A 57671-nucleotide genomic window follows, 5' to 3' on the forward strand; every position below is an offset into this window, starting at 1 on the left:
CTGGCGGTCATTTCAACATCTCTCCGTTTGAGTGAAACCCGTTGGTTTCAGGTTATTACAAGGACGTGTCGAAGTTCGCCGTTCCGACGGCACGCCGAAAATTAATTTGCAATCGGCTGCGCCGCCTCTTCCTGCATCTTGTCGATCTGCCGGCGGATATGGGCGGCTTCCGCCGCCGAATGGGCAAGCGCGATGGCATGGTCGAAGGCTTCGCGCGCCTGGCTGGTCAGACCAAGCTGCTTCAGCAGACCGCCCCGCAGACCGTGATAATAGAAATAGCCCCGGAGCTTCTCTCCGAGCGGATCGATGAGATCCAGCGCCTCCTGCGGCCCGCGCAGCTTGGAAACAACGACCGCCCGATTGAGCGTTACGACGGGCGACGGCTGAACACGTTCCAGCGCGCGGTAGAGCAGATCGATTTCCACCCAGTCCGTATCTTCGGCGCGTTTGGCGCGGGAATGGATGGCGGCAATGGCCGCCTGCAGCTGATAAGGTCCGGGTTGGCGGTGGCGCAGCGCCTTGTCGAGCAGCGCCAGGGCCTCGTTGATGAAAAGCTGGTTCCAGAGAGAGCGGTCCTGATCCTCGAGCAGCACGATCTCGCCTTCGGCGCTGAACCGCGCTGGCCGGCGCGAGATTTGCAGAAGCATCAGCGCGAGCAGTCCCATCAGTTCGGGTTCGGCGGGAAAGATCCGCAGCATCAGCCGCGCGAGCCGGATCGCCTCGTCGCTGAAGGCTGCCGCCTCATGTCTGGGGTCGGCCTGACTGTAGCCCTCGTTGAAGATCAGATAGATCATGGTACTGACGATCGAAAGCCGCTCCGCCCGCTCCTCGGGGCTCGGCGTTTCGAAAGGCACGCCCGCCTTCGCGACACGCGCCTTGGCCCGGGTGATGCGCTGCTCCATGGCGCTTTCGGAGACCAGGAATGCGCGCGCGATCTGCGGTACCGAAAGGCCGGACACGATGCGCAGCGCCAGCGCGATCTGCTGGGTCGCCGGCAAATCGGGATGGCAGCAGATGAAGAGAAGCCGCAGGATATCGTCGCGATAGTGGGAATCGTCCAGCCGCTCGGCAATGTCGCTTTCGGCATCCTCGGTATCGGATATGACGTCCTCGTCCGGGAGCGCCTGGAGCTTTGAGCGTTTGCGCACCGCATCGATACCGCTGTTGCGACCGACGAAAATGAGCCAGGCCGTCGGATCGCGCGGCGGTCCCTTTTCCGGCCATGTCCGGATCGCCCTGAGGCATGCCTCCTGGAACGCCTCTTCCGCGGTATCGAGATCGCGGAAATAGCGCAACAGCGCGCCGAGCGCCTTCGGGCGGGCAGAGGCAAGCGCGAGGTCGATCCAGGCAATGTCGGTCATGATGCAGCATCTCCCGGCCTGAACACGTAGAAAGGCCGAATTTCGTAAGAGGTGGAGCCGGGATTGACGGCGGATAGCTGTTTCGAGAAGGCGACTGCCTCCTCCAGCGTATCGAAATCAACCACGTAGAAGCCGAGAAGCGCCTCTTTCGTTTCCGCGAAAGGCCCATCGATGACGAGAGCTTCGTCCTTGCCCTTGCGCACGGTCGTCGCCGCCGTCGTCGGCATCAGCCGGCCGACAGGCCCCAGCTTGCCGGCTTTGGCAAGCGGCTCCTGCACGGCGTAAAGCTTTTCCATGACGGCAGCCTCCTCCTCCTTGCTCCAGGCGAAGACGGTTTCCTCATGGGCGTAACAAAGGATTGCATAAAGCATCGGTCACTCCTCTTTCCGAATGACGAAGGAGTAACCGCTTACCCGACAGACCGCATCAAAAAATTATTGACGAAGTGGAAGCGCCATCTGCTTGCCGCCGAGCACCCGCACATGGGCTCGCCACGCCCTGAGTTGAGTCTGACAGCGCGGATTCTCATTGAAGGGCGCTATGTCGCAATCTACGAACTCATGCCTTACGGCATCTTCGTCGCTGCAGTGGTATACGGCCCGCGATGTCGAGAACTGGTTGAGCTGACAGGAACACCTGTCCTTTCGTCACCCCTCGCTCAATGTCCGCCTGACCGCATTCTTCCAGCCCTTGAGCTTTGCCGCCCGCGCCTTCTCGTCCATGTCGGGCTCGAACCGCCGATCGCGTTTCCACGTCGCCGAAAAGCCGTCCCTGTTAGGCCAGACCCCCGCCTGGCTGCCGGCGAGCCAGGCTGCGCCCAGCGCCGTCGTCTCCAGGATCACCGGGCGGTCGACCGGGGCGTCGAGCAGGTCGGCGAGGCGCTGCATCGTCCAGTCGGAGGCGACCATGCCGCCGTCGACGCGCAGCACCGTATCCTCGGCGCCGTTCTTCCAGTCCTTCTGCATGGCGTCGAGCAGGTCGCGGGTCTGGTAGCAGACGGCTTCGAGCGCCGCGCGAGAAAGCTCCGCTGGACCACTGTTGCGCGTCAGCCCGAAAATCGCGCCGCGCGCCTGGGCATCCCAATATGGCGCGCCAAGCCCGGTGAAGGCCGGGACGAGATAGACCTCCTGCGTCGGATCGGCCTTTTCGGCAAGCACATTGGTCTCGGCGGCATTACCGATGATGCGAAGCCCGTCCCGCAGCCATTGCACGGCAGCACCCGCGATGAAGATCGAACCTTCGAGCGCATAGGTCGTCTCGCCGTTCAGGCGGTAGGCAATGGTGGTCAGCAGCCGGTTTTTCGAACGCACCATATCGGCGCCGGTATTGAGCAGCGCAAAACAGCCGGTACCGTAAGTCGATTTCAGCATGCCAGGCGCAAAGCAGGCCTGACCGATGGTCGCCGCCTGCTGGTCGCCGGCGACACCAAGGATCGGGATCGCGGCGCCGAAAATCTCCGGATCGACCGTGCCGAAATCGGCGGCGCAGTCCTTGACCTCAGGCAGCATGGCGGCCGGCACTCTCAGAATGTCGAGCAGATCCTCGTCCCATGCATTTTCGGCAATGTTGTACATCAGCGTGCGTGAGGCATTGGTCGCGTCGGTCACGAAGCTCTTGCCGCCGGTGAGGCGCCAGATCAGGAACGTGTCGATCGTCCCGAAGCAGAGATCGCCTCTGGCCGCACGCGTCCGCGCCCCCTTCACGTTGGCGAGCATCCAGGAGAGCTTCGTACCGGAGAAATAGGGATCGAGGATGAGGCCGGTTTTCCTGGTAAAAACCCGCTCCAGATCCTGCCGTTTCAGGTTGTCGCAATAGCTTGCCGTGCGCCGGTCCTGCCAGACGATGGCATTTTGGATCGGCCGGCCGGTCTCGCGCTCCCAGACGACCACGGTCTCGCGCTGGTTGGTGATGCCAAGCGCGGCGATGTCCTTCGCCGTCAGCTTCGCTTCGCGTAGCGCCATCTTGACGGTGGCGACGACCGAATCCCAGATCTCCTCAGGGTCATGCTCGACCCAGCCGGAGCGCGGATAAATCTGGGTGAATTCCTTCTGGCCCTTGCCGACGACCTGCATGTCGCCATCAAAAACAATCGCCCGTGTCGACGTCGTTCCCTGATCGATCGCCAGAACATATCCGCTCATGAAATCCCTCTCCCTAGAGCAATTCCAGCAAAAGTGCGCAGCAGTTTTGGGTCCGGAATTACGTGGAACAAAGAGATAGAGCATTTCCGTGATTCGGAGAAAAACGGAAATGCTCCACGCCGATTATCATGACAAATCAATAGGCCACGGATGCGAGCGAGAAAAGCCAATAAAGCGGAATTGCCAGCCAGCCGGCTTTGGGAATAACCTCGCGGCTAACGCTGCGACGCAGCATCGGCATTCAGGGAGAAACAGCATGAGCAGATCAGTCGTCGTCACCGGTTCCACCAGCGGCATCGGCCTTGCGATCGCCACCGCCTTCGCCGAAGCCGGCGACAATATTGTCATCAACGGTTTCGGAAACGCCGATGAAACCAAGGCGATCGTCGCGCGGCTTGAATCATTGTCGAAAGGCGGGGCGATCTACCATCCGGCCGACATGACCAAGCCCGCCGAGATCGCCGACCTGATCGAAACGGCGGCAAAGACCTTCGGCACCGTCGACGTCCTCGTCAACAATGCCGGCATTCAGCATGTCGAGAAGATCGAGGATTTCCCGACCGAGAAATGGGATCAGATCATCGCCATCAATCTGTCGAGCTCCTTTCACACCATGCGCGCCGCCATTCCGCTGATGAAGGCTAGGAAGCATGGCCGCATCATCAACATCGCCTCGGCCCACGGGCTCGTCGCCTCCCCCTTCAAATCCGCCTATGTCGCGGCAAAGCATGGTATATTAGGCCTTACGAAGACAGCGGCGCTGGAACTTGCCGAATTCGGGGTGACGGTCAACGCCATCTGCCCCGGCTACGTGCTGACGCCGCTCGTCGAAAAGCAGATACCCGATACCGCCAAGGCGCGCGGCATGACCGAGGAGCAGGTGAAGAGCGAGGTTATCCTCAAGGCGCAGCCGACGCGTGAATTCGTCAAGGCCGAGGAGATCGGCGCGCTGTCGCTCTACCTTGCGAGCGATGCCGCCCGCCAGGTGACCGGAACCCACATCTCGATTGACGGTGGCTGGACGGCGGCTTAACCATTGGAAAAACAACCGGGAATATCATGAACGACAGCATTCGCTTCATTCTGAATGGCGAGGACATCGACCTTACCGATGTCGGGCCAACCGAGACGCTTCTCGATTTTCTGCGGTTGAAGCGGCGCCTCACCGGCACCAAGGAGGGATGCGCGGAGGGCGATTGCGGCGCCTGCACCGTGCTCGTCGGGCGGCTAGCAGACGGCAAGCTCGCCTATGAATCCGTCAATGCCTGCATCCGCTTCATGGGGTCGCTGCACGCCACGCACGTGGTGACGGTCGAGCATCTGGCCGGCCGGGACGGTGCGCTGCATCCGGTGCAGCAGGCGCTGGTCGATTGCCACGGCTCGCAATGCGGCTTCTGCACGCCGGGCTTCGTGATGTCGCTCTATGGTCTGTGGCTGACGAAGGAAAAACCCAGCCGCCGCGAGATCGAAAAGGCATTGCAAGGCAATCTCTGTCGCTGCACCGGCTACGAGCCGATCGTCAAGGCCGCCGAGCAGGTGAGCCTGATGCGGCCGAGCGCGCTGTTCGACCCGCTGGAGCGCACGCGCTCGGAAATCATTGCACGGCTCTGGGCCATGCAGGCGAGCGGCACCATCCGGATTGCCAAAGGCGAAGACCGTTTGATCGTGCCGGCTTCGGTCCAGGCACTGGCCGAAGTTCTCTCGCAGGAGCCCGAGGCGATCGTCGTTGCCGGCTCGACCGATGTCGGCCTCTGGGTGACGAAACAGATGCGGCGGTTGAGCCCTGTCGTCTTCATCAATCACTTGAGCGAGTTGCAGTCGGTCACGGAGAACGAGGACGGCATCACCATCGGCGCCGGCGTCAGCTATACCGGCGCCTTCGCGGCGATCTCCAAAAAGATTCCGGCGCTCGGGCGGCTGATCGACCGCATCGGCGGCGAGCAGGTACGCAACATGGGCACGATCGGCGGCAACGTCGCCAACGGCTCGCCGATCGGCGACAGTCCGCCGCCCTTGATCGCCCTCGGCGCGACGCTGACGCTGCGCTCCCTGGAAGGCCAGCGCAAAATCCCCCTCGAAGACTTCTTCATCGCCTACGGCAAACAGGACCGCAAACCCGGCGAATTCGTCGAAAGCGTCTTCGTGCCCTATCCCGCCAACAGCCACTTTGCGGCTTACAAGATCACCAAGCGCCGGGACGAGGACATCACCGCCGTGCTCGGCGCCTTCCTGCTGACCCTCGACGACGCGGAGATCGTCACCGACATCCGCATCGCCTACGGCGGCATGGCGGCAACGCCGAAACGAGCTCGTATGGTGGAGGCCGAACTGATCGGCAAACCGTGGATTGAAGCAACGGTCGAGGCCGCCCGCCCTGCCTTCGACACCGATTTCCAGCCGCTCACCGACTGGCGCGCCACGGCGGAATACCGCCAGCTGACGGCGAAGAATTTGTTGACGCGGTTCTATCTAGAAACGGTGGGCGCGCCGGCTGAGCTGAAGCGGTTCGAGGAGGTGGCTTGATGAAGACGGTTCATATTTGCGCAAACCACCGCCCTCATCCGGCTGCCGCCACCTTCTCTCCGCTGGGGAGAAGGGAGTGCCGCGCCGTCGCCTTTCCCCCTTCTCCCCTCGGGGAAAAGGTGCCCGAAGGGCGGATGAGGGGGCCGCACGCCGGAACATCTCCTCTTGAAGGAGGCATCTAATGGACAAATCCACCTTCGAAGATCCCAAAGTCGTCATCTCAGGCCCCATGCACAGCTCGCTGCGGCATGATTCAGCGCATAAGCATGTCACCGGAACCGCCGATTACATCGACGATATTCCCGAGCCCTTGGGCCTGCTGCACGGCGCGCTCGGCCTTTCCGATCGGGCGCATGCCGAAATCCTCAGCGTCGATCTTTCCGCGGTCGCCGCCTATCCCGGCGTCGTCTGGGCCTTCACCGGCAAGGACGTGCCCGGCGTCAACGACACCAGTTCCAACGGCAGCCATGACGAGCCGCTGCTTGCCGAAACTTTGGTTCAGTTTCATGGTCAGCCGATCTTTGCCGTCATCGCCGAAACACGCGATGTTGCGCGGCGCGCGGCACGATTGGCAAAGATCGAATATCGCGAGCTTACGCACTGGCACGATATCGACGGCGCGCTCGCCAACGGCAGCCCGCTGGTCATCACCCCGATGACCTTGCAGCGCGGTGAGCCGGAAACGGAAATGCCCAATGCGCCTATGCGGCTGAAGGGCCAGATGCGCATCGGCGGGCAGGAGCATTTCTACCTCGAAGGCCATATCGCCGTCGCCATCCCCGGCGAGGACGACGAGGTCACCGTCTGGTCTTCGACGCAGCATCCGAGCGAGATCCAGCACATTGTCGGCCACGTGCTCGATATCCCCTCCAACGCCGTCACCGTCAACGTGCGCCGCATGGGCGGCGGCTTCGGCGGCAAGGAAACCCAGGGTAACCAGTTCGCAGCCCTTGCGGCGATCGCCGCCAAGAAGCTAGATCGCGCCGTCAAATTCCGCCCGGACCGCGACGAGGACATGAGCGCCACCGGCAAGCGCCATGACTTCCTCGTCGATTACGAGGTGGGCTTCGACGCCGAAGGCCGCATCCACGCCGTCGATGCAACATATGCGGCCCGCTGCGGCTTTTCCTCCGACCTCTCGGGACCGGTGACCGACCGCGCGCTTTTCCATGCCGATTCCAGCTATTTCTATCCCCATGTGCATCTGCAGTCGAAACCCTTGAAGACGCACACCGTCTCCAACACCGCCTTCCGCGGCTTCGGCGGGCCGCAGGGCATGCTCGGCGCCGAACGTTTCATTGAGGAGATCGCCTACGCCCTCGGCAAGGATCCGCTCGATGTCCGCAAGTTGAATTTCTATGGCCAGCCAGGCTCCGGGCGCACGCTCACCCCTTACCATCAGGAGGTCGAGGACAACATCATCGCCCGTGTCGTCGACGAACTGGAGGAAACCGCCGAATACCGGGCGCGGCGCAACGCCATCATCGGCTTCAACCGCGACAGCCGCTACATCAGAAAAGGCATCGCACTGACGCCGGTCAAATTCGGCATCTCCTTCACCATGACCGCCTTCAACCAGGCCGGCGCCCTCGTCCATATCTATCAGGACGGCTCGATCCACCTGAACCACGGCGGCACCGAAATGGGCCAGGGCCTCTACACGAAGGTGGCGCAGGTGCTGGCCGATAGTTTCCAGGTCGATATCTCCAGAGTGAAAATCACCGCGACGACGACGGCCAAGGTGCCGAATACCTCGGCCACCGCCGCCTCTTCCGGCTCGGACCTGAACGGCATGGCGGCCTTTGATGCCGCCCGGCAGATCAAGGAACGTCTGGTGGCCTTTGCCGCCGAAAAATGGGAGGTGGCGCCTTCCGACGTCGTTTTCCTGCCGAACCGCGTGCGCGTCGGCGAGATCGAGATCTCCTTCCCCGATTTCATCAAGCAGGCCTATTTCGCCCGTGTCCAGCTTTCCGCCGCCGGCTTCTACAAGACGCCGAAGATCCACTGGGACCGCAAAGCCGGGCGTGGGACACCCTTCTATTATTTCGCCTATGGCGCCGCCTGCACCGAGGTCTCAATCGATACGCTGACCGGCGAATATCTGATCGACCGCACCGACATCCTCCACGATGTCGGCCGCTCGCTGAACCCGGCAATCGACCTCGGCCAGGTCGAAGGAGCCTTTGTGCAGGGCCTGGGTTGGCTGACGACGGAAGAGCTCTGGTGGGACGACAAGGGCCGGCTGCGTACCCATGCCCCATCGACCTACAAGATCCCGCTCGCCTCCGACCGTCCGAAAATCTTCAACGTGCGGCTTGCCGAATGGTCGGAGAATGTTGAAGCCACGATCGGCCGCTCCAAGGCGGTCGGCGAACCGCCCTTCATGCTGGCGATCTCGGTGCTGGAAGCCCTGTCGATGGCGGTGGCGAGCGTCGCGGATTACAAGGTCTGCCCGAGGCTGGACGCCCCGGCGACGCCGGAGCGGGTGCTGATGGCGGTGGAGCGGATGAAGCGGGTGTAGGATGCGTCCGGCTGATTTGTTGTTTGGGCAGGACCGGCGGAGAGGGGGTGCCGCAGCCACATACCCATCGGTTGTCTTCCCATGACCGACCTCCACACCTTCCTCGCCGCCCACCCAGAGAGCGTCCTCGTCGACATCACCGGCACGCAAGGCTCCACCCCGCGCGAGGCCGGCGCCTTCATGCTCGTCTCGCCAACCGCATTGTGGAGCACCATCGGCGGCGGCCAGTTCGAGTTCATGGCAATCGCAAATGCACGTGAGATGCTGGCTGGAACCGGCGGAGCCCTTACCATGGACATCCCGCTCGGCCCAGAAATCGGCCAGTGCTGCGGCGGGCGCACGCAACTGCGGTTTCGGCGGCTGACGAAGGCGCTGACGGATGAGCTTGAGGCAAGGCTTGCCGGCGAGCGCCTGCCGGAGGTCTTTCTCTTCGGTGCCGGCCATGTCGGCCGAGCGCTGGCGGCAGCCCTTGCGCCGCTGCCGCTGTCGGTGACGGTCGTCGAAACGAGACAGCAAGAACTCGCGAACCTGCCGGATGAAACCAAGGCCCGGCTCGTGCCAATGCCGGAAGCGTTGGTGAAAGATATTCCCGCCGGCGGTGCGGTCGTCATCCTGACCCATGACCACGCGCTTGATTTCCTCATCGCCCGCGAGGCGCTGGAGAGAACCGACCTCGCCTATACCGGCATGATCGGTTCGGCGACCAAACGCGCCACCTTTGCAAGCTGGCTTTCGCGCGAAGGCGGCGGCGAGCGCGGCTGGATGGAGCGGCTGACGCTGCCAATCGGCGGCTCCGCGGTCAGCGACAAGCGCCCGGAAGTGATCGCCGCGATGACCACCGCCGAGATCCTGACGGCACTCGCGACCTACCGCATGCGCTCGTCCTCGTAATAGGGATCACGCCCGTCGAGAAAACCGAGGTCGCGTTTGACGCGGTCCGGTGTGGCGGAAAGATCGAGCCGCGGCAGACGGCAGAAGCGGTTCGCGCTGCCTGACAACCAGCCGGCAAGGCGCAGGAAAACGCTGCTGATCTGTTGCGGCCGGCTCTCTTCAATAGCATGGCAATCCATGACATCACCTCGTCAGATTGATGGTATGAGTTGCAGTCTGTCGCTAAAAATGCTGCAATTCCAATCGAACGACCGTCTGCCTGCATCAAGAGAACTTATCCATGAAACTCTCGAAACAATTCCCGCTGAATGCGCTGCGCGTCTTCGAGGCCGCCGCCCGGCTCGGCAGTTTCACCAAGGCGGGCAACGAACTTGGCATGACGCAGACGGCCGTCAGCTATCAGGTCAAATTGCTGGAGGAGAATGTCGGCGAGCCGCTCTTCCTGCGCCGCCCGCGCCAGATCGCGCTGACGGAGACCGGCGAGCGGCTGGCGCCGAAGGTCACTGAAGCCTTCGCCATGCTGCATGACGCCATGGCGACGGCGCGCGACAGCGTCGAAGGCACGCTCGCCATCAGTTCGACCCATACCTTCGCGTCGAAATGGCTGGCGCCGCGCCTCGGCTCCTTCCATTTGAAGCATCCGGCGATCGCGGTTCGGTTTCAGGCGACCTCCGACATCATCGACTTCGCCCGCGAGCAGATCGACGTCGGCATCCGCTGGGGCGACGGCGACTGGCCGGGGCTGACGCTGCACCGGCTGATGGGACTTGAATTCACTCCGATGCTGAGCCCGAAGCTGGCGGAATCGGCAGGCGGCATCAGGGAGCCGCGCGATCTCCTGAAATTCGACCTCTTCGACGCCGGGGACATTTGGTGGAAACAATGGTTCGAGGCAGCCGGCGTCACGGAGACGGATCTCGACCGGCGCCCGCGCAACCAGCTCGGCTCGCAGGCGGTGGAAGCCGATGCGGCGATCGCCGGTCACGGCGTCGCCATCCTCCATCCGGCCTTCTACGCGGCCGAAATCGCACTCGGCCGGCTCTATCAGCCTTTTGAACTGACCCGCAGCGACGGCAAAGCCTACTGGCTCGCCTATCCTGAAAATCGCCGCAACGTGCCGAAGATCAAGGCCTTCCGCAATTGGATCCTGGAAGAGATGAAAGCCGCCGGAAGTTAATCCGGCAAACACGTCAGGGCCAATCACGCCGAACCGGACTTGCTCAAAACCCCATTTCCGGCGCGTAGAAGCAGCGCGGCGTGTTCTCGTTGGGGAACAGACAGAGGTGATAATCACCATCGCCGGACTGCATCGCCTTCGTCATCGGCAGCAGAAAAACGTGAGCATGCGTCACCAGCCTGTGGTCGCCCGGCATCAGCGTCACACGATATCCGTTTGGTGTCACCGCGACGCTTTTCGACGGAATCATCTGGCAATCGCCATCATGACTGTCGCCATTGCAACAATAGGGGTCATAACTCCACCCCGAAGGTGCGTCGTGAGCCATCGCCAACGATGCGTATGCCATCATCACACACGTCAGAATGCTGCGCATGGGCATCTCTCCGTCGATGAATGCGCCGCCGATATCCAACGGTTCTTATTATTTCATGCCGGCGGCCTGCAAATCTAACTGTATCCGCGCATCCTAGTTTCAAGATCCGCTAATTTTAGCAGATCCAATATGAGACAGTAATAATGCACGGCCTTCTCGGCAGCTTTTAGGCACGGGACGACAGATCGGCGACGCGCGTCCGTTGATCATTCCGTTGCTCTCTCGGGCTACCGCCGTTACGAAAACCGACGCGCATGTGCGGTTCATCATTCTCCTCTTCCCTCCCCGCCAAAATTTCCGCAATGTCGCGAGTCGGAGGAAGATAGGGGAACTCGATGTATGAATATGCCATAGCATGGGAATGGCTCGCCTTCGCGGCGCGCTGGTTCCATGTCATCACCGCGATCGCCTGGATCGGATCGTCCTTCTATTTCATCGCGCTCGATCTCGGACTGGTGAAACGCCCGCACCTGCCGCCCGGCGCCTATGGCGAGGAATGGCAGGTCCATGGCGGCGGCTTCTATCATATCCAGAAATATCTGGTGGCGCCCGCTCAGATGCCGGAACACCTGACCTGGTTCAAATACGAAAGCTATTTCACCTGGATCTCCGGCTTCCTCATGCTATGCATCGTCTATTACGGCGGCGCCGACCTCTTCCTCATCGACCGGCATGTGCTCGATATCAGCCCGCCGGTTGCAATCCTGATCTCGCTGGGATCGCTCGCCTTCGGCTGGCTCGTCTATGACCTGCTCTGCAAGTCGCCGCTTGGGCGAAATACATGGGGTCTGATGGCGGTGCTCTATGTGGTGCTCGTCTTCATAGCCTGGGGCTATACGCAGCTTTTCACCGGCCGCGCCGCCTTCCTGCATCTCGGCGCCTTCACCGCGACGATCATGTCGGCCAATGTTTTCATGATCATCATCCCCAATCAGAAGATCGTCGTCGCCGATCTGATCGCCGGCCGTACGCCCGATCCGAAATACGGCCAGGTCGCCAAGCAGCGTTCGCTGCACAACAACTACCTGACCCTGCCCGTCATCTTCTTCATGCTGTCGAACCATTATCCGCTCTCCTTCGGAACACAGTTCAACTGGGTGATTGCGGCGCTGGTCTTCCTGATGGGCGTCACCATCCGCCACTGGTTCAACACCACCCACGCGAGAAAAGGCCGCCCGACCTGGACATGGATCGTCACCACCATCCTCTTCATCCTGATCATGTGGCTTTCGACCGTGCCGAAGCAGCTGACCGGCGAGACGGATGCGGCCGCAATCGCGCCCGCCTTCCAGCAATTCGCCGGAAATCCGCATTTTCCGGCCGTCAAGCAACTGGTCTCGACGCGCTGTTCCATGTGCCATGCCGCCGAGCCCGCCTATGAAGGCGTCGTGCGGCCGCCGAAGGGCGTGATGCTCGAAAACGACGCAGAAATTGCCGCCCGTGCCCGAGAAATCTATATACAGGCGGGCCGCAGCCATGCCATGCCGCCCGGCAACGTGACCGATATTACGCCGGACGAACGCAGGCTGCTCGTCGCCTGGTTCGAAAGCGCAGTCGAAGGCAAGAAACAATGACGACGACACTTCTCCGCGGCCGCCTCCTCTCTTTCCATCGCGCGCCGCTGAGTCTCGCCGACAGCCAGAGTTATCTCTACGAGGAAGACGGTGGCCTGCTGATCGAGGACGGGCTGATCGCAGCAGTCGGCCCCTATGCCGACGTCAAGGCGAAAGCCGCCGAGGGCGCGGCCGAGATCGACCACCGCCCGCATCTCATTATGCCCGGCTTCATCGACATGCACCTGCATTTTCCGCAGATGCAGGTGATCGCCTCCTATGCCGCCAACCTGCTCGAATGGCTGAACACCTATACTTTCCCGGAGGAATGCCGCTTCGTCGAGAGCGCGCATGCGCAAAGGATCGCCACACATTTCTACGATGAACTGATCCGCCACGGCACGACGACGGCGGTCGCCTACTGCTCCGTGCACAAGACCTCGGCTGACGCCTTTTTCGCCGAGGCGATGAAGCGCAACATGCGCATGGTCGGCGGCAAGGTGATGATGGACCGCAACGCCCCGCAGGGCCTGCTCGACACGCCGGAGATGGGTTATGACGAGACCCGCCAGGTGATAGCGGACTGGCACGGCAAAGGCCGCAACCACGTTGCCATCACCCCGCGCTTCGCCATCACCTCGACGCCGGCGCAGATGGAGGCGACCTCGGCGCTGGCCCGCGAATTTCCCGACCTGCACATCCAGACGCATCTTTCGGAAAACCACGACGAGATCAAATTCACCTGCGAGCTCTATCCCGAGGCGATCGACTATACCGACATCTACGCCCACTACGGCCTGCTCGGGCCGAAAAGCCTGTTTGGCCACGCCATCCACCTGTCCGAACGCGAGGCCGACGTCATGAGCGAGGCCGGCGCCGTCGCCGTCCATTGCCCGACCTCGAACCTTTTCCTCGGTTCCGGCCTGTTTCCACTGAAGGCGCTGACGCGGCGCCAAAAACCGGTCCGCATCGGCGTCGCCACCGATATCGGCGGCGGCTCCAGCTATTCGATGCTGAAAACCATGGACGAGGCCTACAAGATCCAGCAGCTGCTCGGCGAACGGTTGAATCCGCTGGAAAGCTATTATCTGATGACCCGCGGCAATGCCGAGGCGCTGTCGCTCGCCGACCGGATCGGCACGCTGGAACCCGGCACCGAAGCCGACCTCGTCGTCCTCGACGCGGCCGCGACCCCGGCCATGGCGCTGAAGATGGAAACGGTGAAGACCCTGCCCGAGGAACTCTTCCTCATGCAGACGATGGGTGACGACCGGTCGATCGCGGAGACTTACGTGGCGGGCGTCGCTTTGAAAGCGGTGCTTCGATGATGCCTCTGTTGCTCCCAAGCCTGACACGGCAGATTCCCCATAAACTCATGCGAATTTCATGCTACGGACGATAGCCGCGTCCAGATGTGAAGGGTTCCATTCATGGCCACTCCGCTCACCATCGCCGATCTGAAAAAGCTCGCGCAGCGCCGCGTGCCGAAAATGTTTTTCGACTATGCGGATTCGGGCGCCTGGACGGAATCCACCTATCGGGCGAATGAGAGCGATTTCGGTGAGATCAAGCTGCGCCAGCGCGTGCTGGTGGATATGACCAATCGCACGCTCGAAACGACGATGATCGGCCAGAAAGTGTCCATGCCGGTTGCTCTTGCGCCGACCGGCATGACCGGTATGCAGCATGCCGATGGCGAGATGCTGGCGGCGCGCGCGGCGGAAGAATTCGGCGTTCCCTTCACGCTTTCGACGATGAGCATCTGCTCGATCGAGGACGTCGCCTCAGTGACGACGCGTCCCTTCTGGTTTCAGCTCTATGTGATGAGGGACAAGGATTTCGTCCTCGACCTCATCCGCCGCGCCAAGGCGGCGAAATGCTCGGCGCTGGTGCTGACGGCCGACCTGCAGATTCTCGGCCAGCGCCATAAGGACCTGCGCAACGATCTCTCAGCCCCGCCGAAATTGACCGCGAAACATATCTGGCAGATGGCAACCCGGCCTTCCTGGTGCCTTGATATGCTGCAGACGAAACGCCGATACTTCGGCAATATCGTCGGCCATGCAAAGAACGTTGCCAATGTCGCCTCCGTGCCCAAGTTTGCGCATGAGCAATTCGACCCGCGGCTGTCCTGGGCTGATATCGCCTGGATCAAGGAGCAATGGGGCGGCCCGCTGATCATCAAGGGGATCCTCGATCCGGAAGACGCGAAGGCTGCGGCCGATACCGGCGCCGATGCGATCATCGTCTCGAACCACGGCGGCCGTCAGCTCGACGGCGCCCCCTCGTCGATCAGCATGCTGCCTGCGATCGTCGAGGCTGTCGGCGATCGCATCGAAGTCCATCTCGACGGCGGCATCCGCTCCGGCCAGGACGTGCTGAAGGCCGTGGCGCTCGGCGCGAAGGGCACCTATATCGGCCGCCCCTTCCTCTATGGGCTCGGCGCCATGGGCAAGGACGGCGTCACGCTGGCGCTCGACATCATTCGCAAGGAGATGGACATCACCATGGCGCTCTGCGGCAAGCGCGACATCAACGACGTAAACGCGTCGATCATATCAGGGCGAGGCTGAGAGAAGTCGGCAGCGCCTAGCCGTCGCTCGCATTGAACAGAAGGATCGCGAAAATCACGAGGTAGATGGCGAGCGCAAAACGCTGCCGCCAGACGATGCGGCGCGATCCGGCAATCCGCCTCTCGAGGCCACGCGCGGCCCCGTCAAACTTGCGAAGCTGCATTCGGGACAGCACGTCGTCGACAGCGGCGAGACCTGCAGCCTCTGTCTCGTGGCTCGACGCGAGGCGGAACAACAGCGCATCGAAGAGGAGATGGATCGCCATCGCAAGGACGATCCCGCAGAAAAAGAGCATCAAGAGCCAGCCGAGCGCGGGAGCGAAGCCTCGATATCCCGCGAGGATCGGGCCGAAGGTCAGCGGCAACAGCGCCGTCAGCCCGCAGACAATCGAATTGCGGCCGAGACTTCGCGCCGCCGCCGAAGCCGTGGCATTCCACTGCGTCATTGCAAGCCCTCCGTCACCGCATGGATGCTTTCTTCGGGCAGATGAACACGCCGCCCCGTCCGTTCGATCAGCCGCAGCGCTTCGGCTGGATTTTCACAACGTCGGCTGATGAGCAGCCAATGCACGATGACGCCGGCGCTCCGCTGGAAACCGAGCGCACAGCAGACGAGGACCGGCCCCTGGTGACGCGCGATCTCGATGAGGTTCGCCGCTGCTCGCGTCTGAATCTTGTCGAGGCCCGTAAGATCAAGGGTCGGAAAGCTGCACCAACGCGCAAGCGTCCCGTTTGGGCGCTGAAGTTCACCGGTAATGTCGATCACCGTGGCAAAACGGTCGGCCTCGTGGCGACGCGGAAAACGGCCGAGATGGACGCCGTCAGCGATCACCACGGATGACGGCATTTTCCGGGTCCAGAGCCAAACGTTGATGACAGCGCCGAGCCGGTAGGGTGCCAACAGCCAGCGGCTGGTCAGTGCGGCTCGGCCATCGGCGCGTTTCAGGAATATTTGCGGACCGGCGCCGAAATATCCGACCGCGACGATCGCCAGCGCAACGGCCGGCCAGAGCAACAGAAGTGCTGCCGCCGACAGAGGAGTAAAGAGCGCCGCAAGGCCGAGAAACGCCACGGTGCCGCACAAATAGTAGATGCCGAGTCGGCGCGACTTCGGATCGCCGCTCAAAGCGAAATTGGCGAGAGGGGAAACCGCATTGCGCGGGAAAAGCCAGGTGGCAAGCAGGCCGAGCAGCACGCCCGTCGGTATGTCCATGACGTGATGCTGCCACGTCGTCAGCACGGAGGCGCCGATGAGGAAGCACCAGAAATGCCAGAGAAGCCGCATCCTCCGCGGCAGCCAGCCGCGCAGATGGTCCCAGATCACCACCAGCAGCGCGATATGCAGCGACGGCGCCTGGTTGAACGGCTTGTCGAAGCCGCCGAGGACGGCGAACATGAAACCCGGCAGGCCGCTTGTTGCCGGCCGCACGAAGATTGCTTCGAGCGGAAACGCGATAAAGCAAGCGACAGCGATCAACTGGATCGTCAGATAACGCCTCGCGAGCCTATCCACGTCGCGCGGCGTCGTGTTGATGAACAGGCAGAGCCCGTAGAACAGATTGATCGACCAATATGGAATGATCGTCCAGCCGAAGAACGGAATGGCGCTTTCCCATGCGAAGGCGATGTTCGGCACATGAGCGCGTTGCGAAGCCAGCCAGTTGGCGCCGCCATAGCTCAGATAGAAGAACGGCGCCAGAAAGGCGAGCCAGAGCGCCGCCCGCTTCAGGACCGGCGCTGTCTGCGAAAGAGGAGAACCTGCCTGCCCCAAGGCTTTGCCCTCAAACTCTCTCGGCCAGGGAGACGGTGAAAATGCCCCACTGATCGATGCGCTGTTCGATCTTGCGGAAACCGGCCGCGGCGACCAGCTGGTCCATTTCCTCTTGCGTGCGCCGCCGCATCACCCACGCCTGACCGCCACGGTGGGAGGTCAGCGCGCGGGCGATCATCTCCAGTTGCGGATGCCATGGCTGGTTGGTGTAGACGAGCAGGCCACCGGGCCGCATCGCGCGCGCGATCCCGTCGAGCGAAGCGGCGATCATCGCATTGTCGGAAAAGAGTTCATATAGGCCGGAGACGATCGCCAGATCCGGAGCCGGCACGATTGCAGCCAAGCCCTCGCCGTCAAAGGCATCCTGCTGGCGGAAGCTCACGAAATCACCAAGCCCACGCGCGGCAATGCTGTTGCGGCCGGCCTCGACATTGATCGGGGAATAATCCTGCAGCCGCGCACTATCGGGACGCACGGCAGCCGTCTCGATCGCATCGAGGACGTAACGGCCGTGACCGGCCGCGATGTCGAGCATATGGGTACTGCGGCCGGCTGCTTTCAGACGCTGCAGCCCTTGATCGATCAGTTTCTGCAAATGCAGCTTGCGCTGCCTGATGCCGCGCCAGCCGATCGCCTCGAGGAACACCTTGTCGATCAACCGCCCGCCGGGACCGAGCCCCCGCGGCTCGTTCTCGTAGACGTAATCGAGCGTCGAGCCGGAATCGAAGCCGGTCTTGACCCCGGTCCTGATGCCTTCGGAGACCAGTGCGCCGAGCCTGATGTTGAGGCGGCTGAGCGCCCAGTAGACGCCGCGTGGGGATGTGGCGTCCAGCGGGCTCGCCAGCCGGTCGGCCTCGTCCTTGGTATAGCCCTGGATATGGGCGGTGCGAAGGTCGGCGGGCGTCCGGGGCTCGGCGAAACGCGCATCGATAAAACGGCGGATCTCGGCGAGCGCAATCGCACGGTCCTTTTCGCCAAGCGTGTCGTGGTAGAAGCCGGCAAGCACATGCCGTTCCTTGATGCGGCTGCCGAGGTTTTCGTAAAACCGGTGCTGCGGCGCGTGTCGCACCACCCAGTCGCTGCCGGAGATCAGCAACTGGGTCGGAACGGTGATGGCGCGGGCGTCGCTGACGACGCGGGCTGCCGCCTCATAGAGCTGCACCAGAATGTTGGAGGCAATCGGCCGGGTGATCATTGGGTCCGCTTCATAAGAGGCGATGCGTTCGGGATCATGCGTCAGAAATCTCGCCTTGACATAGGAATTGACGAAGAACGTTCCCTTCAGCTTTTCCCAGAGCGCAATGCCTTCCCTCGCAAACGGCACGTAGAGCTTGACGCTGAAGGCCGGTGAGGCCAGCACGAGCGCACGGATCGGCGGCGCATAGTCGTGCACCCAGGTGCTGGCCAGCACCGCGCCGACGCTCTGCGCAATGACGGCGATGTCTTCGACTGAAGTACCGCTGGTCTCGCTGACATGGCGGACGAAGCAATCGAGATCTCGCACCGAGGCGGCAAAGGATGGCGAATAGCCGCGCTCTCTCGGTGAACGCCCGTGGCCGCGTGCGTCCCAGGCGTAGAAGGCAAAATCACCAAGGCCGAGCTCGGTGGCGAGATGGGCGACGCGGCCGCTATGCTCGTGGCCGCGATGGAGAAGAATGATCGCGCCCTTCGCTACAGCGCCGGTCGCGGGCCACGTCCGATAAAACAGTCGAGTTCCGTCATGCGAGACAAATTCGGATTCACGCATTGATCTGACCGTCGAGGACGGTTGCTCACTATCGGCAGTTTGCAGCACGGTCTTCTCCAATTCTGATTAATGGATGGGTTGCAACCATTGGCGGCAACAATGATTTGCTTTTATTGCAAAAGTCTAGCTGCAAATGTAAGTCCTTGCGAAGATCGACATGACGTGGACTTCCTCACAAGTACGACGATCTGCACGTCCGAGCCGATAGACTATTGCCATGCCACAAAATTCCACTGAGGTAGCATGTCCGTTTACCAATTGAAGTCCCGATTTCAGAATATTCTCCGCCCTCTGGTGCGCTCCCTGGCGGTGCGAGGCATTACCGCCAATCAGGTGACTTCAGTTGCTGCCGCCGTCTCGGTTGCACTTGGCCTTTTTCTGAGCATCGCTCCGCTTCCGCGTTGTTTTCTCTTGGTGCCTGTTTGGTTTCTCCTGCGCATGGGCCTCAATGCCATTGACGGCATGCTCGCACGCGAACATGGGCAGAAGAGCATTTTGGGCGCCTATCTCAACGAGATCGGTGACGTCATATCGGATGCCGCCCTGTATCTGCCGTTTGCGCTCATCGATCCGAACGGTATGATGCCGGCAATGGCCGTCATATTCCTCTCGGCGCTGACGGAATTTGCCGGTGTCCTGGGTCAAACGGTCGGGGCAAGCCGGCGTTACGACGGGCCGCTGGGCAAGAGCGACCGTGCGGTGCTTTTCGGCGCCCTCGGCCTCTTTGTCGCCGTTGGCGGTACGTTCGCAGCATGGACCTTCTGGCTTTGGGCAATGGTGGCTCTACTTCTCGTATGGACCATCATCAACCGTATCGGCGCCGGTATTCGTGAGGCGCACAGGGCCGCCCGGTAGAGCGCGGACCCCCGACCGGCCGCTGGTTCTTCCATCGGCAATGTATTCCGGAAACTACGTCGAACACTGTTTCTTTCGAGTTGCTTCGCAAGCGCTTCTTCAAAGCCTCTCTCCCGGTGCCTACATAGTAAAACAAGGTTGTATTTTTGGCGCGACCTCTTGAAAGCACAAAAGCGGTGCTTTATGTTTTATACTATGGCGAACACAGGTAAGACATCTCACCCATCGCTGCTGCGCTACACGCTGGCGCCTGATGACCAGGCCCGGCAGGCGCTGGATGACACCATTGCCGCCTATCGCAGGATGATCGACATCCTCGCCGAAATCATCGACGACAAGGCGGGCGCCAATCTCGTCGTCCTGCATGAGCTTGCCTATGAAACCGTCCGCGAACAGACGGGCCTGCCAGCACGGCTGGTGACGCTCGGGCTTCGCGATTTCGCCGCCAATCGCGGCGTGATCGCCGATCCGCCGCAGATGCCGCTCGACGACAAGCTTTTCGCCATCAAAGGACCTGCGGACCTGACCATCGCTACGGTGCACGGGCGCGTTGCCGTGCCCTTCGACGTCGCGGGTTATTCCAGGGGATGGGAGAGCATTTTTCCGGCCTATCTCGTTGCCGGCCCCGATCACTACGAGATTCACATCGGCGTCACGCCGAATTCCGCACGGATGGAGGAAAACATGACGAATGAGGGCATTCTTTCACGCATGGGCCGCCTGATCGCGGGCATCGCCAATGCGGCGATCGACAAGGCGGAAGGCGTTAACAAGATCGCGGTCATCGAACAGGCGATCCGCGAGATCGATGCGGCAGCGGACGAGGCCCGCACCGATCTCGGCAAGGCGCGCGCCGAGGAATACCGCATCCAGAGCCGCCGCGACGAAATCGTCGAAGACATGAGTGCGCTCGATGAGAAGATTCGCCTCGCCGTCTCCTCCGGGCGCGACGATCTCGCAAAGGCCGGCGTCGCCCGCCAGATCGATCTCGAATCCCAGATCGCGGCGCTCGACAAGGCCCTGGCCGATGCCAGGCAACAACTGGACGAAGGTCAGAAAGCCCTGCAGGCCGTGCTCGCCACGCGCCGCGAGGCCGATGCCCGCCTTGCCGATTTCAAGCGCAGCATCGCCAGGCATCCCGAAGACGCCGCACCCGGTCACAGCCGGCCCGCGCCGGGCGCCGATGCTGCCCGGGCTGCGGCGGCGGTCTCGCGGCTGACCGGCGTTCCTTCAGGCGACCATGGCCATAGTTCCGAACTGGACGAACTTGACCGGCTGCACCGCGAACAGGCGATCGAGGCGCGCCTCGCACGCTTCAAGGCGCATAACCGGTAACGCCGATGGCACTTCTCTTCGCCCCCGAATGTGCTCCCTTCGCCATCGCCGCCGCCGTGCTCGCAGGCCTGACCGCAATCGAGATGCTTGCGACCGTCATGGGTTTTTCGATCATGGAATTTCTGGGAAAACCGGATTTCCATGGCCATGACGGGTTTTCGGGCTATCTCTCCTGGCTCAATCTCGGCGGCGTTCCCCTGCTCATCCTCATTATGCTGGCGCTCGGCTTCTTCGCCATGACGGGCTTTGCCATACAGGCCGTCGCCAACGCCTTCTGGGCGCCGTTTCCCGCCGCCGTCGCCGCCATTCCCGCCATCCTGGTCGCCGTCCCCATGGTCAGGGCGTCGAGCAGAACAGTGGCGCGGATCGTGCCGCACGACGAGACCTATGCAGTCGATCTCGACACATTGATCGGCCGGACCGCCGAAGTATCGCTCGGCCCGCTCGACCAGGGACTGCCGGGGCGCGTCCGCGTCAAAGACCAACATGGAAACTGGCACGTGCTGAGAGCCAAGGCCGCTAGAGACCAGGGCCCTCTCAAGGTCGGCACCGAGGTTCTCCTCGTCGATCGCAAGGCAGATGTATTTATCGCCATTCCTGCACTGGCGGATGCCGCCGGAGCGGACAATCAATCTTTCAGGGAGCAGCCATGATGTATGACATTATTCTACCGGCCGGTATCGGCATCGTTCTGATCTTCGGCATCGGTTTTGTCCTCGCCTCTCTCTATACGCGCTCCAGCCGCGATGAGGCCTATGTGCGCACCGGCCTCGGCGGCCAGAAGGTCGTGCTCGACGGCGGGTCCGTCGTCCTGCCGATCTTCCACTCGATCGCCCGGGTGAACCTCAAGACGCTGCGCCTCGAAGTCCGCCGCGGCGAAGGCGATGCGCTGATCACCAAGGATCGCATGCGCGTCGATATCGGTGCCGAATTCTACGTCCGCGTCAAACCCGACGGCTCCTCGATCGCGCTGGCCGCCCAGACGCTCGGCAGCCGCACCAACGATGCCGAGGCGCTTCGCATCCTGATCGAGGCGAAATTCGTCGATGGCCTTCGCTCCGTGGCTGCGACCATGAACCTCGACGCGCTGCAGGAGCAGCGCATGGATTTCGTCAAGGCCGTGCAGGAAGCGGTCGGCGCCGACCTCCAGTCGAACGGTCTCGAGCTTGAATCCGTGTCACTGACGCGTCTCGACCAGACCGACATCAAGCATTTCAATGCCAACAACTTCTTCGACGCCCAAGGTCTTGCGGCGCTGACCCGCATCACCGAGGGCCGCAAGAAGGAGCGAAACGAAATCGTTCGCGACACCGAAGTCGCCATCGCCCAGAAGGATCTGGAGGCCCGCCAGCAATCGCTGGCGATCGAGCGGACCAAGCGCGAAGCCGAGCTCAATCAGGAACGCGACATCGCCAACAAATCCGCCGCGACCCGCGCCGAAACCGCCCAGCAGGAACAGGCGGCCAAACGCGCCGAGGAGGAGGCCCGCATCGCCTCCGAACAAGCGATCGCCGAACGCGAGGCCGCCGCCAAGCAAGCCCGCGAAAGCGCAAACATCGATGCCGCCCGCGCCGTCCAGCAGCGCGATACCGAAGCCAAGCGTGACCTTCAGATCGTGGCCCAGGAAAGCGCCATCGCCGTTGCCAACAAGAGCCGCGAGGAATCCGAGGCGAAGGCGACTGCCGAAATGGCCCGCGCCCGGGCGATCGCGGCAGAGGAAAAGGTCGGCACCGCCAAGGCGATCGAAATTGCCGAACGCGAAAAGCAGATCGCCGTGATCGACGCGCGTAAAACCGCCGAAACCGAAGCCACCGCCGTCACCGTCGGCGCCGAAGCCGAGAAACAGGCCGCGATCGATCAGGCGGAAGCCATCAAGACGCTTGCGACGGCGGAAGCCGATGCGGCGATCATCAAGGCCAAGGGTATCCTCGAAACCGGCCGGGCTCAGGCTGAAAGCGAGGCGCTTCTCAACGAGGCCCGCAACAAGCTCAGCCAGACCATCATCGAGTTCGAGATCACCCGTGAGCGTATCCGCATCATTCCCGAGGCGCTCGCCGAGGCGGTCAAGCCGATCGAGAAGATCTCCGATATCCGCATCTTCGACACCGGCGGCATGCTCGGCCGCGGAAACGGCGCGAACGGTGAAAGCGGCATCGGTCTCGGCGACGGGCTGGCCGGCCAATTGCTCTCCTATCAGGCCAACAAGCCGATCCTCGACAAATTGTTGAAGGAAGCCGGCTTCGACGGCGATAACGCCATTTCATCCCTCCTTGGCAATCTCGATGGCGCAAAACCGGCAAAGCCGGCTGCACCTCCGGCAAGGCCTGCAATCCCGGCCACGGCTTCGGCAAAGCCGGCAGCATCGGCGGCCGCAGCCGCGGCAACGCCGATGGCCCCTCAGGCGCCGAAGAAGGAATAATCCAACGCAGGCAGGTTCGAGCTATCGCACCCAGCCTGTCGCCAGCGCGCTCGCCCAGTCGGCACGGCCCCTTTCGGCGGCCAGTGCCGACATCGCCATGTGGTCATAGGCGACGGCTCGGAACTGCCACATCCATCCGGCCGCCGTCTTTTCCAGAATGGCATAGCTCGCCAGCGGATGGCCGGCTTCGACCTTGTGATAATAGGGCAGCACGTCGTCATAGGCAGGGCAGCCGACGCTGCCGGGATTGACGATCAGCCGGCCGTCCGAGAGTCGGACGGCACGGGGAATGTGACTGTGGCCGCAGAGGATCAGCGGCAGGTCGATGCCTTCGGCGAGCGCCTCGATCGCTTCGATCGGCTTCAGGAAGACGTGCCCCTCCGGCGACACGGAGTCCAGCCAGTAGAGATCGTCGTCTTTCGGCGTCGCGTGGCAGAGATAGGCCTCGCCGCGATAGACGGCATCGAATGGCAGACCCCGCAGCCAATCGAGATGGGACGGCGTCAGCTGCCGGTGGGCGGCGGCATCCGAGACATGCATGGCTGCCGGATCCTGCTCGATCAGATAGCGATCATGATTGCCACGAACGGAGGTCAGCCCGAGCGGAATCAGCATATCGGCCGTCCGTCCAGCCTCCAGCGGCCCGCTGAAGAAGTCGCCAAGATTGACGACTTCCTCGATGCCCTGAGCCCGGCTATCCGCAAGCACCGCCTCGAGCGCCAGATGGTTGCCGTGAATATCAGCAATCGCAGCAAACTTCATTTAGCTGCCGCGATAGGTTGAATAGCCGTAAGGCGAAAGCAGGAGCGGTACATGGTAATGCGCCGTGACATCGGCAATGCCGAAGCGGATCGGCACCAGATCGAGGAAGGCCGGATGCGGCAACGGCGTGCCGCAGGCCCTGAGATACTCGCCGGCGTGGAAGACCAACTCGTAGGTGCCGACGTGAAAATTTTCGCCGGCAAGGATCGGGCCACCATCGACCCGGCCGTCCGCATTGGTCTCAACCGTTTTCAGATGTCTGCGAATCTCGCCGTCGAGCTGGAAAAGATCGATCCTGAGCCCCTTGGCAGGCGTGCCGAGGGCGGTGTCGAGAACATGTGTCGTCAGTCCGGTCATGGGGCTGGCTCTTTGATGACATAGGGGGTTTCGAAGAAGAATTCCTCCAGATTATTGCCAGGGCCGTCGCGGTCGACGACCAGAAAATCGGAGGTCTGGCCGAGTGCCATCAGCGGATGATGCCAGACATTGCGGCGGTAGTTCACGCCCTGGTCCCCTCGCGCGAAAAACACCTGCGGCTTTCCCGGACGTCCGCCCTCGTCCTCGGAGACAACGACGAGGAAGGGCCGGCCCGAAATCGGCGAGAAACTCTGACTGCCGAAGGGATGGCGCTCCATCATGTCGACGTCATAGGGGAAGCTGCGCGGCTGGCCGCGAAAGAGATTGATGATGACGCGCGCTCCCTCGCCCGCCGCCTCCGCCGCGGCCAGTGCATGGAAGCGCTCGGTAGTACCGCCATTGATGAGCCGCATCGAGGCTGGATCGGCTTCGATCACCTCGCCGAAAGGGGCGAAGACCGATCTGGTAAGCGGGCGGATGTCGAGAAAATAGGACAATGGTTCACTCGCCTTCGGCATGCCAGTGACGAATGGCGTCGATCTCGACGAGAAGTTCCGGCAGCGTGCGATAGGTTGCATCCCAGATGTCGGCGGCATCGAGTGCGAAGACGTCTTCCAGGATACGATTGCCCGTTCCGCAGATTTTCGTCCACGGCAGGGTGGGATGCTCGGTTGCGAATTCCGGATGGGCTACGAGCAGTCGGGACGCAGCCGCGCCTATGGTGAAGTGGCAGAAGGCGACCGCCTTGAAGGTGAGATTGTCCTCGGCGAAGGCCGCCTCATCCATTCCGCCCACGAAGTATAGCGCTTCGGCTGCCGCCTTCTGCATTTCATTGAGATAGTCGATAGCACGAGGCTCGCTCATTTGCCCTCCGGCAACATCGATGTCAGGCGCAGCAGCGCGATCCGTTCGACCTGTGTCGTGGCGGTCGCGAATTCCTCATCCCGCCCATTGGCGATCCGCAATTCGAAGGCCGAAAGGATGTCGTCCTTGTCGAGCCCTTTGACGGCGATGATGAAGGGAAAATCGTATTTTTCGACATAGGCCGTATTAAGTTCGGTGAAGCGCGCATGTTCGGCCGGGCTCAGCCGATCGAGACCGGCGCCGGCCTGCTCCTTCCGGCTGTCTTCCGTGAGTTCACCCGCTATCGCCAGACGCCCGGCAAGATCGGGATGGGCACGCAACACGCCGAGACGCTCCTCACGGCTTGCCGCACGGAAGGCGGCGGTGAGCGCTGCATGCACAGCTGATGCCGTCAGCGGCTCCGTCACGCTGCCCGCATCATAGGCGCGTTCGGCAATGAAAGGCGAATGTTCGAAGACGCCGCCGAAGCGGGAAACGAAATCCTCACGCGACAGCATTAGAGCGCATCCGGCTGATGATGCTTGTGCCAGTGCTCGGCGATCTCGATGCGGCGCGGAATCCAGACCTTGTCATGCTTCAGTACATATTCGATGAAGCGCTTCAGAGCGGCTGCCCGGCCCGGACGCCCGACGAGACGGCAGTGCAGGCCGACCGACATCATCTTCGGGCTGCCGTCCTTGCCTTCCTGATAAAGCGTGTCGAAAGCATCCTTGAGATAGGTAAAGAACTGGTCGCCGGCATTGAAACCCTGCGGCGTGGCGAAACGCATGTCATTGGTTTCGAGCGTATAGGGGATGATCAGAAAGGGCTTCCCGTCGACGCCTTTCACCCAGTAGGGCAGGTCGTCGGCGTAGGAATCGGAGGAATAAAGGAAACCGCCCTCTTCCTGCACCAGTCGCAGCGTGTTGTCGGAAGGTTTGCCCTGATACATCCCGTAGGGCCGTTCGCCGGTGAGTTCGGTATGCAGGCGCACGGCTTCGAGAATGTGCTTCCGCTCCAGATCCTCGGGGAAATCCTTGTATTCCAGCCAGCGATAACCGTGGCTGGCGATCTCCCAACCGGCCTCCTTCATGGCGGCGACGGCTTCGGGATTGCGCGCCATCGCCAGCGTCACGCCGTAGACGGTCGCCTGCACCTTGAGACCGGTGAACATCCGCCAGAGCCGCCAGAAGCCGGCGCGCGAACCATATTCGTAGATCGATTCCATGTTGAGATTGCGCTGCCCCGGCCAGGCGGCCGCGCCGACGATCTCCGACAGCAGGTTTTCGGACGCCGGATCGCCTTCGAGGATGCAGCTTTCGCCGCCCTCCTCGTAATTGATGACGAACTGCACGGCGACGCGGGCGTCGCCCGGCCACTTCGGAGCGGGCGTCTGACGCCCGTAGCCGACGAGATTGCGCGGGTAGGTCTCGGATACCATCAAATCACCTTCTGAAAGACGAAGGAACGGTATCATCCGCAGCCGGAATGTCGAGACGGAAACTGCACAGCAGGATTTCTCTTTTCGACACAACCACTTAGATCGACATCTGCTCAGGCGATCCTGCGCGCGCTGACCTTGCCCATCGGGTGGAGTGAATGAACGCGGAAGGGACCGCCAGTGCCCTCCTCGATCATCAAAGCCACATTCGAAACCATCACCGGCTCCCTCAGGACGGGCTCGAAGATCGTTCCCAGCACTGGCTCGATGCGGGACATATCGATCGCGTTGATGGGGCCTGTCACCGGCATATGGAAGCGGAACTCCTCCATCACGTAAGGATTGCCCCAACGATGCAGATTGGCGAATTGCGCCGCCGACAACCCATCGGGATCGCTTCGTTCGATATCGGCCTCACTCAGCGGCGCCCGGAAACGATCGAACTCCTGAACGATCGCCGAAGCCAGATACTGGATCTGCTCACAGGGGGCGCTCGGCATCAGGCTGTAGAAATTGCCGAGCCGGGCGATTTCGAGACGTGGAATCTGGAAAGGGGCGTATGCCCCGGCAAACCGCATGAGATCGCGCAAGAGTTGCGACTCGGATGCGTCGGCGGACAGGTGAAAAGGCGCCTTCAAAACACCGTGAAAACCATAGCGCCGCGGTACGGCGGTATAAAAGGCGATCTCATGGATGCCGAGGCCGCGGACGGCCGGAGGCTCCACCATATCGCCCGAAAACACGTTTCGGCCAAGCCAATTGGCGGCCATGAGCGACAGGGGATCGCTCGCCGGAGGCGTGAAGCAAATGGCATAGCGCATGCAATTTCCTCCATCAAGGAAGTGAGCACCGGTAAAATCCGGTGCTGCCGATGCGCAAGCAGATAGGTGATTTGCATGACAGAATAACGAAAGGCAGCTGTATCTAATTCACGTTTAACGTGAAGCGACCGCGATGTGGCTTGAAATCGCGAAGCTTTCCGGCAGCGGAAATTGGCAATCTCTATCGCCTGCGATACAAACCGCAGCCTCCGCCAGCCGATGAGCCAGCCCGAAACTGACCTTGAAACCGCCGGTCAGCGCGATCAGTCGGGGATGGATGGGGTGGCGGCCGATCATTGGATCGCGGTCGATGGCTTTTGGGCGAAGCCCCGCCCAACGTTCGATGACAGGGGCGCTGCGGAGCGCCGGCACGATCGCCCGCGCCGCCTCGATCAACGCGTCGAGCTGGGCATCGGTCGAGAGGGGGTCGTCGAAACGGTTTTCGCTGGTGCTGCCGATCGCCGCATGCCCGCCCTCATGCGCGACGACATAGAGTCCATCGAGGAAGATCGTCGGTAACGCCGGGTCGACATCTGCTTTCAACAGCGCCGCCTGCCCTTTCACCGGCTGGCCGAGCGGCTGCTTCAAGCCCGGCGTCAGCCCCTGCAGCACGGGAAAGGACCGATAGCCGGCGGCCAGGATGCAGCGGCCGAACGTGATGATTTCGCCGCCGATCTCGGCCGTCCCGCGATCGGGATTGAGATCGGCGACAACGGCATTTTCCATGATGCGCACCTGCCTTGCCCGCCGCAGGAAGGCGACCAGCGCTGAGATCAACGAGCGGGGCGCAACACGGGCGGCGAGCGTATCATGCACGAAACCGCTCTCGCCGGCAGAGGCCTCGACCCAGCCCTCGACATCCGGCCTGTCGAGCACATGCCAGTGGAAGCGGCGCTCGTCAGCCCGCCAGTGGCGCTCGGCATCTTCGGAATGGCCGCGGGCGATGCGGTTGAGATGCGGTTTCGGCAACGGGATCAGCCGCCCGGACCTGTTGTAGCCGGCCGAAAGCCCGGTTTCGGCTTCCAGCGCGGTGATTTCGGTTTCGAGCGAGACCAGCGCATCGAACTGGAATTGCTTTTTCTCCGACCACCGGTCCGGCATATGCGGCATCAGCGCGCCGAGCAGGCCGCCGCTCGCGCCTCCGCCCAATCTACCGGCGTCGGCGAGGATGGTGCTCATACCGCAGCGTTCGGCATGAACGGCCGCCCAGAGACCCATGATGCCGCCGCCGACGATCAGCAAGTCGCAAGAAGATTGACCGGACGCCGGTGCAGGACTATCGGCTTTTTCCATGAGAGACGTGAACCCCGATCAGATTGGCGCGGGCGCGCCGCAGCCGCTCGAATGGCGCGACGGCGATATGCCCTATTCCACCGCCTTTGGCGATCATTTTTATTGCCAGACCGATGGCCGTCTGGAATGCGGCCATGTCTTCCTCGCCGGCAACGGCCTGCCGGAGCGTTGGAACGGCCGGCGGGCTTTTGTCATCGGCGAACTTGGCTTCGGCACCGGCTTGAACTTCGCCGAGACCTGGCGGCAATGGAAGCTTCACCGTGAACACGGCCAGCACCTTCATTTCATCTCCTTCGAACTTCATCCGATGCGCGGCGAAGAGATCGGCCGGGCGCTCTCGCACTGGCCGGAGATCGATGCGGAACGCGAGGCGCTGACGGCGGCCTGGCCGCAAACGCCTGCCGGAACCGTCTCGCTCGATCTCGATGCCCAGACGCGGCTCAGCGTCGTCTGCAGCGCGGCACTCGACGGCGTCGCCGCGGCAAAACCCGGCTTCGACGCCTGGTATCTCGACGGTTTCGCGCCCTCGCGCAACGGCGACATGTGGTCGGAAGAGCTGATGCGTGAGGTTAACGAAAAGACCGTGGCCGGCGGCACCTTCGCAACTTACGCCGCGGCCGGCTTCGTGCGACGCAACCTCATCGCCGCCGGCTTTGCCGTGGAACGCCGCACGGGCTTCGCCGGCAAGCGCGAAATGCTCTGCGGCACCAAGGTGCCCGCCCGATAAATCCTGCGACTGCCATTTGATGGCGATCAGTAGCTGGTGCGCTCCGGCTGCAGTTCATCCTTGCCGAGCCATAGCCGGATCTTCTCCTCCAGAAGTTCCGGGCTGATCGGCTTCGACATGTAATCGTCCATGCCGGCGTCGAGGCAGGCTTCGCGGTCGCTTTCGAGCGCATGGGCGGTGACGCCGATGATCGGCACCCGGTGGCCCTGCCCCTTTTCCCTCTCACGGATCGTCCGGGTCGCCTCATGACCGTTCATGACCGGCATCGAGACGTCCATCATGATGATGCGCGGCGTGTGCCTTTCCCAGGCGGCGACCGCCTCCTGCCCATTGTTGACGACCAGGAAGGAAAGCCCCGTCGACTGCAGGATCTGGGTAAACACGATCTGGTTGACCTCGTTGTCTTCGGCAACCAGCACATCGACGAATTCGGCCGTCCGCTTTCGCGGCTCGGGTGCAGTTGCAAGCGCAGGCGCCGGCACGGCCGCTTCCGCCCGCAGCCGGGCGATCTCGGCTTCCGAGGCCTGTTTGACGCGGCGGGCGCGGACGACCTCGACGACAGTGTTGCGCAGCACGTTGGCGCGTGCCGGCTTCATCAGATGCGCATGGCCGTTCAGCGCCGCGAATTCCTTTTCCGTGCCCGAAATATCCATCGAGGTGAGGAAGATGATCGGCAGCTCGACGAAGCGGGGATCGGCGCGCAGCCGGCGCGCGACGTCGGCGCCGTTCATGTCGGGCATGTGATAATCGAGCACGACGGCATCGACGGTGATACCGAGATCGGCCGCTGCCTCGAGGATTGCAAGACCGGTGCCGCCACCCTCGGCAGCCACCCCGTCGAAGCCCCAGAGTGAAAGCTGCTCGGTCAGGATGCGTCGGTTCACTTCATTGTCGTCGACGACGAGGATGCGCGCGCCCTGCACATTGATCGGCAGCGGCTTCGGTTCGAGGCGGGCGGCCGCCACCGCAAAAGGCAGGTTGACGGTGAAGACCGAGCCCCTGCCCCATTCGCTTTCGACATTGATATAGCCGCCGAAGAGATCGACGAGGCCGGCAGTGATCGCAAGGCCGAGCCCCGTTCCCTCATGCCGGCGGGTCGACGAGGTGTCGACCTGCGAAAACTTGTCGAAGACCGAGTGGAGCTTTTCTCGGGGAATGCCAATACCGGTATCCTCGATGCGGATGATCGCCATGATCTCCCCGCCAGCGATCGTCTCGAAGCCGACATCGACGAAGACATGGCCGCGCTCGGTGAACTTGACGGCGTTGCCGACGAGATTGGTGACGATCTGGCGGAAACGCCCGGCGTCTCCGATCACCGCGGCCGGCAGGTCCGGTGCTGCCCGCACCAGGAGCTCGATATTCTTCTCGGCGGCATGCGAGGAGAGGAGTGTCGCCACATCCTCCACCGCTTCGGTGATATCGAAGGCGGCTTTGCGCAGTTTCATCTGCCCGGCATCGATCTTCGAGAAATCGAGGATGTCGTTGATAATCGTCAGCAGCGCATTGCCCGACTTGACGATGATATCGATGAAGGTCTTCTGGCGCGTGTCGAGATTGGTCTTGGCCAGCAGCTCCGCCATGCCGAGCACACCGTTCATCGGCGTGCGGATTTCGTGGCTCATATTGGCGAGGAATTCGGACTTGGCGCGGTCGGCGGCTTCGGCGCGCGACAGGAGCTGGCGCAGTTCCTCCTCGCGGCCCTTGAGTTCGGTGACGTCGGTGAACAGCGCCACCCAATGCTGTCCCCGGCTGACGGTCGCATCCATATTCACCCAGCGCTCGCCGCCGACATGGAAGACGGTGGAAATCGGCTGCCTGGCCGCGATATTCGCCCGCCACTCCTGCAGTATCTCATCCGCCGCATCGTGGAAATCGCCGCGCGCCGCGCAGAATTCGAACATGCCGAGCCAGCCCTGGCCGGCCTCGATATAGTGCGGCGGGATCTGTAGGATGTCGGCCATCGCCTCGTTGGACATCTTGATGATGCCGTCCTGGACGATGGCAAGACCCTGCGACATGGCGTGCGTCGCGTCGCGCATCATTTCGCCGAGCCGTTCGAGGGCTGCGCGCGTCTCGTGGATTTCCTTTTCCCGCTCGCGCACCGCCGAAATATCGGCATAGGTCAGCAGGATGCGGTCGTTGGAGATGCGGCGGCTGTCGAAGATCACGGATTTGCCGCCCGCCCAGCCAAGCTCGATCGGCTCGGGCTCTTCGGCTTCGAACAGATGTTTGCGGAAGGCGTAGATCTCTTCCGGCGTCTGCGTCCCGTCGTAGAGGCCGAGCTCGTCATTACGGCGGATGACGTCGATGAACGGGCGGCCGTCGAAGCGATCGTCGAGCGGCAGTTCCCAGATGCTGTAGAATTCGTCGTTGACGTAGAGAATCTGGTGGTCGTTATCGAGGATCAGCACGCCGATCGGCAGCGAACGCAGAATGCTCTCGATGTCCCGATGCAGTATTTCTTGCTGCTTGCGCGATTCAATCAGCGCCTTTTCGCGTTCCTTGAGCGGTGAGATGTCAGAAAAGGAGCCGACGACATAGGTTCGCCCATCCGCCGTCATGACACGGTTGACGCGCGAGATGACGGGATAAACATGGCCGCTATTGCTCGGCATCTCGCTCTCGAGCTCCACCGAAATGCCGTCCCTGAGCGCCAGCAGGTTTTCCTGGTAGATCGCCTCAGCACCTTCCGGCCCGAACATTTCGTGTTCGGTCATTCCCAAGTACTCGGAGCGGGCGCGGCCGCTGAAGGTCTCATAATATTTGTTGGCATAGACCAGGCGGTGCTTGTCGTCGCGAACGAAAACCGCCACCGGCAGGTCCTCCAGGACGGTGCGGAGAACGTCGAGTTCGTTGACGCTCTCTCCCCAGGCCGATTCGCCGGCGGCCACGGGCGTCGCGCCGTTGCGATAGGCTGCGTTGACGACCAGCGGGCGTCCGTCCGCCGCAAAGATGCCGATCGGATGACTGAGATTTTCCAGCGCCTCGCGCACCTGGGCGAGGTCGGCGGCATTTCCGGAATCGTTTACAGTCCTGGAGCTACCGGCAATCTCGGGGTTGCCGGCAATCTCCCCAAGAGCAACGGCACGGCGTTCGCGGGCTTCGAAGATGCCGAGCACATAAATCCGCTCCGGCGACGGCGAGAAGCTTTCGATCTGGATGCGCTGGTGGCCAAGGCCCTCGGCATCGTAACAGATGGCGTTTTCCTCGGTGCCGAACACCAGCGCGCGGCGCTCCTTGTCCTCGCGGTCCTCTTCCTCGGGGCGGTCGAAGAGTTCACGGCTGCGCCTGCCGATGAAATCGGAAATCTCGCGGCCGAGGAAATCGGCATAGGCCCCGTTGACGGCGATATAGCGCAGCTCGCTGTTCTTGACATAGGCCGGGGTGTCCAGATCTGCGATCCGGCGGCAAGCCAATTCCAGAATGTCCCCGGCTGATTTCAAGAAATTGTCGCTCCCGCAATGAATGGAATATCAACGACAAAGACTATAACGCCAAGGCTTTTAACAAGGTTTTAACCATAAATTTCAGCAGACGAAATTTGCAAGCCAGATCGATGAGCTGAAGTATCTTCGTTTGGCAGTCCGGACTCGCAGGAGACTAGATGTCGCCATCGGCTGCGCCCCACAACGCGCGATCAATGCCTTGCCGCCTTGTGATCCGTTGAAATCATGACGAAAATTTAATGCGTGCCGCCTTTGTGCAGCCATCGCTCCGCCGCGATCCGGGCGGAGTCTGGCCATGGCTTTATAGAAGCCAGTCTAAATCAAGGAAAATACCATGTCCGTTCTTCATAAGACCATGGCGACGGGCCTGATCGCGCTGACCTTTGCCGGCGCCTCGCTCGCCACCGCCACCACCGCCGATGCCCATCCGCGCGATGCCTTCTGGGGCGGCCTCGCCGCCGGCGTCGTCGGCGGCGCCCTGCTGTCGGAAGCCGCTCGCCCCGCCTATCCGGTCTATCCGGCCTACCCTGTCGATCGCCCTTATCCCGTCTACCGAACCTATTACCGGCCGCATTACTGCCATATCGAATGGCGGTACGATCGCTGGGGCGAGCCCTATCGCGTCAAGGTATGCCCGGAATAGAGCAATCCACACCCGGCGCCGCTTGACCTCCCGGCGGCGCTAGCCAACAAGCTGATCTGGCGGGCGTTCGCCTGCCAGATCGATTGCTTCCACCAGAGCTGCATCCGTTACGGAGAAAGCTCCTCCAGAACGCGGCCCTTGGTTTCCACGGCAAACAGCATCGTCACGATCGCGCCGACGATCAGGATGGCTGCGAAACTCGCGAACACATATTGAATGCCCAGGGAAGACATCAGCGTGCCGACGATGATCGGGCCGGTCGATGAACCCAGGCGGAGCCAGGCGCTGCCGGTTCCCGTTCCGAGCGCCCTGAGGCGCGTCGGATAGATCTCCGCCGAGTAGAGATAAAGCGAAAAAGTGACGGTCTGGACGATGGCATAGGCAAGACCGCCAAGCACCAAAACCTGAATGGCGGAGGTTGCGCCGAGCCATGCGAGGGTCAGAAGGGGCAGCGGAGCCAGAAGCAGTGCGCCCGTGTACCAGCGCTTGCGTCCCACCTTGTCGATGAGCAGCGCGCAGATGACGGCAGCGATCACGCCTCCGAGCGAGGTCAGGAACCCATAGAAAATGCTGGTTTGCAGCGGAAGGTTGAAGACCTGCCGATAGAGCGTCGGCAGCCAGGTGATCGTGCCGTTGGCGACCGTATAGGCGGTGAACCACATGGCCCAGATGGAAAGCGTCCGCTTCAGATAGATGCCCTGGAACAGCTCCCGCCAGTCGGATGTACGGCGGACCGGCGCCTGGACCCGCTTCGGCTCGGGCAGCTCCTTGCCGGCTGCGCGTGCACTCTCTTCCATACGGGAGACGATGGCGTCGGCTTGCTGGTAGCGACCGTTTGCGGCCAGCCAGCGCGGTGACTCCTTCAGGAACCAGCGCAACGGGATCATCAGGATTGCGGGAACGAGGCCGACGACGAACATCGCCTTCCAGCCGTAGACCGGCACCATGAAGTAGCCGATCAGCCCGGCGCCGACCAGGCCGAGCAGGAACATGACCTCGTAGAGAAGGAAGAATTTGCCGCGCCCCTTCGATCCGATCAGCTCATTGATATAGGCGCTGGCGACAGGCACCTCACCGCCCGTGCCGATCCCCTGGACGAACCGGAAGGCCATCATCATGCCGGCGCCGGCGGCAAACAGGCAGGCGACATCCATGCTGACGAAGAGCAGGATCGTGAACAGAAGAACTTTCAGCCGGCCGATCTTCTCGGCGAGCCAACCGAATAGGACGGCGCCGATCAATTGGCCGAGATAACCCATCGACAGGATCATGCCCGTCTGTGAGGGGCTGAGCCCCCACTCGCGCACCAGCACAGGCATGGCATAAGCGATGGCGATCACCGTATAGCCGTCGAAAAACGTGGCTGCACCGATGATATTGCGCGCCCAGAAGACCTCGCGGGTAATGGGAAGACGCTCCAGGCGAGCGCTGATTTCGGCCTGTTGATCAGCGGCATTCGCCGCCTCGGCCGGCATAGGCTGCATGACATTCATTGGTTCCTCCTTCTCGCCCCGTGGCTACCACTCTCCCGGCCAGGGGCGCTTCTGTTCGATGTTTATTGCTGCGTGTCAGCTTGTCCTGTCAGTACCATGGGCTTCAAAAGGAGATGCCGTCCACGGCTTCTCCTTCCCATCGCAATGACGCTCCTGCGCCATGCGCAGAAGCGTCGAATGCATCACTCGGCAGCCAGAAGCTGGTCGACGCGGCCAATACCGGCGGCATCGAAGGCGGCAAAAATTTCCGCTTCGGCCCTTTCGCCGAGATTCTTCAGCGGCTCGCGGATGGTCGCATGATCGAGAATGCCGCGATGCACGAGACCGAGTTTGAGCGCGACGGTGCCCTCCATGTGGGAGCCGCGATGATAGACGGCCCGAGTCACCGGCAGAAGGCGTTCGAAAATCTTCCGGGCTTCTGGATAGTTCTGCGCCTTGCCTGCCTTGATCAAGTCGATCAGCAGTTCCGGCGCGATATTGCCGTAGCCGACCAGCAGGCCGTCGACGTCGAACATGGTCGGCAGCAGCCATTCGTCGTGGCAGCTCAGAATCTGAAGATTGGAGTTGGCCTTCTTCAGTTCCGGAATTTCGACGTACCAACGCTTCATATTGCGCACGCCGTTCTTGGTGGCGACGACGCCTTCCTGCGTGGCGATCGCCAACTGCGTCTCGAGATCGTAGGATGCCTTGGTGGCGTCAGGATATTGGAACAGAATGCACTGCAGGCCGGATTCCTGCCAGATAGCCTTGTAGCGATCCTGGGGAGCGCCCTTTTGAAAGCCGAAGCGCAGCCAGCCATGGTTCGGATAGACAAGTGCGCCGGTGGCGCCGGCGGCCTTGCACTTTTTCGCCTCTTCGGCAGCAACCTTGGTGCCTTCGCCGGTGATCCCGGCAATGATCGGCACGGCGCCGTCGACCGCCTCAACATAGGTGCGGATAAGAGCGAGGCGCTCCTCCTCGGTAAGGAAAGTGCCTTCGCCGGCATGGCCGAGAATGACGAGGCTTTTGACGCCTTCTATCGAAACCAGCCATTTGGCGATCTTTGCGTTGGCCTTGTGATCGACTTCGCCGTCGCGAGTGAAGGCGGTAACGGGCGCCGGGCTCAGCCCGCGCAGATCCATCGGTTGCATCTTGATCTCCTCCTTTGCGATCGCTGTTCATTCACGATCAGCGACGGGATCGTTATCGGGAACGTTCCCACTATCGTTCTCGAATTCTCTGGAGTCAATTCTTTTTTTGGTGCATGTTCGCATACGGCGCCGGACTGCCGCGACTCGAATGGAAAAGCTTCAATGAATTCAAAGGCGGACGAAATTCCCGGACAAAGCCGCGTCACCATTCTTGACGTGGCTGCCGCAGCCGGCGTTTCCAAATCCACCGTATCCCGCATCCTGGACGAGCGGCTTCCACGCTCCGACAGCGAGACCGCCCGGCGCGTTCGCAAGGTGGCTGAAGAGCTTGGCTACGTCAGAGACGTTTCGGCAGCGAGCCTCAGGCGCGGCAACACCATGACGGTCGGCGTGATCGTGCCGAGGCTGACGGATACGGTCATGGCCATGCTTTACGAAGCGCTGGCGAAAGCCTGCAGCCGTACCGGCCGCTTCGCTATTGTCGCCACCACCGACGACAAGCCGAAGGCCGACCGGCTTGCCGCCGAGTCTCTGCTGAGACGCGGCGTCGATGGACTGATCCTTTCCACGGCGCGGGAAGATGACGACTTTCCGGACGAGCTGGCGAGACGCGGTGTTCCCTATGTGCTGGCGCTGCGAACCGACGGCCACAGCCTCTCCTCCGTCGGCGATGACAGGCTGGGCGGCTACCTCGCGGCGCGCCACCTGCTCGACCTCGGCCATCGCAGGATCGGCGTCATTGCCGGCCCGTCTTATGCCTCCAGTTCGCGAGGCCGCGTGGAGGGTTTCAGCCAAGCACTCAAAGAAGCGGGACTGGCTGTGGATCCCTCCTGTATCATCCCCTCGACATTCGGCATCGAGTCCGGCGCCGTCGCCGTCGAGACGCTGATGAACCTCAGCCCACGTCCCACCGCTATTTTTGCCGTCAACGACAATACCGCCATCGGCGCCTTGTCGGGGTTGACCAAACTTGGCCTTTCCATACCGCAGGATATCTCGATCGTCGGTTACAACGACATTCCGATCGTCAGCCACCTTCCTACGCCGCTCACGACGTTGCGCGTCCCGTTCGAGCAGATCGCTGCAAATTCCCTTAATCTCCTTGCGGGTGATGGCGGTTCCGTCGACGACCGCATCCGGATTTCGGCTCCGACACTCATTCCCAGGAAATCGACAGCGCCGCTGCGCTGAAAGATCGCGAGAGGATCAGCATGCCGGAACCGCTCAAGAACCTGCTGCATTCGGGGCTGGTCGGCGATATGGCCGACCGCATCGCCGCCAACGCTCCGGCCTTCGACGAGGAGCGTTTCATGCGGTTGGCGACCGATGGGCTAGATGCGCTGGAGCTGATGGAACGTTCGGCGCTGATCCGCGACGCGCTGTTTGCCACCCTTCCGGACGATTTTATTGAAGCAGCCGCCATCCTGAAGGCGAGCCTGCCTACATTAGCCAGGCCAGGACTGTCCGGCTGGATGCTGCTACCGGTCAACCAATTCATCGCTGCGCGCGGCCTCGATCATTTCGAGCTTGGCCTCGATCTCCTCAAGGCGCTGACGCCGCATTTCACCGCCGAATTCGGTATCCGTCCCTTCATCCATCGCGACCAGCAGCGCGCGCTCGCGGTCATTTCCGGCTGGGTCGACGATCCCGATCAGCATGTGCGCCGGCTGGCGAGCGAAGGAACGCGGCCGCGTCTGCCCTGGGCCATGCGCCTGCCGCAGCTCGTCAAGGATCCCGCGCCGATCCTGCCGATTCTGACGGCGCTGATGGACGATCCGGAAGATTATGTGCGCCGCTCCGTCGCCAACAGCCTGAACGATATCGCCAAGGATCATCCGGATCTGGTCGCCGCATTCATCGCCGGCCATATCCAGGACGCCTCCGCTGAACGCCGCCGGCTGCTGAAACATGCCTCGCGCACGCTCCTGAAGAAGGGCCATGCTCAGGCGCTCGCCAATTTCGGCTTCGGCGCAGCCGCGTCGCTCGAAAGCGAACTGCGCCTCATCAGCGGCGAGGTAATGTTCGGCGAAGGGCTGGATTTCGAGATCCGGGTGACCAATGTCGGCAAGGCCGCGCAATCGGTGATGATCGACTACGCCATCCACCATATGAAGGCTGACGGCTCGCTGTCGCCGAAGGTCTTCAAGTGCAAGACGATCATGCTTGCTCCCGGACAGAGCCAGGCGATCGAGCGCCGCCACGCCATGCGGCCGATCACGACGCGGCGCTATTATCCCGGGCAACACCGCATCGCCATCCTCGTGAATGGCGCGGAGAGCGCGTCTGAAAGCTTCATCCTGATGATGCCGTCGCGCGACCCGAGCTAAGGCTTTTTGTGCACTGCACTTGACTTTCAGCGCAAACTAGCCCAAATGCGGCTCAGCTTTCACCCTTCCGGCCGCCGCGTGAGCGTGCCCCTGCTAGAAAATACGAAACGCAGGAAGAAGGGACAAAAGCGCATTTCGATAGAGGCCGCACTCTCCCATTAGCGGTTAGAAGCGCTGGAAAGCTTTTTCCAACTTGCAAGTTCCCACTTCACGCGGGGTTCTTGACGCCAGAATGAAACCGGATCGCATGGTGCGTTCCGGCGATAGTCATTGTGGCGCCCCGAAAGGTTATACCTTGACTAATTTTGAATCGCTTGGTGTCTCCAAGCCGATCGTCGCCACCTTGTTCCAGCTCGGCATCGAAACGCCGACGCCGATCCAGGAACAGTCCATTCCACTCCTCATATCAGGCCGCGATCTGATCGGCCTTGCCCAGACCGGCACCGGCAAGACCGCCGCCTTCGGCCTGCCGCTCATCGAAAAGCTGCTCGCTGACGAGCGCCGCCCCGACAACCGTACGACGCGGACACTGATCCTGGCGCCGACTCGCGAGCTGGTGAACCAGATCGCCGAGAACCTGAAGAAGTTTATCCGCAAGTCTCCGCTGCGCATCAACGTCGTCGTCGGCGGTGTGTCGATCAACAAGCAGCAGCTGCAGCTCGAAAAGGGCACCGACATCCTTGTTGCCACGCCAGGCCGCTTGCTCGACCTCGTCAACCGCCGCGCCATCACCCTGACCACGGTACGTTATCTCGTGCTCGACGAAGCCGACCAGATGCTCGATCTCGGCTTCGTGCACGATCTGCGCAAGATCGCCAAGCTGGTGCCGAAGAAGCGCCAGACCATGCTGTTTTCTGCGACCATGCCGAAGGCGATCGCCGATCTCGCCGGCGAATATCTCGTCGATCCCGTCAAGGTCGAAGTCACGCCGCCCGGCAAGGCTGCCGACAAGGTCGAGCAGTATGTGCATTTCGTCGGCGGCAAGAACGACAAGACCGAACTGCTGCGCAAGTCGCTGACCGAAAACCCCGACGGCCGCGCCATCGTCTTCCTGCGCACCAAGCATGGCGCGGAGAAGCTGATGAAGCATCTCGACAATATCGGCTATTCCGTCGCCTCGATCCACGGCAACAAGAGCCAGGGCCAGCGCGAGCGGGCGCTGAAGGCCTTCCGCGACGGCAGCATCAAGACACTGATCGCCACCGACGTCGCCGCCCGCGGCATCGACATCCCGGCCGTCAGCCACGTCTACAACTACGACCTGCCCGAGGTGCCGGACGCCTATGTCCATCGCATCGGCCGCACGGCGCGCGCCGGCCGCGACGGCATCGCGATTGCCTTCTGCGCTCCCGACGAAGCCAAGCTGCTGCGCGATATCGAGCGCCTGATGGGCATCGACATCACGGTCGCAAGCGGCGAACCGCCGGCACATATCAGCGCTGGCGGCCCGCGCCGCGGCAACGGCAATGGCAACAACCGCAATCGCGGCGGCGGCCAGGGCCGCGGCGAAGGCCGTGGCGATGCCAACCGTTCGGAACATCGCGGCAGCCGCCAGGAACGCCGCCCGCGCCGCGACGGCGAAGGCAGCGAAATCCGTGCCGGCGGCGAGGAACGCCGTGAGCGCCGTCCGCGTCCCGAGCGCCCAAACCGCAACGAGGACTTCCGCGGTCAGCGCCGCGGCGAAGCGGCCCCGGATTTCGGCCCCGACAACGATCTGGCATCGACCTCCGATTTCCGCCCGGCAAAGCCGCAGCGCCCTGCGCATAACGGCCCCAATGGCCATCATGCCAGTGGCGAACCGAGCGGCCATCACCGCGGCAACGGCCGCCACGCTCACGGCCGCCCGGCCCGCAAGCACGGCGAAGACCGCGGACCGCATCAGGCTCAGGGCGGCGAACAGCGCCGCGACGGCAATGGCGGCAACCGCCGCGGCGGCTCGGGCTCGCGCAATGGCGGTGGCCAGCGCCGCGAACGCGCCTGAGCGACGATTGATTTAAAGGAGAAAAGGCCGAATCATCGGTCTTGAATATTGGGAGGCCGGAGCATCTGGTGGGATGTCCGGCCTTTTTCTCATTGCGGTGATGGCAATATCGCAAACGGCAGCATGCGGTTAGGTTTCCCGGTTCCTGTACGCACACAGTTGAGGAGATCGAAGCCTCCTTCGCAGCGGTGGCGGAAGCCTGAGGAATCAATGCGCCGTAAAGCCGCCATCGACGGGGGGCGCGACACCGATGATGAAGCTCGCCGTTGGGCTGCATAGCCAGAGCACAGCAGCGACCTATTCGACACGTTCGAGCCGGCCGATCGGCTGCTGTTTCATGATTTCATCCATGGAATCGGACTGTCCGCCCAGGCGGCGCGCTCGGGCAGGCCGACCAGGCCGCCGAGCGAAGAGCAGTTGACGATCGCGCCGGAGCCTTGCCGGCGCCCGCTCACCGCTCTTATTCGAGAGATACGGCCTCTGGCCGGTTGACAGCCCGCTATCGTACCCGCCTAGCAAACACCGCGCCGCCAAGCCAGCCCGCTTGAATGCCGGACGCTTGAGCCCTAAATTGGCTTCATGCTTGACCATCCGTCCCCGCCGCTGTCGCCGTCGACTATCCCAATGGATGCCCTGAGCGAAGTCCTGCAAGACTTTCGCTTGAGTGGAGTGAACTATGGCCGCTGCGAACTCAGGCATCCATGGAGCATCGCCTTTCCGCAGCAACAACTGCTTCGTTTTCACTTCGTCAGCCAGGGTCCGTGCTGGATCCATACCGAAGCCGAAGGATGGCAGGAATTGAATGATGGCGACCTGGTGCTGCTGCCGCAAGGCATCGCACATCGATTGGCGAGCGCGCCGAATGTTGAGGGCGACTCGCTTAAAAGCTGTCAGATTACAAAATTGGGCAGCAACGTCTGCGACGTCCTACGTGAAGGAACGGGTGCCACCAGCACTCTCTTCTGCGGCTCTATGACTTTGGGCGCCCATGCGCTTAACCCCTTGATCGCCCTGATGCCGCCAATCATAAAGGGCTGCGATGTGGCCGGTAACGACTCGGTCGTAGGGCCCCTGCTGGCCGCTATGTCCGCGGAGGCGACACAGCCCCAGATGGGAAGCGCGACGGTCTTGTCGCGTATGGCGGACTTGCTCGCAGCCCGACTTATCCGCTGCTGGGTCAATTGCAGCGGAGCCTCGACCACCGGCTGGCTCGCCGCCATCCGCGATCCCAATATCGGTCGTGTGTTGGCGGCCATGCACCGGGATCCCGGTCATAACTGGACCCTCGAAAGCCTCGCTGGTGTGGCAGGCCAGTCGCGCTCGATTTTCGCCGAGCGCTTCAGTGCTATTTTGGGAGAAGGCGCGGCACATTATCTCGCCCGTCTGCGGATGCAGCTTGCCCGCGATTTGTTGGCGCAAAACGGTCTGTCGGTTGCCGAGGTTGCCTCCCGCCTGGGCTATGAATCCGAGGCGTCTTTCGCGCGCGCCTTCAAGCGCGTCACAAACGTTTCACCGGGAATTGTGCGCCGCACAAATTCCGGACGAACGGATATGGATTTCGGATTTTAAGACACAGATCATCCTGAAAACTTCGTCTATGAAATCTCCGAACACAGGAGATCCATCTATGACGGACACAACATCACAATTCGACGGGGCCGCAATTGGCCTGGAGACGACTGAACCATCCGCGTGGAGCGCGGCGACCTGGTTTGCTGTTGTTTCGATGGCGGCCACCAGCTTTGCATTGGTATCTGCTGAATTCCTGCCGGCGGGCCTGTTGACGCCGATGGCGCGCGATCTCGGCATTTCCGAGGGAACGGCCGGACAGGTCGTCACCGCCACCGCTTCCGTCGGCGCCGTGGCAGCCCTGCTGAGCAATGTTCTCATCGGCAGACTGAACCGCAAGGCGGTGCTGGTCGGTCTCAGTGCGTTAGCGGTCGGCTCCAATATTCTTGCATCATTAGCGACCGATTTTTGGCTGCTGTTGCTGGGCCGGGCCGGGTTGGGCATCGCCCTCAGCGGCTTTTGGGCGCTTTCAGTAGCCGTCGTGGCGAGGCTGGTCGGCGCCAATGCGACAGGTCGGGGCATGGCTATCGTCACTCTCGGCGTTTCGCTCGCCACGATCGCTGCACCATCAATGGGCGCTTTGATCAGTGATTGGCTGGGATGGCGCAGCGCCATGGCGATGACAGCCGGGCTTGCCGCGCTTGCCATGCTGCTGCAGCTGCTCAGCCTGCCGACGCTCCCTGCAAACACAAGCAACAGTCTCGCGGATGTTTACCGGCTGACACGACGGGGCGGCATTCAAATGGGAATGCTTGCTATCCTTTTGCTGATGACCGGCCATTTTGCCGGGTCGGTTTATGTGCGTCCTTTCCTCGAACAAGTGACGCTCCTTGAAACCAGATCGATCGCCCTGGCACTGCTCGGGTTTGGCGTCGCCTCCGTGATCGGCAATGTTGCCGGTGGCCGGATGGCCGACGCGAGCATCCGCATAGCACTGGCTGTCACCGCGGTATTGATGTCCTTTGCAGCGCTCGCGCTGGTGCTTTGGGGCACTCATACCGGCGCCGCGTTCGCGCTCGTCACGCTTTGGGGCTTTGCCTTCGGCATGGCGCCGGTAGTGCTGCCGACCAATCTTTCCCGCGCGGCCCCCGACGCTCTCGAGGCGGCCGGTAGTCTGATGGTCGTTTCTTTTCAGGTGGCCATCAGTATCGGCGCGGTTTTTGGAGGTTACATCGTCGACCACTACGGCGCTGTGGGACCCTTGACTCTCACCGCTCTCCTGGCTGCGTCAACGGTTGCCTTGGCGCTGCTGCAGCCCCGCAGCTGATCGTTGCTTCCTACTTGATGGGCCGAGTAGCGCCCTACGGCACTCTGGATATGAGGTCGTCGGCAATCGCCGGCGACCTCGGTCAGTTGAGGTTCAGGCCATCCGGTTGTTCGACCTTGGCGCAGCCATCAGCCTATACGCTCGCCTGCGCCTGCTGAACGACCCTGCGGTTTGTCATATATACGCCTGTCACGACGATCACCGTGCCCAGAATCAACGGCAGCGTCAGCCGCTCCCCGAACGCGATGAAGGCTTCGAGCGCGACGGCCGGCGGCATCAGGTAGATCAGCGAGGCGGCGCGCGAGACCTGCCCGCGGCGGATCAGGTAAAGCAGCAGCCCGACACCGCCCATCGACAGGCCGAAGACCGACCAGAGAAGCGCGCCGTAGGCCTGCGCGGTGCCGTCGAAATGCTGGTGTTCGAAAATCAGCGACAGCGGCAGGGTGAGGATGAGAGCGCCGACATATTGCAGCGTCGCGATGGTCCTGAGGTCACCGGATTGCAGGTGTTTCTTCTGGTAAAGCGTGCCGTAGGTGACGGAGCCCATGGCGATGAGGTTGATCGCCAGCGGCAGCGCGGCATGGTTGAGATCGGCCGTCGCCGGATCGAAGAGCTTCGGCGAAATCGCGATGGCAATACCGATGAAGCCGAGAGCGAGGCCGAGCTGCTGGGTCTTCTGCAGCCGCTCACCGACAAGAAAGGGTGCCCCCATCGCTGTCAGCAACGGCTGCAGCGCCGCGATGATGCCCGAGATGCCGGCCGGCACGCCATTGGCGATCGCCCACCAGAGGCCGGCGAGATAGAAGCCGTGCAAGAAAAAGCCGGAATAAATCGCGCGGAACCATGTCGTCCGGCTTTTCGGCCATTGCGCCTTGGTCACTAGGCAAAAGGCCAGGAAGGCTAAAGCCGACAGCGCATAACGTATCGAAAGAAAGGTAAAGGGCTCGGAATGCAGCGCCGCAAATTTCGCCACGACCCAGCCTGTGGACCAGAGCAGAACGAAGACGGCGGGGGCAAAACGGTCGAGGGACATGGGGCAGCTCGAAGACAAAGAGTTGCCGTGCTGATAGCCGCACCCTGCAGCCGCAGTCAAAGGCGAAGCATTGATGCTTATTTGAAATTTTGCTGATGGTTGAGGTGGAGGGATGAGTGCGACCCGCGTTCCTGTGAGTCCAATAGAGGGGGGCGCCACACGGCACGCCCTCTCCTCGTCACAGGAATTAATAGCATGTGCAGTTGCGCCTGCACCTTTAACCCACCGCGACCGACCAAAAGCCAATCAAATGCTCACATTTTGCGCAGTCTCTACGAAGCAACCATCCTGCACGTCTCCCCGCACTGCTCCAAACGCCCGAATTTTCACCCTTTCCCGCACCGCAAAATCTTTTCCTCGAACTGCGCATGGTTCTTGCATTGCAATTTGCGTTGTATTCAAATGAACAAAAAAGGGGAGCCGCACCTTTGGCATTTGATGAAATGATTACCGGGGACGAGAGCCCCCGCCCGCCTTATGAAAAATATTTCGAGTGGTACAACAGCCAAGACCGGTCGCATCTGATTGCCAAGTCCCGCGACGCGGAAAATATCTTCCGCAAGACCGGCATCACCTTCGCCGTTTACGGCCACGCCGATAGCTCCGAAAAGCTCATCCCCTTCGACATCATTCCCCGCATCATCTCCGCCCGCGAATGGCGCAAGCTGGCCCAGGGTATCGAGCAGCGGGTAATCGCGCTCAACGCCTTTCTGGATGATATCTATCACAAGCAGGAGATCATCCGCGCCGGCCGCATCCCGCGCGAGCTGATCGAAAACAATGTCGCCTTCCTGTCCGAGATGATCGGCTTCCGCCCGCCTGGCGGCGTCTACACCCATATCGTCGGCACCGACATCGTACGAACAGGCGAAGACCAGTTTTACGTGCTGGAGGATAATGCCCGCACGCCTTCCGGTGTCAGCTACATGCTGGAAAACCGGGAAACCATGATGCAGATGTTCCCGGAGCTCTTCCACGAGAACAAGGTGCAGCGCGTCGAGGATTATCCCTACCTCTTGCGCCAGAGCCTCGCCTCGCTTGCTCCTCCCGGCTGCACCGGCAAGCCACGCGTCGCGGTGCTGACCCCGGGCATCTACAATTCGGCCTATTACGAACACTCTTTCCTGGCCGACATGATGGGCGTCGAACTGGTCGAGGGCTCGGATCTGCGCGTCATCGACGGCAAGGTGAAGATGCGCACGACCCGCGGCTACGAGGCGATCGACGTGCTCTACCGCCGCGTCGACGACGATTTCCTCGATCCGCTGACATTCCGGGCCGATTCCGCCCTCGGCATTCCCGGCATCATGGATGTCTACCGCTCCGGCAACATCACCATCGCCAATGCGCCGGGCACCGGCATATCGGACGACAAGGCGATTTATTCCTACATGCCGGAGATCGTCGAATTCTATACCGGCCGCAAGGCGCTGCTCGAAAACGTGCCGACCTGGCGCTGCTCGGAAGCATCAAGCCTGAAATACGTGCTGGAGCACCTGGAGGAGCTGGTCGTCAAGGAAGTGCACGGCTCCGGCGGCTATGGCATGCTGGTTGGACCGACGGCATCAAAAAGGGAGCGCGCCGATTTCGCCGAGAAGCTGAAGGCCAAGCCGAACAATTACATCGCCCAGCCGACGCTGTCGCTCTCCACCGTGCCGATCCTCGTCAACAAGGGCATCGCGCCGCGCCATGTCGACCTTCGCCCCTATGTGCTCGTCTCCGACAAGGTCCAGATTATCCCGGGCGGGCTTACCCGCGTGGCGCTGAAGCAGGGCTCGCTGGTGGTCAATTCCAGCCAGGGCGGCGGCACCAAAGACACCTGGGTACTGGAGGACTGATGCTCGGAAGAACCGCAAACGGCCTCTACTGGATGTTCCGTTACATCGAGCGCGCCGAAAATATCGCCCGTCTGGTCGATGCCGGGCTACGCATGTCGCTCACCCGCAGCAGCGCCGGCGACGACAACTGGGACGGGGTGCTGCAAAGTGCCGGCGTGCGCGAGGCCTATGACGAGGGCCACGCCAAGCTGACCAATGCCGACGCGATCGATTATCTCCTGCGCGATCGTTCCAATCCGTCGAGCGTCATGTCCTGCATCGACTTCGGCCGCAACAATGCCCGCATGGTGCGCACCGCTCTGACACGCGAGACCTGGGAAGCGACCAACGAATGCTGGATCGAGCTGAAGGCGCTGCTCGAAAAGCGCGTCAAGGCCGCCGACCTGCCTGAGGTGATCGACGTCATCAAGCGCCGCGCCGGCCTCATCCGCGGCGCCTTCCATGGCTCGACACTGCGCAACGAGCTCTATAATTTTGCCCGCATCGGCACCTTCATCGAGCGGGCGGACAATACGAGCCGCATCCTCGACGTGAAATATTACGTGCTGCTGCCTTCGGTCTCGGCGGTCGGCTCCTCGCTCGACAACGTCCAGTGGGAATCGATCCTGCGCTCGGTCTCCGCGCACCGTGCCTATAGCTGGGCCTATGACGGCGAATACCGGGCAATGAACATTGCCGATTTCCTCACCCTCAATGTCCAGATGCCGCGCTCGCTGGCCTATTGCTATGAGAAGATCGTCAGCAATCTCGGCTATCTCGCCCAGGATTATGGCGAGCGGCTCCCCGCCCACGATACCGCGGATGCAATCCGCACCACGCTGCAGACGAGGGCAATCCGCGACATCATGGATCAGGGCCTGCATGAGTTCCTGGAGGATTTCGTCTCGCGCAACAACCAGCTCGGCATGGAAATTTCCGATGGCTACCGGTTCTACGTTTAAGCGGATCACAATATGAGATTGAAGATCAGCCACCTCACCGAATACCGCTACGACGAACCCGCGAAATTCTCCCTGCAACGGCTGAGGCTAACGCCGCCGGCGACTTCAGGCCAGAAGATGCTCGCCTGGTCGCTGAAGGTCGAGGGCGCCACGCCCGAAGTGGAGTATGACGACCAGTACGGCAACCACGTCAATCTGGTCTCGCTGGAAGGCGAGCAGCAGGTGACGCGCATTCTCGCCGAAGGCGAGGTCGAAACCGCGGATCTCAACGGCGTCATCGGCCCGCACACCGGCTTCTGCCCGCTCTGGCTCTTCCTGCGCGAGACGCCGCTCACCAAGGGCGGCAAGCTGGTGAAGGAACTGATCAAAGGCGTCAGCGGCGATAACGAACTCGGCCGTATGCATGCGCTGATGGCCGCCATCCACGAAACCGTCGACTACCGGCCCGGCACCAGCGACACCGCGACGACGGCCGAACAGGCGCTGGAGAAGAAAAGCGGCGTCTGCCAGGACCATGCGCACATCTTCGTTGCCGCCGCCCGCGCCCTGCAGGTGCCGGCGCGTTATGTCTCTGGCTATCTGATGATGGAAGAAAAGGTCGAACAGGCGGCGACCCATGCCTGGGCCGAAGCCCATATTCCCGGCCTCGGCTGGGTCGGCTTCGACCCGGCCAATGAAATCTGCCCGGATGAACGATATGTTCGCGTCGCATCGGGCCTCTGCTACCGCGACGCCGCCCCGATCTCAGGCATGCGCATCGGCACGCCGGGGGAAACACTGTCGGTCACCGTGAAGGTAGAGGACAGCGGCCAGATGCAAAGCCAGAGCCAGAGCTGAGCGACGCCGGGAAGCCATGTCTATCCAGCCGCAACGACCTGGAGGTGACCCCGCGCTCCATAGCTGAGGATTGCCTGATCCGCCGTCAGCAAAGGTATGCGATGAAACCGGGCTGTGGCGGTGATGATGCGGTCCGCGGGGTCGGCATGAAACTCTCCAGGCAGCCGAACGCTGTCTATCGCGATGGAAGGCTCGATCGGCGCGAGCTGAAGCCCGGGGAGCGACAGAGCGCTGTCGATCCATCGCCCGACATCGTCGCCGAGCGCCAGGCGCCCCTTCTGCACGAGCATGGCGATCTCCCAAGGTGTGATCGCCGAAATCAGGATACGGCTTTTCTCCGTCATCTCATTGATGATGCGCCGGGCTTGCGAACCGAGGCGCGCATCGTCCTGCATCGCCCAGACGAGGATATGCGTGTCGATGACGATCAACGGAGGGCGTCCCAATCCTCCGGCTCAACGGCCGGAGACAGAGGATCGTCATAGTGCAATACGCTGCCCTTCATCGCGCCGATGATACTCTTGCGTTCGCCTGTGTCGCGTGCCGGGGAAAGCACGGCAACCGGCTTTCCCCGCTTGGTGATGACGATGGATTCATCGTCGCTGCGCATCTGATCGATCAGATTCAGGCATTTCGCCTTGAATTCCGCAGCACCGACCACCTTTGACATGACCATACCTCCTGTACACCTGTACAGCATATAGCACTATATCTGCATTCAACAAGTTCGTGCGCGATCGGTTCGAAAGAAATCTTCAACAAAAAGGCGGAGCAAAAGCCCCGCCTCTTCCGCGATTCCAGATCGGCAAGCCCTGCTCAGTGGCTGTCCTTGCCGACCGCGTTTCCGCGACATCCCTTGAGGAAGTCGAGATCCGCGCCGGTATCGGCTCCTTCGACATGCTGCTGATGCAGGAAGGCATAGCCCGATGTCGGCAGATCATGGTTCGGCTGCCATTCGGCAAGACGGCGCGCCAGTTCCTCGTCTGAAATGTCGAGATGCAGACGACGGCTCGGAACGTCGAGCTCGATCATGTCGCCGGTTTTGACGACCGCGAGCGGGCCGCCGACCGCCGCTTCCGGCGAGGTATGCAGCACGACGGTGCCGTAGGCGGTTCCGGACATGCGGGCGTCTGATATACGCACCATGTCGAGGATGCCCTTCTTCAGCACCTTCGGCGGCAGGCCCATATTGCCGACTTCGGCCATGCCGGGATAACCCTTCGGCCCGCAGTTTTTCATCACCATGACGCAATTCTCGTCGATGTCGAGATTGTCGTCGTTGATCTTGGCCTTGTAGTCGTCGATGTCCTCGAACACGACCGCCCTGCCCCGGTGCACCAGCAGATGCGGCGAAGCAGCCGAAGGCTTCAACACCGCGCCCTTGGGCGCGAGGTTGCCGCGCAGCACGACGATGCCGCCGGAAGAGGTCAGCGCCTTTTCGGCCGGCAGGATCACGTCCTCGTTCCAGTTGACGACGTCCTTGACCTCGTCCCAGACGGTTTCGCCGGACACTGTCAGCGCATCCTTGTGCAGGAGGCCCGCCTCGCCGAGGCGCTTCAGCACGACCGGCAGGCCGCCGGCATAGAAGAATTCTTCCATCAGGTACTTGCCCGACGGCATCAGGTTGACGATCGTCGGAACGTCGCGGCCACAGCGGTCCCAATCGTCGAGCGAAAGATCGATGCCGACGCGGCCGGCAATGGCGAGCAGATGGATGACGGCATTGGTCGATCCGCCGATCGCCGCATTGGTGCGGATGGCGTTCTCGAAGGCCTGTTTCGTCATGATCTCCGAGGGCTTCAGATCGTCCTTGACCATCTGCACGATACGGCGGCCGGTCAGCTGCGCCATGACCTTGCGGCGGGAATCGACGCCAGGGATCGCGGCATTGCCTGACAGCGCCATGCCGAGCGCTTCGGCCATCGACGCCATCGTCGAAGCCGTGCCCATGGTATTGCAGGTGCCCGACGAACGGCTCATCGAAGCTTCCGCTTCGAGGAACTCGGCCTGCGTCATCTCGCCGGCCTTCACCATTTCGGAGAACTTCCACAGATGCGTGCCGGAGCCGACGCGTTCGCCGCGGAAATAGCCGTTCAGCATCGGACCGCCGGTGACGACGATCGACGGCAGGTCGCAGGAGGCCGCACCCATCAGCAGCGACGGTGTGGTCTTGTCGCAGCCGACGAGCAGCACGCAGCCATCCATCGGCTGGCCACGGATCGCCTCTTCTACCGCCAGCGCCGCAAGATTGCGGTACATCATCGCGGTCGGGCGGAAGGTGTTTTCCGATGCCGAGAACACCGGCACTTCGAGCGGGAAGCCGCCGGCCTCCCAGACACCCGCCTTCACCTTCTCGGCGAGTTCCCTGAGATGACCGTTGCACGGGGTCATGTCCGACCAGGTGTTGAGGATGCCGATGACAGGCCGTCCGTCGAACAGGTCGTGCGGGTATCCCTGGTTCTTAAGCCAGCCGCGGTGATAGATCACGTCGCGGCTCGTGCCGCCATACCATTCCTGCGACCTCAGCCTGCGCGGCCATTCCGCTTTCTTTTTCATTTTCTCTGTCCTTCAGGTGAATTGCCGGGCCGCCTCGTACGGCCCGGGTCATCGGATATGTCTCAGGCCAGCGTGTAGGCCGTCTTGACCACAGTAAAGAATTCGCTCGCATACTTGCCCTGCTCACGCGGGCCATAGGACGACCCCTTGCGGCCGCCGAACGGAACGTGGAAATCGACGCCTGCCGTCGGCAGGTTGACCATGACCATGCCGGCTTCCGAATTGCGCTTGAAATGCGTCGCATGTTTCAGGCTGGTCGTGGCGATGCCGGCAGAAAGGCCGAAGGGCGTGTCATTGGCGAGGGCAAGCGCCTCGTCGTAATCCTTCGCGCGGATCACCGAGACGACGGGTCCGAAGATTTCCTCGCGCGAAATGCGCATCTGGTTGGTCGCTTCGGTAAACAGCGTCGGCTGCAGATAGAAGCCGGGCGTTTCGCGCGAAATGACCTCGCCGCCGAAGGCGAGCTTGGCGCCTTCCTTTTTGCCGATCTCGATATAGTCGGTGTCGGTCTTCAGCTGTCGCTCGTCGACGACGGGGCCGATGTGGGTTCCGGCCTTCAGCGCATTGTCGACGACCAGCGTCTTCAGCTTCTCGGTCAGCGCCGCGACGAACTTGTCGTGGATGCCTTCGGTGACGATCAGGCGCGACGAGGCCGTGCAGCGCTGGCCGGTGGAGAAAAAGCCGGAGTTGGCGGCAGCTTCGACGGCGACGGAAAGATCGGCATCGTCAAGCACGACCATCGGGTTCTTGCCGCCCATCTCCAGCTGGAACTTGCGGTTATGCTCGATGGAGGCGGCAGCGACGCGCCGGCCGGTGCCAGTGGAACCGGTAAAGGTAATGCCGTGAACGTCGGGGCTTTCGAGCATGGCCTGGCCGACGACCGAGCCCTTGCCCATGACGAGGTTCAGAACGCCCTTCGGCAGCCCTGCCCTATTGAGGATATCGACGATCGCCCAGGAGCAGGCCGGCACCAGCTCGGCCGGCTTGAAGACGATGGTGTTGCCGTAGCAAAGCGCAGGAGCAATCTTCCAGGCGGGAATGGCGATCGGAAAGTTCCACGGCGTGATGATGCCGATCACGCCGAGCGCTTCGCGGGTGATCTCGACGCCGATATTCGGGCGAACCGACGGGATGACCTCGCCGGCCAGACGAAGGGCTTCGCCTGCGAAGAATTCGAAGATCTGCGAAGCGCGAATGACTTCGCCGGTCGCTTCCGGCAAGGTCTTGCCCTCTTCGCGGGCAAGCAGCGCGCCGAGCTCGTCCTTGCGCGCCATGATCTCGTCGCCGGTCTTCTTCAGGATGACATGGCGTTCCCAGATGCCCGAGCGTGACCAGGCCGGAAAGGCGGCCTTGGCGGCGGCGATGGCGTTTCTCGTATCCTCAGCGCTGCCATCGGCATAAAGGCCGACTACTTCGTTCGTGTCCGACGGGTTGATGTTCTTCGTCGCGTTCGTGCCGACCCACTCGCCGGCGATCAGGTTTTGATAAATGGTCATGGGCTGAACAAGCCTCCTTTACCGTTTACAAACACGGCCCGGCCGCGGACGCAGCCAGGCCTCGAAAATCAGAGTTGCTTGACAGCGATCTCTTCTTCGGCGGCCACCTTCAGCGGATTGCGCAGCGGCAGGCCGAATTCGGCGACTTCGATTTCGAAGACATCGCCCTCTTCCGCCTTGATGCCGTCGGCAAAGGACAGTGTCGCGGTGCCGAACATATGGACATGCACGTCCCCCGGGACACGGAAGATGCCGTATTTGAAGTGGTGATATTCGAGGTTCGCAAAGGTGTGCGACATGTTCGCCTCGCCGGAGAGGAACGGCCTTTCGAAGATCACCTTGTCGCCGCGCTTGATGCGCGAGGTGCCGCGGATATCGTCGGGCGCGGCGCCGATGCGGATTTCCGGACCATAGGCGGCCGGGCGCAGTTTCGAATGGGCCAGATAGAGATAGTTGATCCGTTCGGTGACGTGGTCCGAAAACTCGTTCGACAGGGCAAAGCCGATGCGGAACGGCGTTCCGTCCTTGGCGATGACGTAAATGCCGGCCATTTCAGGCTCTTCGCCGCCGTCGAGCGCGAAGGAGGGCGAGACGAGCGGAGCGCCGGGGGCAGCCGTGCCATAGCCGTTGCCCTTGTAAAACCATTCGGGCTGCACGCCTCTTTCGCCAGCCTTGGGCTTGCCGTTCTCCAGGCCCATCTTGAACATCTTCATCGAGTCGGTCAGCGTTTCCTCGGCCGCCTCGCTGGTCTTCTTGTGCATGCTATCGCGGGTCGCGGCCGAGCCGAGATGAGTGAGCCCGGTGCCGGTCAGATGCAGGTGGGCGGCGTCGGGATGGGTGATCGGCGGCAGAAAACGGCCTTCCGCATAGGCTTTTTCAAGGTCGACGGCATCGCCGTAACCATGGGCCTCGATAACGGCGGCAAGCGACTTGCCGCCGTCGGCAGCTTCCATCGCCAGCGCATAGACGCTGCCGGCATTGTTGACCGACCTGGCCGCGCCGCCCTGCTCGCGCACGGCGACGACGATCTCTCCGTTGGCACCCTTGATCTGGGAAATAAGCACGACTTCAATCCTTCTCGTTTCGGCGAGTCTCAGAAAAAGCTCCGCCTGTCCGGCTCCCACGGGAGCCGGAATCCATCATTCATATGACTGCGAATGCCTGGCTGCGCTTAGGCGCTCAGCCCTTGTTCTTGTTGTAGACGTCGAAGAACACGGCGGCGAGAAGCACCGCACCCTTGACCATCTGCTGCGAGTCGGTGCCGAGACCGTGGATCGACATGCCGTTGTTCATGATGCCCATGATAAGCGCGCCGATCACCGCACCCGTCACCTTGCCGACGCCGCCCTGAGCCGATGCGCCGCCGATGAAGCAGGCGGCGATCACGTCGAGCTCGAGACCGAAACCGCCCTTGGCCGTCGCCGAGTTGAGGCGCAGCGCGACGATGAGGCCAGCCAGACCCGCAAGCAGACCCATATTGGCAAAGGTCAGGAAGGTCAGCCGCTCGGTATTGATGCCGGAAAGCTTGGTGGCCTTCTCGTTGCCGCCCATGGCGTAGATGCGCCGGCCGATCGTCGTGCGACGGGTAATGAAGGCATAGGCAGCGACGAGGACGAGCATGACGACAAGCACGTTCGGGAAGCCGCGATAAATCGACAGCTGATAGCCGAGCCCAAGGATGGCGAGCGAGACTATGATGTTCTGGGCAAGGAAGAAGCCCATCGGCTCGACGTCGTTGCCATGCTTCTCGTTCGACAGGCGCTTGCGCCACGCCAGATAGAAGAGGGTCACGGCGCCGACGACCGTCAGGATGATCGAGGTCGAGTTGATGCCGCCCATATCGACAAGGTTGGGCAGGAAGCCGATGCTGATCAGCTGGAACTCCGGCGGGAACGGACCGATGCTGGTGCCGGTGCCCGATGCCGTCATCACGAACAGCGTCAAGCCGCGGAAGACCAGCATGCCGGCGAGCGTGACGATGAAGGACGGGATCTTGTGATAGGCGACGAAATAGCCCTGAACGCCGCCAACGACCGCGCCGAGAGCAAGACACACGACACCCGCCAGGACGTAGTTGGTATGCCACTGCACCGTCATCACGCCGGCGATGGCGCCGATGAAGCCGACGACGGAGCCGACCGACAGATCGATATGGCCGGCAACGATGACCAACAGCATGCCGAGCGCCATGATGACGATGAAGGAGTTCTGCAGAATGATATTGGTCAGATTGAGCGGCCTGAAGAGAACGCCACCGGTCGAGAACTGAAAAAACACCATGATCGCGATGAGTGCGATGAACATGCCGTATTCGCGGATGTTGCCGCGGATATAGTCCCCGATCGAGACGACACGCCCCTGCTCAGCGATGGGTTGATTGATCGGCGTCATTGTTTCTTCTCCCCTGAGCGCATGATAGCGCGCATGATGGTTTCCTGGCTTGCTTCTCCCTTCGGCAGTTCAGCGACGATGCGTCCTTCGTTCATCACGTAGATGCGGTCACAAGTGCCAAGCAGTTCGGGCATTTCCGACGAGATCATCAGAACGCCTTTCCCATCGGCGGCAAGCTGGTTGATGATGGTATAGATTTCGTATTTCGCGCCGACATCGATGCCGCGCGTCGGCTCGTCCAGGATCAGGACATCGGGGCCGGAGAACAGCCACTTCGACAGCACCACCTTCTGCTGGTTGCCGCCGGAAAGATTGACTGTTTCCTGGAAGATGCTGGAGGAGCGGATGCGCAGCTTCGAGCGATAATCGGTCGCAACCCGCGATTCCTTGACGCTGTCGATGACCGACGCATTCGACACCGCCTTCAGATTGACGAGCGTCGTGTTGTGCAGGATCGTGTCGTTGAGCACCAGGCCGAGCTGCTTGCGGTCTTCGGTGACATAGGCGAGCCCGGCGTCGATCGCCTTGCGCACGGTGCTGACGTCGACCGGCTTGCCGTGCATCAGCGCCTCGCCCGAGACCTTGTGGCCATAGGACTTGCCGAACAGGCTCATGGCGAATTCGGTGCGCCCTGCCCCCATCAGCCCGGCGATACCGACGACTTCACCCTTGCGGACGGTGACGTTGATATTGTGCAGGACCTGACGGTCGCGGTGCTGCTGGTGATAGGCGTTCCAGTTCTTCACTTCGAGAATGGTTTCGCCGATCGGCACCGAACGCGGGGGATAGCGGTCTTCGAGATCGCGGCCGACCATGTTGCGGATGATGATGTCTTCGCTGATCTCGTCGGCGTGACAGTCGAGCGTCTTGACGGTCATGCCGTCGCGCAGGACGGTGATCTGGTCGGCGACCTTACGGATCTCGTTCAGCTTGTGTGAAATGATGATGGAGGTGATGCCCTGTTTGCGGAACTCCATCAGCAGGGTGAGCAGCGCATCGGAATCGCTTTCGTTGAGCGACGCCGTCGGCTCGTCTAGGATGAGCAGCTTGACGCTCTTCGACAGCGCCTTGGCGATCTCGACGAGCTGCTGCTTGCCGACGCCGATGTCGGTCACCAGCGTGTTCGGAGATTCGGACAGGCCGACTTTCTTGAGCAGCTGCTTGGTACGGTTGAAGGTCTCGTCCCAGCTGATGACGCCGCTCTTGGCGTTCTCGTTGCCGAGGAAGATGTTTTCGCCGATCGACAGCAACGGCACGAGCGCCAATTCCTGGTGGATGATGACGATGCCGATTTCTTCGGAGTCCCTCAGCGCCTTGAAGTTGCGCGTCTCGCCTTCATAGACGATGTCGCCTTCATAACTTCCGGTGGGGTAAACACCCGATAGCACTTTCATCAGGGTCGATTTGCCGGCCCCGTTTTCGCCTACCAATGCGTGAATTTCACCCTTGCGAACCTTGAGGTTCACGTTCTCCAGCGCCTTGACGCCCGGGAACGTCTTGGTGATGCTCCGCATTTCGAGGATGGTATTGTCCATAGTCAAAGTTCCAGCGTCCCCAGCCCGTCAATGGATGGGTAATCATAAAATCGAAGGCCGGAACCCGCAAGCGCAGGCTCCGGCCTCCAGCTTAACTTACTTCAGCTTGTCTTCGGTGTAGTAACCGCTGTCGACCAGGATCTGCTTGTAGTTGGTCTTGTCGACGGCAACCGGCTTCAGCAGATAGGACGGAACGACCTTGACGCCGTTGTCGTAGGTCTTGGTGTCGTTGACCTCAGGCTCCTTGCCGGACATGACGGCATCAACCATGGCAACCGTGACCTTGGCGAGTTCGCGGGTGTCCTTGAAGATCGTCGAGTGCTGTTCGCCAGCAATGATCGACTTGACCGACGGGATTTCAGCGTCCTGGCCGGTGACGATCGGCAGCGGCTGAGCAGCCGTACCGTAACCAACGCCCTTCAGCGAGGAGATGATGCCGATCGAGAGGCCGTCATAGGGAGACAGGACGGCGTCGACCTTGGCGTCGGTGTAGTTAGCCGAGAGCAGGTTGTCCATGCGGGCCTGGGCCGTTGCCGGATCCCAACGCAGGGTGCCGACCTTGTCCATGCCGGTCTGGCCGGACTTCACGACGAGCTTGCCCGAGTCGATGTAGGGCTGCAGGACGGACATTGCACCGTCATAGAAGAAGAAGGCGTTGTTGTCGTCCGGCGAACCGCCGAAGAGTTCGATGTTGAACGGGCCCTTGCCGTCCTTGAGGCCGAGGCCGTCAACGATGGAGTTAGCCTGGAGAACGCCGACCTGGAAGTTGTCGAAGGTGGCGTAGTAGTCGACGTTGCCCGAATCGCGGATCAGACGGTCATAAGCGATGACCTTGATGCCGGCATCGTGAGCCTTCTGGAGAACGTCAGAAAGCGTGGTGCCGTCGATCGAAGCGATGACGAGAACCTTGACGCCCTTCGTGACCATATTTTCGATCTGCGAAAGCTGGTTCGGAATGTCGTCGTCGCCATACTGCAGGTCCGTGCCGTAACCGGCAGCCTGGAGCTGCTTGACGATGTTGTTGCCGTCGTCGATCCAGCGGGCCGAAGCCTTGGTCGGCATGGCAATACCGACAGTGCCCTTGTCGGCGGCCATAGCCGGTGCAACGAACGAAGCGACGCCGAAGGCAGCCGCAGCCATCAATGAGATAATGGATTTCATTTCTCTCTCCCTTGTTAATAGAGCAGCGGACGGAAAACCGCCCGCCCCGAAACTGTGGCAGGTTCCGTATTGGATAGTTACTTCAGATGGTGAGAAACGAAGTAGGTCTCCTCCACGATCTCACACGTGTTGAGTGCCAACCAGCACACGGCGGCAAACTGGTATGGATTCCTATAACTGTCAAATAGAATAAGTGGTAATGTGCATAACAATTTTGGTATATCGTTAAAAAGTATTACTTTTGATGGAGCGCAGTGGGGAGGCTGCAACCATGACGATCGTTTCAGAGCCAATTTCGATGGATCACGTCGATATCCACAGCGACAATTTCGGCGACGACAGCTTTCTTCGTTCGGGACTTAAGCTGAATCACCTGCGCATCATCGTCGCAATCGAAGATAGTGGACAGATTTCCGCAGCCGCGGATGTGCTCAACATCTCGCAGCCCGCCGCATCGCGCATGCTGTCGGAAATGGAGGCGATCACCAAGACGTCGCTTTATGAACGCGTCGCCCGCGGCGTGGTGCTGACGACCTTC

At 61.7% G+C, this 57671-nt stretch carries 52 protein-coding genes and 1 pseudogene (2 of these 53 running past the window's edge); 23 read left to right on the forward strand and 30 right to left on the reverse strand.

The annotated features are described in order from the left end of the window. The 4 genes from Tal182_RS17065 to glpK all read right to left on the reverse strand — a co-directional run. Positions 1-11 carry the 5' portion of an SRPBCC family protein gene (locus tag Tal182_RS17065; RefSeq protein WP_085860183.1) on the reverse strand. 457 nt of this gene lie to the left of the window's left edge, so the window shows 11 of its 468 coding nt (coding positions 1-11); it begins with the start codon at positions 9-11; its stop codon lies off the left edge, out of view. A gap of 90 nt (positions 12-101) precedes the next feature. Continuing rightward, on the reverse strand, positions 102-1361 hold the full coding sequence (locus Tal182_RS17070; RefSeq protein ID WP_085860184.1) for an RNA polymerase sigma factor: 1260 nt from the start codon (positions 1359-1361) through the stop codon (positions 102-104). Beyond that, entirely contained in the window at positions 1358-1732 is a 375-nt protein-coding gene (locus Tal182_RS17075) for a YciI family protein (protein ID WP_085860185.1), read from the reverse strand. The genes Tal182_RS17070 and Tal182_RS17075 overlap by 4 nt, the downstream gene beginning before the upstream one ends. Positions 1733-2008: 276 nt before the next feature. Continuing rightward, positions 2009-3502, reverse strand: a complete 1494-nt coding sequence (gene glpK / locus Tal182_RS17085) for a glycerol kinase GlpK (RefSeq protein WP_085860186.1) — start codon at positions 3500-3502, stop codon at positions 2009-2011. A 256-nt stretch (positions 3503-3758) separates the two neighbouring features. Here glpK and Tal182_RS17090 point away from each other — a divergent pair, with 256 nt between their 5' ends. The 4 genes from Tal182_RS17090 to xdhC all read left to right on the forward strand — a co-directional run bounded on the left by Tal182_RS17090 (position 3759) and on the right by xdhC (position 9437). Then, a complete protein-coding gene (locus Tal182_RS17090; protein ID WP_085860187.1) occupies positions 3759-4535 on the forward strand; it encodes a 3-hydroxybutyrate dehydrogenase in 777 nt (258 codons plus the stop codon). A gap of 26 nt (positions 4536-4561) precedes the next feature. Next, positions 4562-6025 carry a xanthine dehydrogenase small subunit gene (gene xdhA, locus Tal182_RS17095; RefSeq protein WP_085860188.1) on the forward strand — a complete coding sequence of 488 codons (1464 nt, stop codon included), beginning with the start codon at positions 4562-4564 and terminating at the stop codon, positions 6023-6025. Between the two features lie 181 nt (positions 6026-6206). After that, positions 6207-8546: a xanthine dehydrogenase molybdopterin binding subunit gene (xdhB, locus tag Tal182_RS17100; RefSeq protein ID WP_085860189.1), complete on the forward strand. Its 2340-nt coding sequence runs from the start codon at positions 6207-6209 to the stop codon at positions 8544-8546. Positions 8547-8627: 81 nt separating this feature from the next. After that, positions 8628-9437 (forward strand): xanthine dehydrogenase accessory protein XdhC, encoded by an 810-nt coding sequence (gene xdhC / locus Tal182_RS17105; protein ID WP_085860190.1) that lies wholly within the window; start codon positions 8628-8630, stop codon positions 9435-9437. On the opposite strand, the gene Tal182_RS17110 is transcribed toward xdhC, so the two are convergent. Next, positions 9413-9616, reverse strand: a complete 204-nt coding sequence (locus Tal182_RS17110) for a hypothetical protein (RefSeq protein WP_064804226.1) — start codon at positions 9614-9616, stop codon at positions 9413-9415. The genes xdhC and Tal182_RS17110 overlap by 25 nt on opposite strands. A 101-nt stretch (positions 9617-9717) precedes the next feature. Here Tal182_RS17110 and Tal182_RS17115 point away from each other — a divergent pair, with 101 nt between their 5' ends. Next, positions 9718-10614, forward strand: a complete 897-nt coding sequence (locus Tal182_RS17115; protein WP_064804228.1) for a LysR substrate-binding domain-containing protein — start codon at positions 9718-9720, stop codon at positions 10612-10614. A 43-nt stretch (positions 10615-10657) separates the two neighbouring features. On the opposite strand, the gene Tal182_RS17120 is transcribed toward Tal182_RS17115, so the two are convergent. Then, positions 10658-10990 (reverse strand): hypothetical protein, encoded by a 333-nt coding sequence (locus Tal182_RS17120; RefSeq protein ID WP_085860973.1) that lies wholly within the window; start codon positions 10988-10990, stop codon positions 10658-10660. A 335-nt stretch (positions 10991-11325) separates the two neighbouring features. Between Tal182_RS17120 and Tal182_RS17125 the strand changes: the two genes are divergently transcribed. From Tal182_RS17125 to Tal182_RS17135, 3 genes are all read left to right on the forward strand, one after another. Beyond that, on the forward strand, positions 11326-12564 hold the full coding sequence (locus tag Tal182_RS17125) for a urate hydroxylase PuuD (RefSeq protein WP_085860191.1): 1239 nt from the start codon (positions 11326-11328) through the stop codon (positions 12562-12564). After that, entirely contained in the window at positions 12561-13871 is a 1311-nt protein-coding gene (gene guaD / locus Tal182_RS17130) for a guanine deaminase (protein ID WP_085860192.1), read from the forward strand. The genes Tal182_RS17125 and guaD overlap by 4 nt, the downstream gene beginning before the upstream one ends. Before the next feature lie 102 nt (positions 13872-13973). Continuing rightward, the gene (locus Tal182_RS17135; RefSeq protein ID WP_085860193.1) at positions 13974-15116 is read left to right on the forward strand and encodes an alpha-hydroxy acid oxidase; all 1143 of its coding nucleotides are present in this window, start codon (positions 13974-13976) and stop codon (positions 15114-15116) included. A 16-nt stretch (positions 15117-15132) separates the two neighbouring features. Here the strand turns inward: Tal182_RS17135 and Tal182_RS17140 are convergent, their stop codons facing one another. Genes Tal182_RS17140 through Tal182_RS17150 form a run of 3 tightly spaced genes read right to left on the reverse strand, consistent with a single transcriptional unit; the run spans position 15133 to position 18681 of the window. Then, positions 15133-15561, reverse strand: coding sequence for a hypothetical protein (locus Tal182_RS17140; protein WP_085860194.1), 429 nt, complete (start codon positions 15559-15561; stop codon positions 15133-15135). Continuing rightward, positions 15558-16886, reverse strand: a complete 1329-nt coding sequence (locus Tal182_RS17145) for a phosphatase PAP2/dual specificity phosphatase family protein (protein ID WP_085860195.1) — start codon at positions 16884-16886, stop codon at positions 15558-15560. Before Tal182_RS17145 ends, Tal182_RS17140 begins: the two co-directional genes overlap by 4 nt. Positions 16887-16896: 10 nt before the next feature. After that, positions 16897-18681, reverse strand: a complete 1785-nt coding sequence (locus Tal182_RS17150; RefSeq protein ID WP_085860196.1) for a bifunctional alpha/beta hydrolase/class I SAM-dependent methyltransferase — start codon at positions 18679-18681, stop codon at positions 16897-16899. A 195-nt stretch (positions 18682-18876) separates the two neighbouring features. Between Tal182_RS17150 and Tal182_RS17155 the strand changes: the two genes are divergently transcribed. From Tal182_RS17155 to Tal182_RS17170, 4 genes are all read left to right on the forward strand, one after another. Continuing rightward, entirely contained in the window at positions 18877-19488 is a 612-nt protein-coding gene (locus Tal182_RS17155; RefSeq protein ID WP_085860197.1) for a CDP-alcohol phosphatidyltransferase family protein, read from the forward strand. Between the two features lie 195 nt (positions 19489-19683). Further along, positions 19684-20823 (forward strand): PspA/IM30 family protein, encoded by a 1140-nt coding sequence (locus tag Tal182_RS17160; RefSeq protein ID WP_094299099.1) that lies wholly within the window; start codon positions 19684-19686, stop codon positions 20821-20823. 5 nt (positions 20824-20828) lie between these two features. Then, positions 20829-21476 carry an OB-fold-containig protein gene (locus Tal182_RS17165; protein WP_064804246.1) on the forward strand — a complete coding sequence of 216 codons (648 nt, stop codon included), beginning with the start codon at positions 20829-20831 and terminating at the stop codon, positions 21474-21476. Beyond that, positions 21473-23242 (forward strand): flotillin domain-containing protein, encoded by a 1770-nt coding sequence (locus Tal182_RS17170; RefSeq protein WP_085860199.1) that lies wholly within the window; start codon positions 21473-21475, stop codon positions 23240-23242. The genes Tal182_RS17165 and Tal182_RS17170 overlap by 4 nt, the downstream gene beginning before the upstream one ends. 21 nt (positions 23243-23263) lie before the next feature. On the opposite strand, the gene Tal182_RS17175 is transcribed toward Tal182_RS17170, so the two are convergent. The 8 genes from Tal182_RS17175 to Tal182_RS17210 form a co-directional block, all read right to left on the reverse strand. Next, on the reverse strand, positions 23264-24004 hold the full coding sequence (locus Tal182_RS17175; protein ID WP_085860200.1) for a metallophosphoesterase family protein: 741 nt from the start codon (positions 24002-24004) through the stop codon (positions 23264-23266). After that, positions 24005-24361: a hydroxyisourate hydrolase gene (gene uraH, locus Tal182_RS17180; RefSeq protein WP_064804252.1), complete on the reverse strand. Its 357-nt coding sequence runs from the start codon at positions 24359-24361 to the stop codon at positions 24005-24007. After that, complete coding sequence (locus Tal182_RS17185) at positions 24358-24879, reverse strand: ureidoglycolate lyase (RefSeq protein WP_085860201.1); 522 nt, start codon at positions 24877-24879, stop codon at positions 24358-24360. Before Tal182_RS17185 ends, uraH begins: the two co-directional genes overlap by 4 nt. Further along, a complete protein-coding gene (locus Tal182_RS17190; RefSeq protein WP_085860202.1) occupies positions 24863-25225 on the reverse strand; it encodes a HepT-like ribonuclease domain-containing protein in 363 nt (120 codons plus the stop codon). The genes Tal182_RS17185 and Tal182_RS17190 overlap by 17 nt, the downstream gene beginning before the upstream one ends. Next, positions 25222-25722, reverse strand: coding sequence for a 2-oxo-4-hydroxy-4-carboxy-5-ureidoimidazoline decarboxylase (uraD, locus tag Tal182_RS17195; protein WP_085860203.1), 501 nt, complete (start codon positions 25720-25722; stop codon positions 25222-25224). Before uraD ends, Tal182_RS17190 begins: the two co-directional genes overlap by 4 nt. Next, the gene (puuE, locus tag Tal182_RS17200) at positions 25722-26645 is read right to left on the reverse strand and encodes an allantoinase PuuE (protein ID WP_085860204.1); all 924 of its coding nucleotides are present in this window, start codon (positions 26643-26645) and stop codon (positions 25722-25724) included. The genes uraD and puuE overlap by 1 nt, the downstream gene beginning before the upstream one ends. Before the next feature lie 113 nt (positions 26646-26758). Continuing rightward, complete coding sequence (locus tag Tal182_RS17205; RefSeq protein WP_085860205.1) at positions 26759-27466, reverse strand: DUF1045 domain-containing protein; 708 nt, start codon at positions 27464-27466, stop codon at positions 26759-26761. A gap of 114 nt (positions 27467-27580) precedes the next feature. Continuing rightward, on the reverse strand, positions 27581-28759 hold the full coding sequence (locus tag Tal182_RS17210; protein WP_085860206.1) for an FAD-dependent oxidoreductase: 1179 nt from the start codon (positions 28757-28759) through the stop codon (positions 27581-27583). Here Tal182_RS17210 and mnmD point away from each other — a divergent pair. After that, on the forward strand, positions 28758-29486 hold the full coding sequence (gene mnmD / locus Tal182_RS17215) for a tRNA (5-methylaminomethyl-2-thiouridine)(34)-methyltransferase MnmD (RefSeq protein ID WP_085860207.1): 729 nt from the start codon (positions 28758-28760) through the stop codon (positions 29484-29486). The genes Tal182_RS17210 and mnmD overlap by 2 nt on opposite strands. 26 nt (positions 29487-29512) lie before the next feature. Here mnmD and Tal182_RS17220 read toward each other — a convergent pair whose 3' ends face one another. Continuing rightward, entirely contained in the window at positions 29513-32932 is a 3420-nt protein-coding gene (locus Tal182_RS17220; protein ID WP_085860208.1) for a response regulator, read from the reverse strand. Between the two features lie 337 nt (positions 32933-33269). Between Tal182_RS17220 and Tal182_RS17225 the strand changes: the two genes are divergently transcribed. Beyond that, complete coding sequence (locus tag Tal182_RS17225; protein ID WP_064804269.1) at positions 33270-33578, forward strand: hypothetical protein; 309 nt, start codon at positions 33270-33272, stop codon at positions 33576-33578. A 107-nt stretch (positions 33579-33685) separates the two neighbouring features. On the opposite strand, the gene Tal182_RS17230 is transcribed toward Tal182_RS17225, so the two are convergent. Both Tal182_RS17230 and Tal182_RS17235 read right to left on the reverse strand, forming a co-directional pair. Further along, entirely contained in the window at positions 33686-35071 is a 1386-nt protein-coding gene (locus Tal182_RS17230; RefSeq protein ID WP_085860209.1) for an MFS transporter, read from the reverse strand. A gap of 182 nt (positions 35072-35253) precedes the next feature. Then, positions 35254-36201: a dihydrodipicolinate synthase family protein gene (locus Tal182_RS17235; RefSeq protein WP_085860210.1), complete on the reverse strand. Its 948-nt coding sequence runs from the start codon at positions 36199-36201 to the stop codon at positions 35254-35256. Positions 36202-36363: 162 nt separating this feature from the next. Here Tal182_RS17235 and Tal182_RS17240 point away from each other — a divergent pair, with 162 nt between their 5' ends. From Tal182_RS17240 to Tal182_RS17250, 3 genes are all read left to right on the forward strand, one after another. Then, on the forward strand, positions 36364-37392 hold the full coding sequence (locus tag Tal182_RS17240) for a LacI family DNA-binding transcriptional regulator (RefSeq protein WP_085860211.1): 1029 nt from the start codon (positions 36364-36366) through the stop codon (positions 37390-37392). A 20-nt stretch (positions 37393-37412) separates the two neighbouring features. Continuing rightward, the gene (locus Tal182_RS17245) at positions 37413-38528 is read left to right on the forward strand and encodes a DNA alkylation repair protein (protein WP_064804277.1); all 1116 of its coding nucleotides are present in this window, start codon (positions 37413-37415) and stop codon (positions 38526-38528) included. A gap of 247 nt (positions 38529-38775) precedes the next feature. After that, positions 38776-40509: a DEAD/DEAH box helicase gene (locus Tal182_RS17250; protein ID WP_085860212.1), complete on the forward strand. Its 1734-nt coding sequence runs from the start codon at positions 38776-38778 to the stop codon at positions 40507-40509. A 207-nt stretch (positions 40510-40716) separates the two neighbouring features. On the opposite strand, the pseudogene Tal182_RS32775 reads toward Tal182_RS17250, so the two are convergent. After that, positions 40717-40955, reverse strand: a pseudogene (locus tag Tal182_RS32775) (SDR family oxidoreductase); the annotation flags it as partial. A gap of 133 nt (positions 40956-41088) precedes the next feature. Here Tal182_RS32775 and Tal182_RS17260 point away from each other — a divergent pair. Together Tal182_RS17260 and Tal182_RS17265 are read left to right on the forward strand one after the other, a co-directional pair. After that, positions 41089-42078: an AraC family transcriptional regulator gene (locus tag Tal182_RS17260; protein ID WP_085860213.1), complete on the forward strand. Its 990-nt coding sequence runs from the start codon at positions 41089-41091 to the stop codon at positions 42076-42078. A 58-nt stretch (positions 42079-42136) separates the two neighbouring features. Continuing rightward, on the forward strand, positions 42137-43345 hold the full coding sequence (locus Tal182_RS17265) for an MFS transporter (RefSeq protein WP_085860214.1): 1209 nt from the start codon (positions 42137-42139) through the stop codon (positions 43343-43345). 133 nt (positions 43346-43478) lie between these two features. Here Tal182_RS17265 and Tal182_RS17270 read toward each other — a convergent pair whose 3' ends face one another. Further along, entirely contained in the window at positions 43479-44378 is a 900-nt protein-coding gene (locus tag Tal182_RS17270) for a DMT family transporter (RefSeq protein WP_085860215.1), read from the reverse strand. 428 nt (positions 44379-44806) lie between these two features. Here Tal182_RS17270 and Tal182_RS17275 point away from each other — a divergent pair, with 428 nt between their 5' ends. From Tal182_RS17275 to Tal182_RS17285, 3 genes are read left to right on the forward strand one after another with little or no spacing between them, the layout of a single operon-like run. Continuing rightward, positions 44807-46216 (forward strand): circularly permuted type 2 ATP-grasp protein, encoded by a 1410-nt coding sequence (locus Tal182_RS17275; RefSeq protein ID WP_064804285.1) that lies wholly within the window; start codon positions 44807-44809, stop codon positions 46214-46216. Further along, on the forward strand, positions 46216-47157 hold the full coding sequence (locus Tal182_RS17280; protein WP_064804287.1) for an alpha-E domain-containing protein: 942 nt from the start codon (positions 46216-46218) through the stop codon (positions 47155-47157). The genes Tal182_RS17275 and Tal182_RS17280 overlap by 1 nt, the downstream gene beginning before the upstream one ends. Before the next feature lie 12 nt (positions 47158-47169). Then, complete coding sequence (locus Tal182_RS17285; protein ID WP_064804289.1) at positions 47170-47994, forward strand: transglutaminase family protein; 825 nt, start codon at positions 47170-47172, stop codon at positions 47992-47994. 20 nt (positions 47995-48014) lie between these two features. On the opposite strand, the gene Tal182_RS17290 is transcribed toward Tal182_RS17285, so the two are convergent. The 8 genes from Tal182_RS17290 to chvE form a co-directional block, all read right to left on the reverse strand. Beyond that, positions 48015-48425, reverse strand: coding sequence for a type II toxin-antitoxin system VapC family toxin (locus Tal182_RS17290; RefSeq protein ID WP_085860216.1), 411 nt, complete (start codon positions 48423-48425; stop codon positions 48015-48017). Then, positions 48422-48664, reverse strand: a complete 243-nt coding sequence (locus Tal182_RS17295) for a type II toxin-antitoxin system prevent-host-death family antitoxin (RefSeq protein ID WP_170965846.1) — start codon at positions 48662-48664, stop codon at positions 48422-48424. The genes Tal182_RS17290 and Tal182_RS17295 overlap by 4 nt, the downstream gene beginning before the upstream one ends. A gap of 146 nt (positions 48665-48810) precedes the next feature. Continuing rightward, a complete protein-coding gene (gene araD / locus Tal182_RS17300) occupies positions 48811-50550 on the reverse strand; it encodes an L-arabinonate dehydratase (protein ID WP_085860217.1) in 1740 nt (579 codons plus the stop codon). Positions 50551-50612: 62 nt separating this feature from the next. Beyond that, the gene (locus Tal182_RS17305) at positions 50613-52046 is read right to left on the reverse strand and encodes an aldehyde dehydrogenase family protein (protein WP_064804295.1); all 1434 of its coding nucleotides are present in this window, start codon (positions 52044-52046) and stop codon (positions 50613-50615) included. A gap of 68 nt (positions 52047-52114) precedes the next feature. Further along, complete coding sequence (gene araD1, locus Tal182_RS17310) at positions 52115-53110, reverse strand: AraD1 family protein (protein WP_085860974.1); 996 nt, start codon at positions 53108-53110, stop codon at positions 52115-52117. A gap of 115 nt (positions 53111-53225) precedes the next feature. Further along, the gene (mmsB, locus tag Tal182_RS17315) at positions 53226-54437 is read right to left on the reverse strand and encodes a multiple monosaccharide ABC transporter permease (protein WP_064811049.1); all 1212 of its coding nucleotides are present in this window, start codon (positions 54435-54437) and stop codon (positions 53226-53228) included. Beyond that, positions 54434-55972 (reverse strand): multiple monosaccharide ABC transporter ATP-binding protein, encoded by a 1539-nt coding sequence (gene mmsA, locus Tal182_RS17320; protein ID WP_085860218.1) that lies wholly within the window; start codon positions 55970-55972, stop codon positions 54434-54436. Before mmsA ends, mmsB begins: the two co-directional genes overlap by 4 nt. Positions 55973-56068: 96 nt before the next feature. Then, positions 56069-57133, reverse strand: coding sequence for a multiple monosaccharide ABC transporter substrate-binding protein (gene chvE / locus Tal182_RS17325; RefSeq protein WP_004668889.1), 1065 nt, complete (start codon positions 57131-57133; stop codon positions 56069-56071). Between the two features lie 271 nt (positions 57134-57404). On the opposite strand from chvE, the gene Tal182_RS17330 reads away from it, so the two are divergent. After that, positions 57405-57671: the beginning of a LysR family transcriptional regulator gene (locus Tal182_RS17330; protein ID WP_064804301.1), read on the forward strand. It continues 741 nt past the right edge of the window; only the first 267 of its 1008 coding nucleotides appear in the window; its start codon is at positions 57405-57407; its stop codon lies off the right edge, out of view.

Source organism: Rhizobium sp. TAL182, assembly GCF_002117725.1.
Taxonomy (GTDB): Bacteria; Pseudomonadota; Alphaproteobacteria; order Rhizobiales; family Rhizobiaceae; genus Rhizobium; species Rhizobium esperanzae.

Coding starts and splice junctions, on each gene's coding strand:
- Tal182_RS17295 (WP_170965846.1), bottom strand. CDS start 48,664: ATGTCAAAGGTGGTCGGTGCTGCGGAATTCAAGGCGAAATGCCTGAAT.
- Tal182_RS17160 (WP_094299099.1), top strand. CDS start 19,684: ATGGCGAACACAGGTAAGACATCTCACCCATCGCTGCTGCGCTACACG.
- Tal182_RS17225 (WP_064804269.1), top strand. CDS start 33,270: ATGTCCGTTCTTCATAAGACCATGGCGACGGGCCTGATCGCGCTGACC.
- Tal182_RS17270 (WP_085860215.1), bottom strand. CDS start 44,378: ATGTCCCTCGACCGTTTTGCCCCCGCCGTCTTCGTTCTGCTCTGGTCC.
- Tal182_RS17165 (WP_064804246.1), top strand. CDS start 20,829: ATGGCACTTCTCTTCGCCCCCGAATGTGCTCCCTTCGCCATCGCCGCC.
- Tal182_RS17185 (WP_085860201.1), bottom strand. CDS start 24,879: ATGCCGAAGGCGAGTGAACCATTGTCCTATTTTCTCGACATCCGCCCG.
- Tal182_RS17115 (WP_064804228.1), top strand. CDS start 9,718: ATGAAACTCTCGAAACAATTCCCGCTGAATGCGCTGCGCGTCTTCGAG.
- Tal182_RS17235 (WP_085860210.1), bottom strand. CDS start 36,201: ATGCAACCGATGGATCTGCGCGGGCTGAGCCCGGCGCCCGTTACCGCC.
- Tal182_RS17135 (WP_085860193.1), top strand. CDS start 13,974: ATGGCCACTCCGCTCACCATCGCCGATCTGAAAAAGCTCGCGCAGCGC.
- Tal182_RS17175 (WP_085860200.1), bottom strand. CDS start 24,004: ATGAAGTTTGCTGCGATTGCTGATATTCACGGCAACCATCTGGCGCTC.
- Tal182_RS17210 (WP_085860206.1), bottom strand. CDS start 28,759: ATGGAAAAAGCCGATAGTCCTGCACCGGCGTCCGGTCAATCTTCTTGC.
- xdhC (WP_085860190.1), top strand. CDS start 8,628: ATGACCGACCTCCACACCTTCCTCGCCGCCCACCCAGAGAGCGTCCTC.
- Tal182_RS17110 (WP_064804226.1), bottom strand. CDS start 9,616: ATGGATTGCCATGCTATTGAAGAGAGCCGGCCGCAACAGATCAGCAGC.
- Tal182_RS17230 (WP_085860209.1), bottom strand. CDS start 35,071: ATGAATGTCATGCAGCCTATGCCGGCCGAGGCGGCGAATGCCGCTGAT.
- uraH (WP_064804252.1), bottom strand. CDS start 24,361: ATGACCGGACTGACGACACATGTTCTCGACACCGCCCTCGGCACGCCT.
- Tal182_RS17140 (WP_085860194.1), bottom strand. CDS start 15,561: ATGACGCAGTGGAATGCCACGGCTTCGGCGGCGGCGCGAAGTCTCGGC.
- Tal182_RS17155 (WP_085860197.1), top strand. CDS start 18,877: ATGTCCGTTTACCAATTGAAGTCCCGATTTCAGAATATTCTCCGCCCT.
- mnmD (WP_085860207.1), top strand. CDS start 28,758: ATGAGAGACGTGAACCCCGATCAGATTGGCGCGGGCGCGCCGCAGCCG.
- mmsA (WP_085860218.1), bottom strand. CDS start 55,972: ATGGACAATACCATCCTCGAAATGCGGAGCATCACCAAGACGTTCCCG.
- glpK (WP_085860186.1), bottom strand. CDS start 3,502: ATGAGCGGATATGTTCTGGCGATCGATCAGGGAACGACGTCGACACGG.
- Tal182_RS17125 (WP_085860191.1), top strand. CDS start 11,326: ATGTATGAATATGCCATAGCATGGGAATGGCTCGCCTTCGCGGCGCGC.
- Tal182_RS17265 (WP_085860214.1), top strand. CDS start 42,137: ATGACGGACACAACATCACAATTCGACGGGGCCGCAATTGGCCTGGAG.
- xdhA (WP_085860188.1), top strand. CDS start 4,562: ATGAACGACAGCATTCGCTTCATTCTGAATGGCGAGGACATCGACCTT.
- Tal182_RS17190 (WP_085860202.1), bottom strand. CDS start 25,225: ATGAGCGAGCCTCGTGCTATCGACTATCTCAATGAAATGCAGAAGGCG.
- guaD (WP_085860192.1), top strand. CDS start 12,561: ATGACGACGACACTTCTCCGCGGCCGCCTCCTCTCTTTCCATCGCGCG.
- Tal182_RS17120 (WP_085860973.1), bottom strand. CDS start 10,990: ATGCGCAGCATTCTGACGTGTGTGATGATGGCATACGCATCGTTGGCG.
- Tal182_RS17075 (WP_085860185.1), bottom strand. CDS start 1,732: ATGCTTTATGCAATCCTTTGTTACGCCCATGAGGAAACCGTCTTCGCC.
- chvE (WP_004668889.1), bottom strand. CDS start 57,133: ATGAAATCCATTATCTCATTGATGGCTGCGGCTGCCTTCGGCGTCGCT.
- araD (WP_085860217.1), bottom strand. CDS start 50,550: ATGAAAAAGAAAGCGGAATGGCCGCGCAGGCTGAGGTCGCAGGAATGG.
- Tal182_RS17285 (WP_064804289.1), top strand. CDS start 47,170: ATGAGATTGAAGATCAGCCACCTCACCGAATACCGCTACGACGAACCC.
- Tal182_RS17250 (WP_085860212.1), top strand. CDS start 38,776: ATGGTGCGTTCCGGCGATAGTCATTGTGGCGCCCCGAAAGGTTATACC.
- Tal182_RS17245 (WP_064804277.1), top strand. CDS start 37,413: ATGCCGGAACCGCTCAAGAACCTGCTGCATTCGGGGCTGGTCGGCGAT.
- Tal182_RS17205 (WP_085860205.1), bottom strand. CDS start 27,466: ATGCGCTATGCCATTTGCTTCACGCCTCCGGCGAGCGATCCCCTGTCG.
- mmsB (WP_064811049.1), bottom strand. CDS start 54,437: ATGACGCCGATCAATCAACCCATCGCTGAGCAGGGGCGTGTCGTCTCG.
- Tal182_RS17070 (WP_085860184.1), bottom strand. CDS start 1,361: ATGACCGACATTGCCTGGATCGACCTCGCGCTTGCCTCTGCCCGCCCG.
- Tal182_RS17090 (WP_085860187.1), top strand. CDS start 3,759: ATGAGCAGATCAGTCGTCGTCACCGGTTCCACCAGCGGCATCGGCCTT.
- uraD (WP_085860203.1), bottom strand. CDS start 25,722: ATGCTGTCGCGTGAGGATTTCGTTTCCCGCTTCGGCGGCGTCTTCGAA.
- puuE (WP_085860204.1), bottom strand. CDS start 26,645: ATGGTATCCGAGACCTACCCGCGCAATCTCGTCGGCTACGGGCGTCAG.
- Tal182_RS17305 (WP_064804295.1), bottom strand. CDS start 52,046: ATGACCATTTATCAAAACCTGATCGCCGGCGAGTGGGTCGGCACGAAC.
- Tal182_RS17280 (WP_064804287.1), top strand. CDS start 46,216: ATGCTCGGAAGAACCGCAAACGGCCTCTACTGGATGTTCCGTTACATC.
- xdhB (WP_085860189.1), top strand. CDS start 6,207: ATGGACAAATCCACCTTCGAAGATCCCAAAGTCGTCATCTCAGGCCCC.
- Tal182_RS17170 (WP_085860199.1), top strand. CDS start 21,473: ATGATGTATGACATTATTCTACCGGCCGGTATCGGCATCGTTCTGATC.
- Tal182_RS17240 (WP_085860211.1), top strand. CDS start 36,364: ATGAATTCAAAGGCGGACGAAATTCCCGGACAAAGCCGCGTCACCATT.
- Tal182_RS17260 (WP_085860213.1), top strand. CDS start 41,089: ATGCTTGACCATCCGTCCCCGCCGCTGTCGCCGTCGACTATCCCAATG.